The organism is Massilia sp. Root133 (assembly GCF_001426525.1).
GTDB lineage: Bacteria > Pseudomonadota > Gammaproteobacteria > Burkholderiales > Burkholderiaceae_D > Telluria > Telluria orientalis.
Genome location: NZ_LMEW01000009.1, coordinates 55,184 through 111,290, shown reverse-complemented (window position 1 = coordinate 111,290; position 56,107 = coordinate 55,184). Strand labels below are relative to the sequence as shown.

General features: G+C 66.3%; 53 protein-coding genes, 1 tRNA gene, 1 pseudogene and 1 riboswitch (1 of these 56 only partly in view). Of the genes and pseudogenes, 27 read left to right on the top strand and 28 right to left on the bottom strand.

Going from position 1 to position 56,107, the window contains the following annotated elements:
* Positions 1-78: 78 nt before the first annotated feature.
* From queF to rapZ, 4 genes are all read left to right on the top strand, one after another.
* Positions 79-909 (top strand): NADPH-dependent 7-cyano-7-deazaguanine reductase QueF, encoded by an 831-nt coding sequence (gene queF, locus ASD28_RS09460; RefSeq protein ID WP_056126646.1) that lies wholly within the window; start codon positions 79-81, stop codon positions 907-909.
* A 334-nt stretch (positions 910-1,243) separates the two neighbouring features.
* Positions 1,244-1,726: a PTS sugar transporter subunit IIA gene (locus tag ASD28_RS09455; RefSeq protein ID WP_056126644.1), complete on the top strand. Its 483-nt coding sequence runs from the start codon at positions 1,244-1,246 to the stop codon at positions 1,724-1,726.
* Positions 1,727-1,742: 16 nt separating this feature from the next.
* Positions 1,743-2,678, top strand: a complete 936-nt coding sequence (gene hprK, locus ASD28_RS09450) for an HPr(Ser) kinase/phosphatase (RefSeq protein ID WP_056126642.1) — start codon at positions 1,743-1,745, stop codon at positions 2,676-2,678.
* Between the two features lie 71 nt (positions 2,679-2,749).
* A complete protein-coding gene (rapZ, locus tag ASD28_RS09445; protein ID WP_056126640.1) occupies positions 2,750-3,613 on the top strand; it encodes an RNase adapter RapZ in 864 nt (287 codons plus the stop codon).
* 16 nt (positions 3,614-3,629) lie between these two features.
* Here the strand turns inward: rapZ and ASD28_RS09440 are convergent, their stop codons facing one another.
* From ASD28_RS09440 to ASD28_RS09400, 9 genes are all read right to left on the bottom strand, one after another.
* On the bottom strand, positions 3,630-4,082 hold the full coding sequence (locus ASD28_RS09440; protein ID WP_056126638.1) for an SRPBCC family protein: 453 nt from the start codon (positions 4,080-4,082) through the stop codon (positions 3,630-3,632).
* Positions 4,079-5,155 carry an enoyl-CoA hydratase/isomerase family protein gene (locus ASD28_RS09435; RefSeq protein ID WP_056126636.1) on the bottom strand — a complete coding sequence of 359 codons (1,077 nt, stop codon included), beginning with the start codon at positions 5,153-5,155 and terminating at the stop codon, positions 4,079-4,081. Before ASD28_RS09435 ends, ASD28_RS09440 begins: the two co-directional genes overlap by 4 nt.
* 102 nt (positions 5,156-5,257) lie before the next feature.
* Positions 5,258-5,617 carry a ribosome hibernation-promoting factor, HPF/YfiA family gene (gene hpf / locus ASD28_RS09430; RefSeq protein WP_036238902.1) on the bottom strand — a complete coding sequence of 120 codons (360 nt, stop codon included), beginning with the start codon at positions 5,615-5,617 and terminating at the stop codon, positions 5,258-5,260.
* A 63-nt stretch (positions 5,618-5,680) separates the two neighbouring features.
* Positions 5,681-7,183, bottom strand: a complete 1,503-nt coding sequence (locus ASD28_RS09425) for an RNA polymerase factor sigma-54 (protein ID WP_056126634.1) — start codon at positions 7,181-7,183, stop codon at positions 5,681-5,683.
* Between the two features lie 2 nt (positions 7,184-7,185).
* Entirely contained in the window at positions 7,186-7,962 is a 777-nt protein-coding gene (gene lptB / locus ASD28_RS09420; RefSeq protein ID WP_056126632.1) for an LPS export ABC transporter ATP-binding protein, read from the bottom strand.
* A 14-nt stretch (positions 7,963-7,976) separates the two neighbouring features.
* On the bottom strand, positions 7,977-8,552 hold the full coding sequence (lptA, locus tag ASD28_RS09415) for a lipopolysaccharide transport periplasmic protein LptA (RefSeq protein WP_056126630.1): 576 nt from the start codon (positions 8,550-8,552) through the stop codon (positions 7,977-7,979).
* A gap of 13 nt (positions 8,553-8,565) precedes the next feature.
* A complete protein-coding gene (lptC, locus tag ASD28_RS09410) occupies positions 8,566-9,177 on the bottom strand; it encodes an LPS export ABC transporter periplasmic protein LptC (RefSeq protein ID WP_056126628.1) in 612 nt (203 codons plus the stop codon).
* Positions 9,178-9,184: 7 nt separating this feature from the next.
* On the bottom strand, positions 9,185-9,718 hold the full coding sequence (locus tag ASD28_RS09405; protein WP_229412385.1) for an HAD family hydrolase: 534 nt from the start codon (positions 9,716-9,718) through the stop codon (positions 9,185-9,187).
* On the bottom strand, positions 9,718-10,740 hold the full coding sequence (locus ASD28_RS09400) for an SIS domain-containing protein (RefSeq protein ID WP_056126627.1): 1,023 nt from the start codon (positions 10,738-10,740) through the stop codon (positions 9,718-9,720). Before ASD28_RS09400 ends, ASD28_RS09405 begins: the two co-directional genes overlap by 1 nt.
* A gap of 85 nt (positions 10,741-10,825) precedes the next feature.
* On the opposite strand from ASD28_RS09400, the gene ASD28_RS09395 reads away from it, so the two are divergent.
* Complete coding sequence (locus tag ASD28_RS09395; protein ID WP_056126625.1) at positions 10,826-12,808, top strand: monovalent cation:proton antiporter family protein; 1,983 nt, start codon at positions 10,826-10,828, stop codon at positions 12,806-12,808.
* A gap of 3 nt (positions 12,809-12,811) precedes the next feature.
* Here the strand turns inward: ASD28_RS09395 and ASD28_RS09390 are convergent, their stop codons facing one another.
* Positions 12,812-13,930 carry a diguanylate cyclase gene (locus ASD28_RS09390; RefSeq protein ID WP_056126624.1) on the bottom strand — a complete coding sequence of 373 codons (1,119 nt, stop codon included), beginning with the start codon at positions 13,928-13,930 and terminating at the stop codon, positions 12,812-12,814.
* Positions 13,931-14,025: 95 nt separating this feature from the next.
* Positions 14,026-14,616 carry a dienelactone hydrolase family protein gene (locus ASD28_RS09385; RefSeq protein ID WP_056126622.1) on the bottom strand — a complete coding sequence of 197 codons (591 nt, stop codon included), beginning with the start codon at positions 14,614-14,616 and terminating at the stop codon, positions 14,026-14,028.
* A gap of 154 nt (positions 14,617-14,770) precedes the next feature.
* Between ASD28_RS09385 and ASD28_RS09380 the strand changes: the two genes are divergently transcribed.
* The 8 genes from ASD28_RS09380 to ASD28_RS09345 all read left to right on the top strand — a co-directional run bounded on the left by ASD28_RS09380 (position 14,771) and on the right by ASD28_RS09345 (position 22,028).
* Positions 14,771-15,520: a GntR family transcriptional regulator gene (locus ASD28_RS09380; protein ID WP_056126620.1), complete on the top strand. Its 750-nt coding sequence runs from the start codon at positions 14,771-14,773 to the stop codon at positions 15,518-15,520.
* Between the two features lie 22 nt (positions 15,521-15,542).
* Entirely contained in the window at positions 15,543-17,273 is a 1,731-nt protein-coding gene (locus ASD28_RS09375) for a fumarate reductase/succinate dehydrogenase flavoprotein subunit (protein ID WP_056126618.1), read from the top strand.
* A gap of 13 nt (positions 17,274-17,286) precedes the next feature.
* Positions 17,287-17,520 (top strand): ferredoxin family protein, encoded by a 234-nt coding sequence (locus ASD28_RS09370; protein ID WP_056126616.1) that lies wholly within the window; start codon positions 17,287-17,289, stop codon positions 17,518-17,520.
* Positions 17,521-17,541: 21 nt separating this feature from the next.
* On the top strand, positions 17,542-18,936 hold the full coding sequence (locus tag ASD28_RS09365; RefSeq protein ID WP_056126614.1) for an ABC transporter substrate-binding protein: 1,395 nt from the start codon (positions 17,542-17,544) through the stop codon (positions 18,934-18,936).
* Positions 18,937-19,085: 149 nt separating this feature from the next.
* The gene (locus ASD28_RS09360) at positions 19,086-19,907 is read left to right on the top strand and encodes an ABC transporter permease (RefSeq protein ID WP_082577339.1); all 822 of its coding nucleotides are present in this window, start codon (positions 19,086-19,088) and stop codon (positions 19,905-19,907) included.
* Entirely contained in the window at positions 19,904-20,746 is an 843-nt protein-coding gene (locus ASD28_RS09355) for an ABC transporter ATP-binding protein (protein ID WP_056126613.1), read from the top strand. Before ASD28_RS09360 ends, ASD28_RS09355 begins: the two co-directional genes overlap by 4 nt.
* A gap of 23 nt (positions 20,747-20,769) precedes the next feature.
* Positions 20,770-21,747, top strand: a complete 978-nt coding sequence (locus ASD28_RS09350; RefSeq protein WP_056126611.1) for a HEAT repeat domain-containing protein — start codon at positions 20,770-20,772, stop codon at positions 21,745-21,747.
* Positions 21,744-22,028 (top strand): gamma-butyrobetaine hydroxylase-like domain-containing protein, encoded by a 285-nt coding sequence (locus tag ASD28_RS09345; protein ID WP_056126609.1) that lies wholly within the window; start codon positions 21,744-21,746, stop codon positions 22,026-22,028. Before ASD28_RS09350 ends, ASD28_RS09345 begins: the two co-directional genes overlap by 4 nt.
* Here the strand turns inward: ASD28_RS09345 and ASD28_RS09340 are convergent.
* Entirely contained in the window at positions 22,025-22,870 is an 846-nt protein-coding gene (locus ASD28_RS09340) for an MOSC domain-containing protein (RefSeq protein ID WP_056126725.1), read from the bottom strand. The two genes, ASD28_RS09345 and ASD28_RS09340, sit on opposite strands and share 4 nt — an antisense overlap.
* A gap of 46 nt (positions 22,871-22,916) precedes the next feature.
* Positions 22,917-23,822, bottom strand: a complete 906-nt coding sequence (locus tag ASD28_RS09335) for a LysR family transcriptional regulator (RefSeq protein ID WP_056126606.1) — start codon at positions 23,820-23,822, stop codon at positions 22,917-22,919.
* Positions 23,823-23,923: 101 nt separating this feature from the next.
* Between ASD28_RS09335 and ASD28_RS09330 the strand changes: the two genes are divergently transcribed.
* The 6 genes from ASD28_RS09330 (at position 23,924) to thiE (ending at position 29,368) form a co-directional block, all read left to right on the top strand.
* Positions 23,924-24,700: an alpha/beta fold hydrolase gene (locus tag ASD28_RS09330; protein ID WP_056126604.1), complete on the top strand. Its 777-nt coding sequence runs from the start codon at positions 23,924-23,926 to the stop codon at positions 24,698-24,700.
* A 47-nt stretch (positions 24,701-24,747) separates the two neighbouring features.
* A riboswitch (TPP riboswitch) is annotated at positions 24,748-24,851 on the top strand.
* A gap of 198 nt (positions 24,852-25,049) precedes the next feature.
* Positions 25,050-26,963: a phosphomethylpyrimidine synthase ThiC gene (thiC, locus tag ASD28_RS09325; protein ID WP_056126602.1), complete on the top strand. Its 1,914-nt coding sequence runs from the start codon at positions 25,050-25,052 to the stop codon at positions 26,961-26,963.
* Positions 26,964-26,967: 4 nt separating this feature from the next.
* Entirely contained in the window at positions 26,968-27,171 is a 204-nt protein-coding gene (gene thiS, locus ASD28_RS09320; protein WP_056126600.1) for a sulfur carrier protein ThiS, read from the top strand.
* Positions 27,172-27,194: 23 nt separating this feature from the next.
* Positions 27,195-27,989: a thiazole synthase gene (locus ASD28_RS09315; protein WP_056126598.1), complete on the top strand. Its 795-nt coding sequence runs from the start codon at positions 27,195-27,197 to the stop codon at positions 27,987-27,989.
* Positions 27,989-28,753 carry a hydroxymethylpyrimidine/phosphomethylpyrimidine kinase gene (locus ASD28_RS09310; RefSeq protein ID WP_056126595.1) on the top strand — a complete coding sequence of 255 codons (765 nt, stop codon included), beginning with the start codon at positions 27,989-27,991 and terminating at the stop codon, positions 28,751-28,753. Before ASD28_RS09315 ends, ASD28_RS09310 begins: the two co-directional genes overlap by 1 nt.
* 9 nt (positions 28,754-28,762) lie before the next feature.
* Positions 28,763-29,368, top strand: coding sequence for a thiamine phosphate synthase (thiE, locus tag ASD28_RS09305; RefSeq protein WP_056126593.1), 606 nt, complete (start codon positions 28,763-28,765; stop codon positions 29,366-29,368).
* A 105-nt stretch (positions 29,369-29,473) separates the two neighbouring features.
* On the opposite strand, the gene ASD28_RS09300 is transcribed toward thiE, so the two are convergent.
* The gene (locus ASD28_RS09300; RefSeq protein ID WP_056126591.1) at positions 29,474-31,456 is read right to left on the bottom strand and encodes a PhoX family phosphatase; all 1,983 of its coding nucleotides are present in this window, start codon (positions 31,454-31,456) and stop codon (positions 29,474-29,476) included.
* 155 nt (positions 31,457-31,611) lie between these two features.
* On the opposite strand from ASD28_RS09300, the gene ASD28_RS09295 reads away from it, so the two are divergent.
* Complete coding sequence (locus tag ASD28_RS09295; protein ID WP_056126590.1) at positions 31,612-33,570, top strand: phosphatase PAP2 family protein; 1,959 nt, start codon at positions 31,612-31,614, stop codon at positions 33,568-33,570.
* Positions 33,571-33,573: 3 nt separating this feature from the next.
* Here the strand turns inward: ASD28_RS09295 and ASD28_RS09290 are convergent, their stop codons facing one another.
* The 3 genes from ASD28_RS09290 to ASD28_RS09280 all read right to left on the bottom strand — a co-directional run bounded on the left by ASD28_RS09290 (position 33,574) and on the right by ASD28_RS09280 (position 36,844).
* A complete protein-coding gene (locus ASD28_RS09290; protein WP_056126588.1) occupies positions 33,574-34,224 on the bottom strand; it encodes a DVUA0089 family protein in 651 nt (216 codons plus the stop codon).
* Positions 34,225-34,567: 343 nt separating this feature from the next.
* Complete coding sequence (ychF, locus tag ASD28_RS09285) at positions 34,568-35,659, bottom strand: redox-regulated ATPase YchF (RefSeq protein WP_056126586.1); 1,092 nt, start codon at positions 35,657-35,659, stop codon at positions 34,568-34,570.
* An 87-nt stretch (positions 35,660-35,746) separates the two neighbouring features.
* A complete protein-coding gene (locus ASD28_RS09280) occupies positions 35,747-36,844 on the bottom strand; it encodes a patatin-like phospholipase family protein (protein WP_056126585.1) in 1,098 nt (365 codons plus the stop codon).
* Positions 36,845-36,951: 107 nt separating this feature from the next.
* On the opposite strand from ASD28_RS09280, the pseudogene ASD28_RS33325 reads away from it, so the two are divergent.
* A pseudogene (locus ASD28_RS33325) lies at positions 36,952-37,524 on the top strand (DUF3857 domain-containing protein); the annotation flags it as partial.
* Between the two features lie 1,161 nt (positions 37,525-38,685).
* Here the strand turns inward: ASD28_RS33325 and ASD28_RS33320 are convergent.
* Complete coding sequence (locus ASD28_RS33320) at positions 38,686-39,204, bottom strand: GNAT family N-acetyltransferase (protein WP_371831753.1); 519 nt, start codon at positions 39,202-39,204, stop codon at positions 38,686-38,688.
* 69 nt (positions 39,205-39,273) lie between these two features.
* Here ASD28_RS33320 and ASD28_RS09270 point away from each other — a divergent pair, with 69 nt between their 5' ends.
* On the top strand, positions 39,274-40,704 hold the full coding sequence (locus ASD28_RS09270) for an HD domain-containing phosphohydrolase (RefSeq protein WP_056126580.1): 1,431 nt from the start codon (positions 39,274-39,276) through the stop codon (positions 40,702-40,704).
* Positions 40,705-40,773: 69 nt separating this feature from the next.
* On the opposite strand, the gene pth is transcribed toward ASD28_RS09270, so the two are convergent.
* Together pth and ASD28_RS09260 are read right to left on the bottom strand one after the other, a co-directional pair.
* Positions 40,774-41,358, bottom strand: coding sequence for an aminoacyl-tRNA hydrolase (gene pth / locus ASD28_RS09265; RefSeq protein ID WP_056126578.1), 585 nt, complete (start codon positions 41,356-41,358; stop codon positions 40,774-40,776).
* 79 nt (positions 41,359-41,437) lie between these two features.
* A complete protein-coding gene (locus ASD28_RS09260) occupies positions 41,438-42,217 on the bottom strand; it encodes an alpha/beta fold hydrolase (RefSeq protein WP_056126576.1) in 780 nt (259 codons plus the stop codon).
* A 133-nt stretch (positions 42,218-42,350) separates the two neighbouring features.
* Between ASD28_RS09260 and ASD28_RS09255 the strand changes: the two genes are divergently transcribed.
* Positions 42,351-43,790, top strand: a complete 1,440-nt coding sequence (locus tag ASD28_RS09255) for an HD domain-containing phosphohydrolase (protein WP_082577338.1) — start codon at positions 42,351-42,353, stop codon at positions 43,788-43,790.
* A gap of 57 nt (positions 43,791-43,847) precedes the next feature.
* On the opposite strand, the gene ASD28_RS09250 is transcribed toward ASD28_RS09255, so the two are convergent.
* From ASD28_RS09250 to ASD28_RS09225, 6 genes are all read right to left on the bottom strand, one after another.
* A complete protein-coding gene (locus ASD28_RS09250) occupies positions 43,848-44,435 on the bottom strand; it encodes a 50S ribosomal protein L25/general stress protein Ctc (protein ID WP_056126573.1) in 588 nt (195 codons plus the stop codon).
* Between the two features lie 191 nt (positions 44,436-44,626).
* Positions 44,627-45,577, bottom strand: coding sequence for a ribose-phosphate pyrophosphokinase (locus tag ASD28_RS09245; protein ID WP_056126570.1), 951 nt, complete (start codon positions 45,575-45,577; stop codon positions 44,627-44,629).
* Between the two features lie 161 nt (positions 45,578-45,738).
* Positions 45,739-45,815 (bottom strand) — tRNA-Gln (locus tag ASD28_RS09240).
* Positions 45,816-45,883: 68 nt separating this feature from the next.
* Positions 45,884-46,789 carry a 4-(cytidine 5'-diphospho)-2-C-methyl-D-erythritol kinase gene (ispE, locus tag ASD28_RS09235; RefSeq protein ID WP_056126568.1) on the bottom strand — a complete coding sequence of 302 codons (906 nt, stop codon included), beginning with the start codon at positions 46,787-46,789 and terminating at the stop codon, positions 45,884-45,886.
* A gap of 1 nt (position 46,790) precedes the next feature.
* A complete protein-coding gene (locus ASD28_RS09230) occupies positions 46,791-47,399 on the bottom strand; it encodes an outer membrane lipoprotein LolB (RefSeq protein WP_307167868.1) in 609 nt (202 codons plus the stop codon).
* A gap of 64 nt (positions 47,400-47,463) precedes the next feature.
* Entirely contained in the window at positions 47,464-49,251 is a 1,788-nt protein-coding gene (locus ASD28_RS09225; protein ID WP_056126564.1) for a tetratricopeptide repeat protein, read from the bottom strand.
* A 104-nt stretch (positions 49,252-49,355) separates the two neighbouring features.
* On the opposite strand from ASD28_RS09225, the gene mutM reads away from it, so the two are divergent.
* From mutM to ASD28_RS09205, 4 genes are all read left to right on the top strand, one after another.
* A complete protein-coding gene (mutM, locus tag ASD28_RS09220; protein ID WP_056126562.1) occupies positions 49,356-50,189 on the top strand; it encodes a bifunctional DNA-formamidopyrimidine glycosylase/DNA-(apurinic or apyrimidinic site) lyase in 834 nt (277 codons plus the stop codon).
* Positions 50,190-50,226: 37 nt separating this feature from the next.
* Positions 50,227-52,161, top strand: a complete 1,935-nt coding sequence (locus ASD28_RS09215; protein WP_056126561.1) for a dynamin family protein — start codon at positions 50,227-50,229, stop codon at positions 52,159-52,161.
* 3 nt (positions 52,162-52,164) lie between these two features.
* On the top strand, positions 52,165-53,274 hold the full coding sequence (gene mutY, locus ASD28_RS09210; protein WP_056126559.1) for an A/G-specific adenine glycosylase: 1,110 nt from the start codon (positions 52,165-52,167) through the stop codon (positions 53,272-53,274).
* Positions 53,275-53,404: 130 nt separating this feature from the next.
* Positions 53,405-53,773 carry a VOC family protein gene (locus ASD28_RS09205; protein WP_056126557.1) on the top strand — a complete coding sequence of 123 codons (369 nt, stop codon included), beginning with the start codon at positions 53,405-53,407 and terminating at the stop codon, positions 53,771-53,773.
* 3 nt (positions 53,774-53,776) lie between these two features.
* Here ASD28_RS09205 and ASD28_RS09200 read toward each other — a convergent pair whose 3' ends face one another.
* Positions 53,777-54,916: a deoxyguanosinetriphosphate triphosphohydrolase gene (locus ASD28_RS09200; RefSeq protein WP_056126555.1), complete on the bottom strand. Its 1,140-nt coding sequence runs from the start codon at positions 54,914-54,916 to the stop codon at positions 53,777-53,779.
* Positions 54,913-56,107 carry the 3' portion of a bifunctional shikimate kinase/3-dehydroquinate synthase AroKB gene (gene aroKB, locus ASD28_RS09195; protein ID WP_267873808.1) on the bottom strand. 461 nt of this gene lie beyond the right edge of the window, so 1,195 of the gene's 1,656 nt are visible here — the last part of the coding sequence; its start codon lies off the right edge, out of view; the stop codon is at positions 54,913-54,915. The genes ASD28_RS09200 and aroKB overlap by 4 nt, the downstream gene beginning before the upstream one ends.

Sequence of the window (56,107 nt, the reverse complement as noted above, 5' to 3'; positions counted from 1 at the left end):
CGGAAAGGTGTACGATACGCCGCTTTGCCGCCGCCGGACCGGCATCGTCACGCTTGTGGCCGGCTTCGAGTACACACCATGACCAATACCCCTGATCAATCGCCTCTTGGCAAAAACTCGGCCTACCAGACCGAATATGCGCCGGAGCTGCTGTTTCCCATCCCGCGCCAGCAAAAGCGCGACGAACTCGGCCTGGCGGGCACGCTGCCCTTCTTCGGCGTCGACATCTGGAACGCCTACGAACTGTCGTGGCTGAACATGCGCGGCAAGCCGCAGGTCGCCATCGCGACCTTCACGGTACCGGCCGATTCGCCCAACATCGTCGAATCGAAATCCTTCAAGCTCTACCTGAATTCGTTCAACCAGACCCGTCTGGCCAACACGGACGCCCTGCTGGCCCTGCTGCGCGAAGACTTGTCGACCGCAGTCGGCGCGCCCGTGCATGCGGCGCTGACCTTGCCCGAAGACTTCGACAAGCTGAAAATGGGCGAGCTGGACGGCCTCCTGCTCGACCGCCTCGACGTCGAGATCGACAATTACAGTCCGTCGCCGGAACTCCTCAAGGCCAACCACGAGGAAGCCGCGGTCGAGGAAACCCTCGTGTCGCACCTGCTCAAATCGAACTGCCTCGTCACGGGCCAGCCGGACTGGGGCAGCGTGCAGATCCGCTACGTCGGTCCGCAGATCGACCAGGAAAGCCTGCTGCGCTACCTGATCGGCTTCCGCGAGCACAACGAATTCCACGAGCAATGTGTCGAGCGCATCTTCACGGACATCCTGCGCCAGTGCAAGCCGAACAAGCTGGCGGTCTACGCCCGCTATACCCGGCGTGGCGGCCTGGACATCAATCCGTGGCGCGCCAATTTCAGCACCGCCAAACCGCCGAATTTGCGTGCCGCGCGCCAATGAACAATGCGGATGGGTGATTTTTGATCGTTCGTCCCCATCTACAGTGTACGTTTCCGGCGACATCCTTCACGATGTTTCCGGATGTGTAAAACGGCAACCAAGCGCTAGAAAAATCGGTAAAAGAGGCCCCGGGAAGACGTTTCATGCGTGAAACCCGGGATTTCGTGGCGGAAATTGCGCTCGCCGGATAGCCGGGTACGGGATCCTTGTGCAAAGGTTTGCGGCAGGGATCACACAGGCATCGGACGGCGTGCAAAATCGAATTACACGGCCATAAAACAGGCCTATAATTCCCGCTCGCAAGCACCCAGGTGCACCGCAATAGAAGCGTGTTATGACTAATCTAAGCAAAATCCTCTCGCTCGAGAACGTGCAGCTGGACATCGAAGTGTCGAGCAAGAAGCGCGCCTTCGAGCAGGCCGGCCTGATCTTCGAGAACAACTGCGGCATCGCCCGCTCCACCGTGTCGGAAAACCTGTTTGCGCGCGAGCGTCTCGGGTCCACCGGACTCGGTCATGGCGTCGCCGTGCCGCATGGCCGCATCAAGGGCAGCAAAAGCCTCAAATCGCCGCTGGCCGCGTTCGTGCGCCTGGCCGAGCCGATCCCGTTCGAATCGCCGGACGGCCAGCCCGTGAAGCTGCTCTTTTTCCTACTGATCCCCGACCACGTCACGCAACAGCACCTGGAAATCCTGTCGGAGATCGCGGAACTGTTTTCGGATGAGGCAATTCGCACGGCCTTGAGCACGGACACGGATCCGAAGTCCGTCTACGAACGCATCATCAACTGGCAACCGAGCCTGCAAGCCCTCGGCTGACCTTGCGAAAGCGACCATGCTGCAATCCCCGCTGACCATCCAACGGCTGTATGACGACAACCGCGACAGCCTGCAACTGGGCTGGTTCGCCGGATTTCCGGGCGGAGAACGCCAGATTTCCGGCGACGCCGTCTCCGCCGCGGACCAGGTCGGCCACCTGAACCTGATCCACCCGGGCCGCATGCAGGTGTTCGGTCACCAGGAACTGAATTACTACCAGCGCCTGAAATCCGGGTCGCGCAGCCACCTGATCGGCGAACTGATCGCGGGCGGTCCGCCGGCGCTGTTCATCGCCCAGGGTCTCGACACCCCGCCGGACATCCTCGCCATCTGCGACGAGCAGAATATCCCGCTGTTCTCGACGCCGCTGCCGGCTGCGCAGGTCATCGACTACCTGCGCGTGTACCTGTCGAAGAAGCTGGCGCAGCGCGTCATCATGCACGGCGTGTTCATGGACGTGCTGGGCGTCGGCGTGCTGATCACGGGCGACTCGGGCCTCGGCAAGAGCGAGCTGGGCCTGGAACTGATCTCGCGCTCGCACGGTCTCGTCGCCGACGATGCCGTCGAATTCTCGCGCATCGCCCCGAACATGATCGAGGGCCGCTGCCCGCCCCTGCTGCAGAACCTGCTCGAAGTGCGCGGCCTGGGCCTGCTGGACATCAAGGCGATCTTCGGCGAGACGGCGGTGCGCCGCAAGATGCGCCTCAAATTGATCGTCCACCTCGTCAAACGGGGCGCGCTGGACGAGGAAGTCGAACGCCTGCCCTTCCACTTCCCCACCGAGGACGTGCTGGGCCTGCCGATCCGCAAAGTGGTCATTCCCGTCGCGGCCGGCCGCAACATCGCGGTGCTGCTGGAAGCTGCGGTGCGCAATACGATCCTGCAGCTGCGCGGGATCGATACGCTGCAGGAGTTCATGGAAAGGCAAAGACAGGCGATGAGCAGCGACTGACGCTGTTGCAAATACCTCATCCATAAGCCTTGTGCGATGCGGCAAAGACTTGCCGATGCTATCATCGCGCCATGCGCATCCTACTCATCACCGGTATCTCGGGCTCCGGTAAATCCGTCGCCCTGAACGTCCTCGAAGACGCTGGCTACTATTGCGTCGACAACCTGCCCCCCGCCCTGCTGCCGGCGCTCGTCGGCAGTATCGAAGGCGACGAAACCAGGCGCATCGCCGTCGCCGTCGATGCGCGCAGCGCGGAGTCCCTGGCCGAACTGCCGACGACGGTCGCTGCGCTGCGGGAGGAAGGCCACCAGGTCAAGGTGATCTTCCTGACGGCCAGCACGCACTCGCTCGTGGCCCGTTTTTCCGAGACGCGCCGCAGCCACCCGCTGTCGCACGAACTGCGCCCGGGCGAGAACCCGGCGTCGCGCCGCACGCTGATCGAATGCATTTCGGAAGAACGCGACCGGCTGGGGCAGATCGAGAAGATGGGCCACGTGATCGACACGTCCGAACTGTCGGCCAACAAGCTGCGCGCGTGGATCAAGGAACTGGCCGAGGTCACCTACGCGCCGCTGACGCTGTATTTCGAATCGTTCGCATTCAAGCGCGGTGTGCCGCTCGATGCCGACTTCGTGTTCGACGTGCGCGCCGTGCCGAATCCGTATTACGACCTCACCTTGCGCCCGCTGAACGGCAGGGACGCGCCCGTGATCGCCTTCCTCGACGCCCAGCCGCAGGCGGCCGAGCTGCTGTCCGACATCCGCGCGTTCATCGCCAAGTGGCTGCCGTCGTTCAAGAAGGACAACCGCAGCTATCTCACCGTGGCCGTCGGTTGCACGGGCGGCCAGCACCGCTCCGTGTACATGGCGGAACGGCTCGGCGCGTATTTCAGCGACACGGAACGGGTCGTCGTGCGCCACCGCGAGCAGCCCTGATACGGCCAACGCGAATTCAGCCGATGCCGAAGCGCCGGCGCAGCCGCGCATGGCGATGGCGGAACAACAGCGCCACGCTCGCGCGCGCGAGCACGCGCGGCAGCAGGCGCGAACGGAACGTCAGGTTGTCGACGACCCGCGTGCCCCGCGCCGACGGCGCGACGATGCGCTCGTGCTGCCAGAACGCCATCGACAGCATCGGCGAGCGCTCCAAAAAACGCCGGCCCGGCTCGAGTTCGACGAGCGCGAGGTCGCTCCGGTCGATGGGCAGCACGCGCAACAACAACAGCCAGCTGCGGCACAGGCGCTGTCCCGGCACGACATCCCCCGGCAGCGTCCACATCCCGCGCGGGAACGTCATGCGCAGCAGCGGCGTCATCTCGTCGGCGATGCCCTCGACGGACGTGACCCGGCGCCACACCGTGTCCGGCGCGGCAGCCAGCTCGGATTCGAAGCGCAGCGCGATCACAAATCGCGGAGTGGATGCGCGTGCCCGGGCCAGACGGGCGCGAAGAACCACGCGACCATCTCCGGCGTGACCGCATCGAGCGTGGGCGGATTCCAACGCGGCGCATTGTCCTTGTCGATCACGAGCGCGCGCACGCCTTCGAGCACTTCGCCGTGTTCGAACGTGCGGCGCACGAGCGAGCGCTCCATGCGCAGGCAGTCCGCCACGCCAAGCGCTTCCCCGCGCACGAGCATCTCGCGCGTCACGGACATCATCAGCGGCGAGCGCTGGCGCAGCGTGGCCAGCGTCTTTTGCGCGAACGGGCTCGCATCCGTCTCCAGCGACGCCATCACGGCCGCGACGGAGTCCGCGCCGAAATGGCGGTCGATCGCGTCGCGCTGCGCTTCCAGTTCGCTCGCGCCAGCCGGGAACGGCGCGGCGAACGCGCGGATCGCGGCGGGCAATTCCGCCCCCGGCGTCGTCTCGATCAGCGCGCGCAGCGCATCCAGCTGCGCGCCCGGCACGAACACGTCGGCCAGGCCGACGTAGATCGCATCGGCCGCGCCGATGGTCGCGCCCGTCACGCCGAGATAGTGGCCCAGGCGGCCCGGTGCATGCGACAGGAAATGACTGCCGCCCACGTCCGGGAACAGCCCGATGTTCACCTCGGGCATGGCGATCTTCGAGCGCTCCGTCACGATGCGCAGGCCGCAATCCGGCCCGCCCTGCGCGATGCCCATCCCGCCGCCCATCACGACGCCATCCATCAGCGCAATGTACGGCTTCGGATAGAAGTGAATGAGGTGGTTGAGCGCGTATTCTTCGGTGAAGAAATCTTCCAGCAGCGGGCTGCCGGTCTGCGGCGTGGCTTTGCCGGCCTCGTGGAAAAAGCGGATGTCGCCGCCGGCGCACAAGGCCTTTTCGCTGCTGCTCCCGATGACGACGGCGTCGATGCCGGCGTCATTACGCCAGGCGAGCAGCGTGGCGGTGAGCGCGCGGACCATGTCCAGCGACAGCGAGTTCAGCGCCTTTGGGCGGTCCAGGGTGATGATGCCGGTGCGGTTGGCAACCCGCGTCAGAACGTGTGCAGTCATGTCTCGTTGTTATTGAAATAATCAGACCAGCATTGTAGCGTCCAGAAAAACGAAAAGGGCGCCGATGCGCCCTTCGTTCATGGTCCTACTGCAAGCGTGGCATCACGCTGCGGCGGGCTCTTCCTCCCCACCCTCGGACATGCGCTTGATACACGCGTTGTCATGGTCCTTGAGCATTTGCTTGTACTTGACGACCTGGCGGTCCAGGCGGTCCATCAACATGTCGATCGCGGCGTATAGATCGTGCGCGGCACTGGCGACATGGACGATCTTGCCCGCGAGACGCAGGTTGATCTCGGCTTTCTGGCGTTTTTCTTTCTCGGTGAGATTGTCGATGCAGAGGATGACATGGGAGTCGATCACTTGATCGAAATGACGGGTGATGCGTTCGAGCTTGTTCTGTACGTATTCTCGGATGGCTGGAGTTACATCGAGATGATGTCCGCTGATTGTGAGATTCATACACACTCCTTTGAAGATGCACTGCCTGCCGTGCGCGCATCTAGCGCAATGGGACAGTGTTTGTTACAAGGATTTGCGGAGACTGACGGGCGGGATTTTCAGCGCCTCACGGTATTTTGCGACCGTGCGTCGCGCGATGACCATTCCCTGTTCCCCTAGCATCTCCGCGATCTTGCTATCGGATAATGGATTCTTGGGGTCTTCTGCTCCTGTGAGTTGTACGATGAGGGCCCGTATTGCCGTCGACGATGCTTCGCCTCCCGCTTCGGTGGCAACGTGACTCCCGAAGAAATACTTCAACTCGAACATGCCGTGCGGGGTCAGCATATATTTCTGAGTTGTGACTCGAGAAATTGTGCTCTCGTGTAGACCTAGTGTATCAGCTATCTCACGTAAAACAAGGGGCCGCATCGCGACTGCGCCATGGGAAAAAAAGTTGCGCTGGCGATCGACAATTGCTTGGGCTACACGCAGGATCGTGTCGAAGCGCTGGCGCATGTTCTTGATGAGCCACTTGGCTTCCTGCAACTGCGCGTTCATCTGTGTTTCCGATTTGCCCTGCTTCATCAGCGACGCGTACAGGCTGTTCACGCGCAGGCGCGGCATCACTTCCGGATTCAGCAGCACGCTCCAGCCATCCTTGGCGCGGCGCACGATCACGTCGGGCACGACGAAGTCCGACACGTCCGACGCGAACGCCGCGCCCGGATGCGGATTGCACTGGCGGATGACGGCCTGGGCTTCGCGCAGGTCTTCGTCGTCGCAATCGAGCGCCTTCTTCAGCTTGTTGAATTCGCGCTGCGCGAACCACGTCAGGTATTTTTCGACGATGACGAGCGCCATGCGCCGCGTCACCATCGGCACGCCGGGCATGCGGCGGATCTGCAGCGCCAGGCACTCGGCCGCGCTGCGCGCGCCCACGCCGGGCGGGTCCATGCTCTGCACCATGGCGAGCGCCGTGCGCAATTCGTCGAACTCGATCTCGAGTTCTTCCGGCAGGCGCGCGTGGATGTCTTCCAGCGGTTCTTCCAGGTAGCCGTTGTCGTCGAGCGCGTCGACGACGAGTTCCACGAGCGCGCAGTCGCGCGCCGCGCAGCACGTCAGGCGCACCTGTTCCATCAAATGCTCGCGCAGGGTGACGGGGCTCGCTTCCAGCTGCGGGCGGCCGTCCTCGTCCTCGCCGCCGCTGCCGCTGCTGCGGCCGTATTCGCCCCAGTCCTCGCCGCCTTCGCCGCCGCTTTCTCCGCCCTCGCCGCCGGCGTCATTCGCTTCGCCATTGGCGTTCTCGGCGGGCGCGCTGCCGCCTTCCTCGCCGTTGCCCTGCGCGGCCGGCGCCTCGCTTGCCTGCGATGACGCCGGGGCGCTGTTGATAGCGCCGTCGGCCAGCAACCGCACGGAGCGGTCGAGCGGATCGTCGAGCCGTTCGAGCAGCGGGTTCTCGCTCAGGACCTGCTCGATTTCCTGGTGCAGCTCGAGCGTGGACAACTGCAGCAGGCGGATCGATTGCTGCAGTTGCGGCGTCAGTGCAAGGTGCTGTGAGGTCTTGAGTTGCAGCGTCTGTTTCATGACTACATTCGGAAGTGTTCGCCCAGGTAGACGCGGCGTACCGATTCGTTGGCGATGATGTCGTCGGGACGGCCCGACGCCAGCACCGCGCCCTGGTTGATGATGTAGGCGCGGTCGCAGATGCCCAGCGTCTCGCGCACATTATGGTCCGTGATCAGCACGCCGATGCCGCGCTCCTTCAGGAAGCGCACGATGCGTTGGATCTCGATCACCGCGATTGGATCCACGCCGGCGAACGGTTCGTCCAGCAGCACGAAGCGCGGATTGGTCGCGAGCGCGCGCGCGATCTCCACCCGGCGGCGTTCGCCACCGGACAGCGACAGCGCCGGGCTCTCGCGCAGCTTCTCGATCTGCAGCTCGGTCAGCAGCTCGTCGAGACGTTCGGTGATGCGCGCCTTGGTGAGCGACTTGCCGTTCTCGCGCTGCAATTCCAGCACGGCGCGGATGTTCTCTTCCACCGTCAGCTTGCGGAACACGGACGCTTCCTGCGGCAGGTACGACAGCCCGAGCAGCGCGCGCCGGTGGATCGGCAGGCCCGTGATGTCGGTGCCGTTGATGTCGATGCTGCCGGCGTCCGACGGCACGAGGCCCACGATCATGTAGAACGAGGTCGTCTTGCCTGCGCCGTTCGGGCCCAGCAGGCCGACCACTTCGCCGCACGCCACCTGCAGCGACACGTCGCGCACGACGAGCCGTTTGCCGTAGCTCTTCTGCAGTCCCTTGACGACGAGGGTGCTGCCGCCGCATTCGGCCGGCGCGGCCTGCGTGCCTGCTTCCATTGCGCTTGCCTCCGTCATTGCTTGCCTGCCGGAGCGGGAGCGGGAGCGGCGCCGGCTGCAGGGGCGCGGCGCGGCTGCAGCGTGATGCTGCCGCGGCCATTGCCCGGCTTGTCCGTGCCGTTGGCGTCGTTCAGGCCGAGCAGCTTCTCGTTGCGGTTGTCGTAGGAGATGAATTCACTGGCCATCTCCTGCGTGATCTTCTTGCCCTCGAGCTGGCGGATGACGGCCTTCGAGAACAGTTTCACGAGGTCGTTGCGCTCGTCGTATTCGATGCGCTGGGCCTGGCCCTCGCCCCACAGGTCCGGGCCGCCGTCGCGCTTCTGGCGGAAGGTCGCGAGCTTGCCGGGGTTGGCCGTGAGGATGAAGGTGCGCCAACCGTCCGGCGACTCCTTGACCTCGGCGCGGTCGGATTTCAGGATCATGGTGCCGCGCGTGATGACCACGTTGCCGGTGGCGACGTAGTTCTGCGTGACCTGGTCGACGTTGGCGTTGTCGAACGCGATGTCGACGGGCTTGAGCGCGTCCGCCTTCTCGGCCGAGGCAGCCAGCGGCACCAGCAGGAAGATGGCGGCGGCGAGTATTTTTTTCATTCGATAGTCCTTTTTAGTGACTTGCGCGCGACTGGCGTGGCGGATAGGTGACCTTGCCGCGGCCACCCAGCGCGATCTGCTGCGTGGCGTTGTTGGCGACCATGCCCACCGCGTCGACCGATGCGGCGCCGAGCGTCATGTGGATCGGCTTGTCGGTCTTCGCGATCTCGTCGTCCGGCAGGATCGTCAACACCTCGGTGCGGATCCGCATCGGATCCGCGCCCGGGGCGGCCGGACGCCGGATGTCGACATTGCCCGTCAGGTCGATCTGGTTCTGGTTCTGGCTCACGAGCGCGCTGTTGGCCGTCATCGTCATCGGCGGATGCTCGTCGGTGAGGCTCTGCACGACCGGCTTGTCGACGAGCGCCGTGTTGTCGACGGGGCGGTGCGTGAGGCGCTCGCCCGAGATCACGTAGCGCGGCTTGCCGGCCTCCGACATGCGCACCCAGCTGAAGTTGTCGACGATGTAGTCCGGCTCGTTGCCCGCGTTGAAGCCCGGCCCGTTCTCCTCGCCCTGCATCACCTGCACGAGCCAGAAACTGCCGAACGCGCAGAATACGGCGAACAGCATCAGGAGCAGCAGGCGCCAGCGGTGCGCGGTACGCTTGTAGCTTGCGGGAGCCATATCTCTCTTATCCGAAGTAAGGCGCGAGCGCCTGTTCGTAGGTGCCCTGGGCGCGCATCACCATGTCGCAGACTTCGCGCACGGCGCCGCGGCCGCCCGGGTTCTTCGTCACGTAATGGGCGCGATGCTGCACTTCCGGATGCCCGCTCGGCACCGTCACCGCAAAGCCCACGCGCGAGAGCAGCGGCAGGTCGATCACGTCGTCGCCGATGTAGCCGCACGCCTGGGCCGTCGCGCCGGTTTTATTCAGCAGCTCGGCGAACGCGAGGCGCTTGTCGTGCTGGCCCTGGAATACGTGCGTGATGCCGAGATCGGCCGCCCGCTTGATGACGATGGGCGACGTGCGCGCGCTGATGATCGCCGTCTGCACGCCGGTGCGGTTCAGCAGCTGGATGCCGAGGCCGTCCAGCACGTAGAACGTCTTCGTGACTTCGCCGTCCGGGCCGTAGGTCAGGCTGCCGTCGGTGAGGACGCCGTCCACGTCGAAGATCATGACCTTGACGCGCGCCGCGCGCTCCATGTGTGCCAGCGGAGTCACCATCAGATCACCTTGGCGCGCGTGAGGTCGTGGATGTGCAATGCGCCCACCAGCACGCCGTCCGCATCCGTGACGAGCATCTGGTTGATGCGGAATTCTTCCATCACGGCGACGGCATCCACCGCCAGCTGTTCCGGATGCACGCGGCGCGGGTTCGGGTGCATGACGTCGCGGATCGCGAGTTTGCTGAAATCCTGGACCTTTTCGATCAGGCGGCGCAGGTCGCCGTCCGTGAACACGCCGACCGGACGGCCGGCATCGTCGACGATGGCCGTCATGCCCATGCCCTTGTGCGAGATTTCCAGCAGCGCGTCGGTGAGGAGCGCGTCCGGTTTCACCTTCGGCACCGCGTCGCCGCTGCGCATCACGTCGCGCACGTGCGTGAGCAGGCGGCGGCCGAGCGCGCCGCCCGGATGCGAGCGTGCGAAATCGTCCGACTTGAAGCCGCGCAGTTCGAGCAGCGCGACGGCCAGGGCGTCGCCCAGCGCGAGGGTCGCGGTGGTGCTCGCGGTCGGCGCCAGGTTCAGCGGGCAGGCTTCCTTCTCGACGGCCACGTCCAGGTGCACGTCCGCCGCCAGGGCCAGGCTCGACTCCGGCTTGCCGGTCATCGCGATCACGGGCACGTTCATGCGCTTGACGGCCGGGATCACGATGGCCAGTTCGCTGCTTTCGCCGGAATACGAGATGGCGATCAATACGTCCTGCGAGGTCACCATGCCGAGGTCGCCGTGCGCGGCCTCGCCCGGGTGCAGGAACAGCGCCGGGGTGCCGGTGGAGGCCAGCGTCGCCGCGATCTTGCGGCCGATGTGGCCCGACTTGCCCATGCCCGACACGACGATGCGGCCTTTGCACGCCATCATCAGCGCGACGGCGCGCGGCACGCTGTCGTCGCGGTCGAGGCGCGCGGACAGCTTGCGGATCGCTTCGCCTTCGACATCGAGCGCCTCGCGGGCCAGATCCAGCGCGCGCCGTGCCTGGGCCTCGTTAAAACTTGTCAGCATTATTTTTTCATCGGTTACACTCATAGGCAAAGTATATCCGAATTGGGAAAGCAAAAAACTTGCCAGACGTAACAAACAACATATTTACGGGACCTCGCCGTCGCGCTCCATGACCTCAGGCCTCGAACTCACACTCTTGTTGCTGGGCAGCGCAGTCCTCGGCGTCGTCGCGTTCCGGATGCTGCACCTGCCGCCGATGCTGGGCTATCTCGCCGTCGGCGTGCTGATCGGCCCCCACGCGCTGAACCTCGCCGACAACGGCACCACGACGCAGGCCCTGGCCGAATTCGGCGTCGTCTTCCTCATGTTCTCCATCGGGCTGGAATTCTCGCTGGCCCAGCTGCGCGCCATGCGCCGCATCGTGTTCGGGCTCGGGGTCGCGCAGGTCGTGCTGACCATCGTCGTGACGGTGCTGGCGTCGCTGTGGACGCGCTACCTGCCCCCGTCGATGCAGATCGGCTGGCAGGCCGCGCTGGCGCTCGGCGGGGCGCTGGCGATGTCGTCGACGGCCATCGTCTCGAAGCTGCTGACGGAGCGGCTGGAACTGGAAAGCGAGCACGGACGCCGCATCATCGGGATCCTGCTGTTCCAGGATCTCGCCGTCGTGCCGCTGCTGATCCTGATCCCGTCGCTGGCGAAACCCGCCGAGGAGCTTGCGATGACGCTCGCGTGGGCCGGCATCAAGGCCGCCGCCGTGCTGGCGCTGCTGCTGTTCTTCGGCCAGAAGCTGATGCGCAAGTGGTTCAACATCGTCGTCAAGCGCCGCTCGCAGGAACTGTTCATGCTGAACCTCCTGCTGATCACCCTGGGCGCGGCCGCGATCACGGAACACGCGGGCCTGTCGATGGCGCTGGGCGCGTTCGTGGCAGGCATGCTGATCTCCGAGACGCCGTATAAACACCAGGTGGAAGAGGACATCAAGCCGTTCCGCGACGTGCTGCTGGGCCTCTTCTTCATCACCATCGGCATGCTGCTGAACGTGCAGCTCGTGCTCGCGAACTGGTGGGTCGTCCTGCTCCTGCTGGCCGTGCCCGTGCTGCTGAAATTCGCGCTGATCGCGCTGCTGGCCAAGGCGTTCGGCTCCACCGACGGCGTCGCGATGCGCACGGGCCTCGCGCTCGCGCAGGCCGGCGAATTCGGCTTCGTGCTGCTGAGCCTCGCCTCGGGGTCGCACCTGATCGCGCCGTTCATCATCCAGCTCGTGCTCGCGTCGATGGTGCTGTCGATGCTGGTCGCCCCGTTCGTCATCGCGAACATGGACAAGCTCGTGATGAAGGTGGCGACCAACGAATGGATGCTGCAGTCGCTGCAGCTGACGCAGATCGCGAGCCGCACGATGGCCGCGCAGAAGCACGTGATCATCGCCGGCTTCGGCCGCAGCGGCCAGTCGCTGGCCACCTTGCTGTCGGAAGAAAAGCTGCCGTGGTACGCGCTCGACCTCGACCCCGAGCGGGTGCAGGAAGCGCGCACGGCCGGCATCAACGTGTCGTACGGCGACTGCACGCGCCGCGAAGCGCTGATCGCGGCCGGTATCAACCGCGCCAGCGCCCTCGTGATCACGTTCGCGGACACGCGCCTCGCGGTGAAAGTGCTGCACCTCGTGACCGAGCTGGCGCCGAAGCTGCCCGTGATCGTGCGCGCCCACGACGACACGGAACTCGACGTACTGAAACGGGCCGGCGCCACCGAGGTCGTGCCGGAAGCGCTGGAATCGAGCCTGATGCTGGCGTCGCACGCGCTGGTCGTGATGGGCGTGCCGCTGCGCCGCGTCGTGCACCGCGTGCAGGCCGCGCGCGACGAGCGCTACGCCTCGCTGCGCGGCTTCTTCCACGGCGCCAGCGACATCGCGGACGGCACGGAACACAACTACGTGCGCCTGCATTCGGTGACGTTGCGCGACGACGCCGGCGCCGTCGGGCGCTGCATCGCGGAGCTGGAACTGGACGAAGTGGGGGCCGAAGTCACGGCCGTGCGGCGCGGGATCGACCGCATCGAGCCGGGCCCGGAGACGGAATTGCGGGCGGGAGATGTCGTCGTGTTGCGGGGCACCGGAAACGCGGTGACCCGGGCCGAGGGCCGGCTTTTACGCTGACCTCTACGTCGATGCGACGACGCGGTTCCGGCCGCCCTCTTTCGCCTGGTAGAGCGCCTGGTCGGCCTGCGCGACGAGCTGCTGCGCCACGCCCTCGATCGCGTGGTCCCGCTCGAAATCGTCGAGGGTCGCCACGCCGATCGACACCGACACGTCCAGCATCTGCCCTTCCGGCATCACGAACGGCTTCTCCGCCACGCTGGCGCGGATGCGCTGGGCGACCATGCTGGCGCTGCCCAGGTCCGCATCGATCAGCAGCACGACGAATTCCTCGCCGCCGAAGCGGCCCAGCGCATCCGTCATGCGCAATTCGGCCTTGATGCGCGCCGCCACTTCGCGCAGCACGTCGTCGCCGGCCAGGTGGCCGTACGTGTCGTTGACCTGCTTGAAATAATCGATGTCGATGTACATGCACGACAGCCGGTACGCCTGGCGCCGCGCGCGCGAGATCTCTTCGACGAGGCGGCGGTCCATGTAGCGGCGGTTGTAGACGCCCGTCAGCGCATCGGTCAGGCCGATGTACTTCAGCATCTCGTTGCTGATCACGTTCTCCAGGCAGATCGCGATGATCGACCCCATGTGCTCGACGAAGTCCGTCCCCAGCAGCGGCGTGAAGCGGCCCGGGTCGCGGCTGCCCAGGTTCAGGCTGCCGATCAGCCGTTTATTCCGCAGCAGCGGCACCATCGCCACGCTGGCCAGGCCCGCGGGCGGATGGGGAAAGGCGTGGCGCTGCGTGGCCGCGTCGAACGGTATCAGCCGCGGTTTCGGCGTGCGGCCGGCGGTCAGGTCATAGCCGAGGCCATCGACGTTGTCGTGGAACAGCAGGTTGGGAAACGCCTCGAAATCAACGCCCAGCTTGTGCATGACGGTGTAGATGTCGGCGTCCGTGTCGACGAGCGACAGGGTGACGGCGTCGAGGTCGGACACCACGGGCAGCAGGCGGAAGATCGTGCCGACCAGTTCCTGGAAGGTGCCCGCGCCGACGATTTCCAGGTCGAACGCCTGGTGCCGCATCATGATGGCGTGGTTGCCCTCGGCCTGGTCCATCAGGCTGGCCAACTGGCGGCGCAAGGCCTCGTTCTCGGCGATGAGTTCGCGCACGCTGGCGCCGCGCTCGTGCATGTGTGGTTCCCCTTCAGCAAGAACCCTAATTTACGCGAACTTACGCGGCTTGGAAACGAAAATGATGAGGTAAGGCTAACAATATTGCCAAGATGTCATCTCGATGTTGCGCGTACCGCGTCCCAGGCCCGGTCCAGCAGCGGCGGCGCCAGCAGGTGGACGGCGCGGGGGACGACGTCCAGCCGCACGTCCGCCCCGAGTGCGGCGAGGCGTTCGGACACGCGTTCGCTGTGCTGCACGGGCACCGTCCCGTCCCGGCGGCCGTGCACGAGCGTGACGGCCGTACGCCGCTCCCAAACTTCGGGCAACGGCGCGCACCGTCCCGCGATGGCGACGACGTGGCGCGCGAGATAGCGGTCCTGGCACGCGGCCAGCGCCATGATCGCGCCCTGCGAAAAGCCCGCTAGCACCGTTTGCTCCGCGCCCACGCGATGCGCGCGCTGTAATGCCTCGATGGTGGCGACGAATGCCGGCAGCGCGGCACGGATGCGGCCCGGACGGCTTTCTTCCGTGATGCCGGCCACCGACATCCATTGAAAGCCGGCGCCGCCACGGTCGCAGCGATGCGCGGCGGGCGGTGCGACCACGCGCGCGTGAGGATCATGGGTGGTGATCAGGTCGGCCAGCGGCGCCATGTCGGCGGGCGTCTGGCCGACGCCATGCAGCAGGATGATCAGGGAATGCATCCGCGCAGTCTAGCGCATCCGCCGCATATCGATATACGGCCACCGACTCAGGCGTTTTCCGAATTAACAAGCGCGAAACCATTCGTTCCCGGGGTCCCCGCTCGTCGATACCATCCTGCCAATCATGACTTGTCATGACAGGACATACCAGACCATGACCCACGCCACCTTTCGCGCCATCGAACCATCCGCCGTCCCGCTGTATTCGCAAGTCCGTGAACGGCTGCGCGAACGCATCGCCGACGGCACCTATACCCCGCAGGCCCGGCTGCCGTCCGAAAGCGAGATCGGCACCCTCCTCGGCGTCAGCCGCATTACCGTGCGCCAGGCGCTGGGCGACCTGCAGAAGGAAGGCGTGATCGTCAAGGTGCCGGGCAAGGGCACGTTCGTCGCGGAGACCCGCCCTAGCCAGGAACTGGCGCGGCTGGAAGGCTTCGGCGAAGCGATGTCGCGCAAGGGCCACCGGATCGTCAACCGCGTCGTGAAGCATGCGCTGGTCGAAGCCTCGCCCCTGGTGGCCGCGCGGCTGCGCGTGGCGCCGGACGCGCCCGTGACGGAGATCCACCGCGTGCGCTGGCTCGACCGCGAGCCGGTGTCGTTCGAGATCACGTACCTGCCGCCCGCGATCGGCGAGCGCCTGCGCGGCGAGAACCTGGCCGAACGGGACATCTTCCTGATCCTGGAGGCCGACTACGGCATCGCGCTCGGCCACGCCGACATCCAGATCGGTGCGATCAATGCAGATGCCGCATTGGCCAGTGCCCTGCGCGTCGATCCGGGCGCCGCCCTGCTGCGCATCGAGCGCCTGACGTGGACGGCGGACGGCGTGCCGCTCGACTTCGAATACCTGTACGTCCGCGGCGAAGCCTTCCAGTACGCCCTGCGCCTGCCGCGCCATCCCTGACATTCATTTAACTGGAACCGATATGGAAACGCATATTCAAACCGTCGACGTGCTCGTGATCGGCGGCGGCACGGCCGGCCCGATGGCCGCCGTGAAAGCCAAGGAAGCGAACCCGCAGCTGCGCGTGCTGCTGCTGGAAAAGGCCAACGTCAAGCGCAGCGGCGCCATCTCGATGGGCATGGACGGCTTGAACAACGCCGTCGTGCCGGGCTTCGCGACGCCCGAACAGTACGTCAAGGAGATCACGATCGCCAACGACGGCATCGTCAACCAGGCCACTGTGATGGCGTACGCGCAGAACAGCTACGCGATGATCGAGGAACTGGACAGCTGGGGCGTGAAGTTCGAGAAGGACGAGACGGGCGACTACGCGATGCGCAAGGTCCACCACATGGGCACCTACGTGCTGCCGATGCCCGAAGGCCACGACATCAAGAAAGTGCTGTACCGCCGCCTGAAACGGGCGCGCGTAGCGATCACCAACCGGCTCGTCGCCACCCGTTTGCTGACCGCCGCAGACGGCTCGATCGCAGGCGCGATGGCCTTCGATTGCCGCACGGGCGACTTCCACGTGATCCGCGCGAAGTCCGTCGTGCTGGCGACGGGCGCCGCCGGCCGCCTCGGCCTGCCGGCATCGGGCTATCTGTTCGGCACGTACGAAAACGCGACCAACGCGGGCGACGGCTACAGCATGGCCTATCACGCGGGGGCCGAGCTGTCCGGCATCGAATGCTTCCAGATCAACCCGCTGATCAAGGATTACAACGGCCCCGCCTGCGCCTACGTCACCGGCCCGTTCGGCGGCCACACGACGAATGCGAAAGGCGAGCGCTTCATCGAATGCGACTACTGGAGCGGCCAGATGATGCAGGAGTTCTACGACGAGCTCCAGGGCGGCAACGGCCCGGTCTTCCTCAAGATGAACCACCTGGCCGAGGAAACCATCCAGACCATCGAGACGATCCTGCACACGAACGAGCGTCCGAGCCGCGGCCGCTTCCACGAAGGGCGCGGCACGGACTACCGCGAGCAGATGGTCGAGATGCACATCTCCGAGATCGGCCTGTGCAGCGGACACTCGGCGTCCGGCGTGTGGGTCGACGAGCATGCGCGCACGACGGTGCCCGGCCTGCACGCGGCCGGCGACCTCGCCTGCGTCCCGCATAACTACATGCTGGGCGCCTTCGTCTACGGCCGCCTGGCCGGCGAAAGCGCGGCCGCGTACTGCGCGGCGCACGAACTGCCCGCCGTCGACGAGGCCCAGGTCGAGCGCGAGCGCGCCCGCGTGTGGGCGCCGCTGGCGCGCGAGGACGGGCTGCCGCCGAACCAGGTCGAGTACAAGCTGCGCCGCATGGTCAACGACTACCTGCAGCCGCCGAAGGTCACGCGCAAGATGGAGATCGGCCTGCAGCGCTTCGAGATGATCCGCGCCGACCTGGATCGCCTGCAGGCACGCAATCCGCACGAGTTGATGCGCGCGATGGAGATCCACGCGATCCGCGACTGCGCCGAGATGGCCGCGCGCGCGTCGCTGTACCGCACGGAGAGCCGCTGGGGCCTGTACCACAACCGCGTGGACTACCCGCAGCGCAACGATGCCGACTGGTTCGTGCACGTGCAGCTGAAGAAGCAGGATGGCGCGATGGCCTGTTTCAAGCGCCCGGTCGCGCCATACATCGTTCCGCTCGACGACAACGAGAAGGACGCTTACCGCCGCCTGCGCGTGCACAAGACCGAGGCCCTCGCGGCCTGACCAGGAGAACCTCATGCCGACCACCATCAACATCACCAGCGTCCCCGTCACCGTCGACGACGACAAATGCATCGCACACAAGGGCTGCACCGTGTGCGTGGACGTGTGCCCCCTCGACGTGCTGGCCATCGACATGATCAAGGGCAAGGCCTACATGAAGTTCGACGAATGCTGGTACTGCATGCCGTGCGAGAAGGACTGCCCGACCGGAGCGGTCCATGTCGATATCCCCTATCTGCTGCGTTGAACCATCCTACGGAGAACAACCATGAAATTCCTTGCCCTGTCCCTGCTGCTCGCCTTCGGCAGCGCGCATGCCGCCGAAACGATCCGCGTCGCCATCGGCACGCAGGACACGACCATCAACTGCGCCACCGGCGGCCTGCTGATCCGCGAGCTGCACCTGCTGGAAAAATACCTGCCGCACGACGGCAAGTACAAGGACGTCAGGTACGACATCGAATGGAAGAATTTCACCTCCGGCGCACCGCTGACGAACGAGATGGTGGCCGGCAAGCTGGACCTCGGTTCGATGGCCGACTTCCCCGGCTCCTTCAACGGCGCCGCGCACGCCAAGGCGGGCAAGAAGAGCATCTTCATCGCCGTCCTGTCGGGCAGCACGCTCGGTTCCGGCAACGGCATCGTCGTGCCGAAGAACTCGCCCGTGCAATCGCTGGCGGAACTGAAGGGCAAGACGATCTCCGTGCCGTTCGCCTCCACCGCCCACGGCATGCTGCTGCGCGCCGTGAAGGCGCAGGGCTGGGATCCGGAAAAAGACGTGAACATCACGACGCAGGCGCCGGAAGTCGCCGGCTCGGCCCTGCAGAGCAACAAGGTCGACGCGCACGCCGACTTCGTCCCGTTCGCGGAATTGTTCCCGCACCGCGGCTTCGCCCGCAAGATCTACGACGGCTCCCAGTCCCAGGCGCCGACGATGCACGGCAGCCTCGTCGACGCGGCGTATGCGAAGAAGTACCCGGAAATCGTCGTGGCGTACCTGCGCGCCGCCATCGAGGCGGACCGCCTGATCGCGGCCGAGCCGGAAAAATACAGTGAGCTGATCGCGAAAGTGACGGGCATCGAAGCGGAAGTGAACTACCTGTTCCACGGTCCCGTGGGCCTGCAGACGCGCGACTTCACGTGGAAGCCGGAATACCGCCAGGCCGTGAAAACGTCGATCGAGACCTTGCGCCTCCTGAAGCGGACGGATTCCGACATCGACGTGAACAGCTTCATCGACGATACCTTTATTCGCACCGCCTTCAGGCAGGCGGGCCTGGACTACGGCAAGCAGCTGAAGAACTACGAGAAGCTGCCGCTGAAGGCGAAGGACGCCGTCACCGGCAAACCGATCACGGACTTCCGCCACCTCACGCAGATCTGGGTGCAAGGCGAGCCGCTCGTGCGCCACTACGCGAGCGCCACCACCGCCATCGCCGAGCTGCGCAGGCTGGAACAGTCGGGCAAGAAGGCGCGCACCGTGTACGCCCACGACCAGGGCTCGGGCCTGAAGCTGCTGGCAGGCGACGCGTGGTTCGTCGTCGCGGCCGACGGCAAGGACGTCAGCGCCTACCTGCTGAAGGCGGATGCGCAGACGCAGGCGGCGAAGGTCAAGGGCAAGGTCGTGGACTTCGATACGCTCAAGGGCGGCAAGGCCATTTGATAGCTTAAAAACCGCTGTCAGCTTAAAGACCGTCATCCCCGCGCAGGCGGGGATCCAGGCACTGCATCCGTAGTCGAAAAACCTGGGTTCCCGCCTGCGCGGGAACGACGTGCAAACGCAGCGTTTCCTGTTTCCTATTAGGAGCTTACATGGACACAACCGCCCCTCGCACACTCGACCCGGCCCTGCTGCGCCGCGCGGGCCGCCTGCTGCTGCGCGCGCTGTCGCTCGTCGCCTGCGTGGCGGCCTGGCAATGGGCATCGATGCGCCACCTCGACCTCGGCCTGCTCACGTTCCAGAACGTGCCGTCGCCGCAGGACGTGCTGGACGCCGCCGCGACGCTGCTCGAATCGCCCAAGCTGGCGCTGCACCTGAAGGCCAGCGTGTGGCGCGTGTTCGCCGGCTTCGCGGCGGCGGGCATCGCCGGCATCGGACTCGGTCTTTTCATCGGCCGTTCGCGGCTGCTGGAAGACGTGCTGCTGCCGCCGCTGGAAATGCTGCGCCCGATCCCGGCCGTCGCCTGGATCCCGCTGGCGATCCTGATGTTCCCGTCGTCGGAACTGTCGATGGTGTTCATCACGTTCATCGGCGCGCTGTTCCCGATTTTGCTGAACACGGTCCACGGCGTGGAAGGCGCCGACCCGCGTCTCGTCGCCTCGTCGCGCAGCCTCGGCGCCGGCCGCTGGACCATCTTCTCGGAAGTGATCCTGCCGGCGGCCGCGCCAAACATCGTCACGGGCCTGGCTATCGGCATGGGCACCGCGTGGTTCTGCCTCGTGACGGCGGAGATGATCTCCGGCCAGTTCGGCATCGGCTACTACACGTGGGCCGCGTACACGATCCAGAACTACCCGGACATCGTCGTCGGCATGCTGTTCATCGGCGTGATCGGCATGGGCAGCAGCGCGCTCGTGAAAAAGATCGGCGATCTCGCCATGCCCTGGTACCACATGCAAAGGAAGAAGCGATGAACCAGACGACCCACTTCGAACACGCGCAACTGGCGCAGGGCGGCGCCATCGAGATCGACAATCTCGGCATCCGTCTCGGCGAAGGCGCGCAGGCGTTCGACGCCGTGCAGGACGTGTCGCTGTCCATCGCGCCCGGCGAATTCGTCTGCGTGCTCGGCCCGTCCGGCTGCGGCAAGTCCACCCTGCTCGGCGCGCTGGCCGGCCACTGGACGCCGAGCCGCGGCAGCATCCACGTCGACGGCGCGCCGGTCGCCGGTCCGCATCCGGACCGCGGCCTCGTGTTCCAGCAGCACACGCTGTTCCCGTGGAAGAAGGTGCTGGACAACGTCGCCTTCGGCCTCAAGATGCAGGGCGTGGGCCGGTACGAGCGGCGCGAGCGGGCGCGCGAGCTGCTGCGCCTCGTCGGCCTCGCCGGCTTCGAGGACCGCTATCCGATCCAGCTGTCGGGCGGCATGCAGCAGCGCGTGGAAATCGCGCGCGTCCTCATCAACCATCCGCGCGTGATGCTGATGGACGAACCGTTCGGCGCGCTGGACGCGCAGACGCGGCTGAAAATGCAGGAACTGCTGCTGGACGTGTGGGCGCGCGTGAACACGACCATCATCTTCATTACGCACGACATCGACGAAGCGCTGTTCCTCGCCGACCGCATCCTCGTGATGAGCCCCCGGCCGGGCCGCATCATCGACGAGATCCACCTCGATTTCGAACGCCCGCGCCATCCGGACGTCATGACCTCGAACCACTTCACGCGCCTGAAGCGCCACTGCCTGGACCTGCTGCACCCGCAGGCCAGCATCACGCCGCTCGCGCGCCTGAGCCCACTGGGCCCTCTCTGAACCCTGCCACGCAAGGACACACCGTGACTTCCGATTTTTACGACGACCCCGAACTCGCCGAGCCGCATTTCTCTCTTCCTGAACGCCTGCAGGACAAAGACGCCACGGTGCGCCGCATCGCCTTGATGGACCTGGCCGACCTGGACGGCGACGCCCACGTGCCGCTGCTGCTGGCCGCACTCGGCGACGATGCCGCCGTCGTGCGCACGGAAGCCGCGCGGGCGCTGGAAGCCTTCGAATCGCCGGCGACCGTGCGCGGCCTCGCGCGCCTGCTGTCGGACGAGGATGCCGACGTGCGCGCCGCCGCGGCCCAGAGCCTCTCCGAACTGAAGCTGCAAGAATCGGCGCAGGAACTGCTGCCGTTCATGGCCGCGGACGACGCGTTCGTGCGTGCGGCCGCGCTGCGCGGCGTGCGCGAACTGCGCGTACCGGACAGTTTTGCGCCCGCGCTGGCGGCCCTGGGCGATGCGGACCCGCTCGTGCGCCGCGAAGCGGTGACCGTACTGGGTTATCTGAAACGCCTCGACGCGGTCGACGCGCTGACGCGGCTGGCGACCGAGGACCCGGTGCCGGAAGTCCGCCGCGCGGCGGCCGGTGCGCTGGGTTTTGCGGAAGAGACGCCCGCCGTGCTGGCCGCCCTGCTGGCCGCGTTGTCGGACCAGGCCTGGCAGGTGCGCGAGGAAGCGGCGACGACGCTCGGCAAGCTGCGCCTGCGCGACGCGGCGCCGGCCCTCGTCACCGCGCTGGACGACGCCTACTGGCAGGTGCGCCTGCGCGCCGCCCGCAGCCTTGGCCGCCTGCGCAATGTGGATGCGCTGCCCGGATTGACCGCCGCACTCACGCACACGATCAGCAATCTGCGCAAGGAAGCGGCGCTGGCGCTGGGCGAGATCGGCGCGTCGGCCGCCCTGCCCGCGCTGCGTGCGGCGGAAAACGACCCGGATCCGGAAGTGCGCAGGTCCGTGCGCCTCGCGCTGCAGCAGATCGGGGCGCAAGCATGACAGCGCTGCCGGAGACCATCGAGAACCACGCCGCGCAGGGCGTGCTGGCGCTGCACTGGCCGGACGGGCGCAGCGCGCGCGTGACGCACGCGCGGCTGCGCGCCGCGTGCCCGTGCTCGGCATGCCGCGCGCAGCGGCGGGCCGGGATCGACATCCCGGAACAGGCGGACGTGCGCCTGGCCGCCATCGAACCGGTGGGCGCCTATGCGTTGAACCTGACGTTCAGCGACGGGCACCGGCGGGGCATTTATCCGTTCGAGATGCTGGCGACGTTCGATTAAAACGCGATCTCGGTGGTCAGTTCCTGCCCGAGATGCAGCTCGTTGCCGGCGCCCGCCGTCACGATGCAGTTCATGCCCAGGCACACGGCGCCTTCCATGCGCGGATTGGCGCGGTAGGTCTGCAGGATGTCGAGCGGGTCCGGGCCCGGAATGCCCGTCGCCTGGTCGATGGACGGGATCGGGCAGCGCGCGCACGGCTTCACGGGACGGATCTCCACGTCGCCGATCGTGAGCGTCGCGAGAAAATCCTCTTCGCAGGCATCGATGCCGTCGACGACGAGGTTCGGGCGGAAGCGGTCCATCGGCAGCGTATGGCGGCCGGCCGCGACGAGGCGGGCGTTGAGGTCGTCCAGCGACGCCTGGCCGATCAGCAGCAGCGGGTAACCGTCGGCGAAACGCGTCTGCGCTTCCACGCCGTTCGTCCACTTGGTGCTCGTCGGGCGCACGACGTCGCGGTGGAAACGCACGAGCCGGCACGGGGTTGTCAACGCGTTCGAAAACCAGTCCGCCGCCGCGTCGCCGCAATCGGCGGCGTCCACCGTGTCGTCCCAGATCTTCACCGTGCGTGTCGGCGCGGACTCGTCCCATGCAAGCGGCAGGACCAGCGGGTCCATGCCGGGCGCATGGACGCGCAGCTTGCCGCCATCCGGCAGCGGCCGGACCAGTGCCATGCGCGGATGCTCGCGCTGCGTGAGGAACTGGCCGTCCTCCGTCACCAGCATCCATTCGCGGTCGTGCACGCCCAGCGCGAACAGGCCGGATTCGAGCACGGTGGCGGACCGGACGGCGATGCCGGCGCAGGATTTGATCGGGTACAGGAGCAGATGGGTCAGGGTGGCCATGGAATGCGGGTACGGGGCGGGTTGGAACAACGCCGACAGTATCGCATCAAACGCCGTTCGTGCCCACCGGTCGTGCGAAGTGGCTGGCGAGGAAATCGATCAGCAGGCGCAGCTTCTTCGACATATGGCGCTTGCTCAGGTACAGAGCGTGGATGTCGAGCGCGCCGCTGGCGAAGTCCGCCAGGATTGGCACGAGCTCGCCGGCCGCGACCGACTGTGCGAGCGCGAATGCCGGACCGAACACGATGCCCAGGCCCTCGCGCGCGGACTGGCAGGCCAGCGCCACCGAATTCGTCCGCAGCGGGCCGTCGACCCGGACCGTGACCGGCCCGCCGTCGACCTCGTACCACCATTCGCCCGGCGTCGTCACGCTGCTCAGGTACAGGCAGCGGTGCGCGGCCAGGTCGGACGGATGCGCAGGCGTGCCGTGGCGCGCGAGGTAGGCCGGGGCCGCGCACGTGAGCATCGGACTGGTGCCGAGCCGGCGCGCGACGAGCGAGGAATCCGGCAGACGGCCGACGCGCAGCGCCAGGTCGAAGCCTTCGCCGGCGAGGTCGGCGAAGCGGTCCGTCAGCTCGACGTCGAGCACGATCTCCGGATAGCGGTCGAGGAAATCGGCGAGCGCGGGCGCCAAGTACTGCTCGCCAAACGCGACGGGCGCAGTCAGGCGCAGCAGGCCACGCGGCACGGCTTGCAACTGCATCGCCTCGCGGTTGGCCTCTTCGATATCGCTCAGGATCTGCGCGCAGCGCCGGAAGTAATTCTCGCCGGCCTCCGTCAGCGCCAGCTTGCGCGTGGTGAGCGTCAGCAGGCGCACGCCCAGGCTGTGCTCCAGGCCGCGCAGGTGCTTGCTCACCATCGCGTGCGACAGCCCGAAATGGCGCGCCGCCGCCGCGAGGCTGCCGTCCTCGACGCTCCTGACGAATACGGCCATGCTGGTCACTCGGTCCATGCGATCTCCTACCTGAAGTGTCAGATGATGCCACGAAATATCGGATTATCGTACGATCCGGAGGAAGCTACAGTGCTGCTTCCTTCGACACAGGAGCTGCAATGACACTGGATTTCGAAACCTCGGGCAGCGGCGCGACCGCCCTGCTCTACCTGCACTACTGGGGCGGCTCGGCGCGCACGTGGCGGCCCGTGATCGACGCCCTGCCGGACGACTACCTGCACGTCGCCGTGGACCTGCGCGGCTGGGGCGATTCTCCCAAGCCGGACGCGGGCTACGGCCTGGCCGACATGGCAGCCGACGTGCTCGGCGTGATCGACACCCTGGCACTGGAACGCTATGTCCTCGTCGGCCACTCGATGGGCGGCAAGGTCGCGCAATACGTAGCAAGCGACCGCCCGGCGGGGCTCCTCGGCCTCGTCCTCGTAGCGCCGTCGCCGCCGCTGCCTCTGCCGCTCGACACGGCGCAGCGCACCGCCATGACGCACGCCTACGACGATGCGGTCTCGATCGGCGCCACGCTCGACCACGTGCTGACGGCGGGCCCGCTGCCGCCTGCGCTGCGCAACCAGGTCGTCGAGGACAGCCTGCGCGGAGCGCCGGCTGCGAAGCGGGCATGGCCGCATGAGGCGATGGCGGAGGACATCACGGACCGGGCGCGCCGGATCGGCGCGCCGGTGACGATAGTTTCCGGCGAACTGGATCGCGTCGACCCGCCGGCGGCGCTGCTCACACACTTGCTGCCATTCATCCCACATGCGGTCCTGGAAACCGTGCCGGGACGCGGCCACCTGCTGCCGCTGGAGGCGCCGCGGGCCGTCGCGCATGCGATCCGGCGCGTTATGACCGATCCGATGCCGCGTTTGCAAAGCACATAAAACCCGCGTACACTCCGTCCCGTCGTTTCGTGGACTGCACGAAACGACGCCAATGCTAGGGGTCCTGCGCCGTCATCAACGGCGTGGGTGAGAAATACCCTCTGAACCTGATCTGGATAATGCCAGCGAAGGGAAGCTCGAAAAGTCTACGTGCACGTCGTTCGCACTACGCATCTTCGTACTCCTCCAGCTGGATCGCCGATCTTTCGGGGCACTCCCAAACCTGCTACGCGTTGCATTTTTGTCCTGCGATGCTCGCTGTACTCTCGTACAGCTGCGCTTCTCTGACAAAACTGCGGCCGCTCGCGACGGTTTTTAAGTGCCCCTTAGTGACCAACAAGGAGTGCACTTGAACGCCGATCCGAAATTCCTCTCCGCCAGCGCCACCGTCGACGCCGCCGCTGTCGCGCCGCTGCCCAATTCCCGCAAGGTCTACGTGACGGGCAGCCGCCCGGACATCCGCGTGCCGATGCGCGAGATCACCCAGTCCGACACGCCCGCATCGTTCGGCCATGAACCGAATCCGCCCGTGTGGGTCTACGACACGTCGGGTCCGTACACCGATCCGGAAGCGCAGATCGACATCCGCTCCGGCCTGGCCCCGCTGCGCGCCGACTGGATCCGCGAGCGCGGCGACACCGAAGAACTGGCCGGCCCGTCGTCGCACTACGGCGTCGAACGCCTGAACGACCCGAAGCTGGCCGAGCTGCGTTTCAACCTGCAGCGCAAGCCGCGCCGGGCACTCCCCGGCCGCAACGTCACGCAGATGCATTACGCGCGCCAGGGCATCATCACGCCCGAGATGGAATACGTTGCGATCCGCGAAAACCTGCGCCGCCAGGAATACCTCGCCGCGATGGAAGCGGCCGGCCCCACCGGCAAGCGCATGGCGCAGATGATCGGCCGCCAGCATCCGGGCCAGTCGTTCGGCGCCAGCATTCCCCGTGAAATCACCCCGGAATTCGTGCGCGACGAGATCGCGCGGGGCCGCGCCATCCTGCCGAACAACATCAACCACCCGGAATCGGAGCCGATGATCATCGGCCGCAACTTCCTCGTGAAGATCAACGCGAACATCGGCAACTCCGCCGTGACGTCGTCGATCGGCGAGGAAGTCGAGAAGATGACGTGGGCCACGCGCTGGGGCGGCGACACCGTGATGGACCTGTCGACCGGCAAGCATATCCACGAGACGCGCGAATGGATCATCCGCAACAGCCCCGTCCCCATCGGCACGGTGCCGCTGTACCAGGCGCTGGAAAAGGTGAACGGCAAGGCCGAGGACCTGACGTGGGACATCTACCGCGACACGCTGATCGAACAGGCGGAGCAAGGCGTCGACTACTTCACCATCCACGCCGGCGTGCGTCTCGCCTACGTGCCGATGACCGCGAACCGCCTGACGGGCATCGTCTCGCGCGGCGGCTCGATCATGGCCAAGTGGTGCCTCGCCCACCACAAGGAATCGTTCCTGTACACGCATTTCGAAGAGATCTGCGAGATCATGAAGGCGTACGACGTCGCGTTCAGCCTGGGCGACGGCCTGCGTCCCGGCTCGATCTACGACGCCAACGACGAAGCGCAGCTGTCCGAACTGAAGACGCTCGGCGAGCTGACGCAGGTCGCGTGGAGGCACGACGTGCAGGTGATGATCGAGGGCCCGGGCCACGTGCCGCTGCAGCTCATCAAGGAAAACATGGACCTGCAGCTGGAGCAGTGCCACGAGGCGCCGTTCTACACGCTCGGACCGCTCACGACCGACATCGCACCGGGCTACGACCACATCACGTCCGGCATCGGCGCCGCCAACATCGGCTGGTACGGCACCGCGATGCTGTGCTACGTGACGCCGAAGGAGCACCTGGGCCTGCCCGACAAGGACGACGTCAAGGACGGCATCATCACGTACAAGATCGCGGCGCACGCGGCCGACCTGGCCAAGGGCCATCCGGGCGCGCAGATCCGCGACAACGCGCTGTCGAAAGCCCGCTTCGAATTCCGCTGGGAAGACCAGTTCAATCTCGGCCTCGATCCGGACAAGGCGCGTTCCTTCCACGACGAGACCCTGCCGAAGGATTCGGCCAAGGTGGCGCACTTCTGCTCGATGTGCGGCCCGCACTTCTGCTCGATGAAGATCACGCAGGAAGTGCGCGACTACGCGGCCGGCCAGGGCATCGCCGCGAACGCCGCGCTGGAACAGGGCATGCAGGTGAAGGCCGTCGAGTTCATGAAGCGCGGCGCCGAGCTGTATCACAAGGAGTGACGCCGTGCTGGAAATCGAACTGAACGGCGCCGCGCACGCGCTGCCGGCAGACACCAGCCTGCACGACCTCGTCGAATCGCTGGGCCTCGCGGGCCAGAAGCTCGCGCTGGCCGTGAACCGCCAGGTCGTGCCGCGCGAGCGCTGGCGCGACACGCCCCTGCAGGCGCGCGACCGCGTGGACGTGGTGCGCGCGATCGGCGGCGGCTGATCCTCAACGATACGGAGCAAAACATGACGAATGCAACCTCTGCGGACCGGCCTTTGGTCATCGCCGGCAAGGCCTACAACTCGCGCCTGCTGGTGGGCAGCGGCAAGTACCGCGACCTGGAACAGACGCGCGCGGCGACCGAAGCGTCGGGCGCCGACATCATCACGGTGGCGATCCGCCGCGTGAACATCGGCCAGCACGCGAACGAACCGAATTTGCTCGACGTGGTGCCGCCGTCGCGCTGGACGATCCTGCCCAACACGGCGGGCTGCTACAACGCCAAGGACGCCGTGTACACGCTGCAGCTGGCGCGCGAACTGCTGAACGGCCACAAGCTCGTCAAGCTGGAAGTGCTGGGCGATGAAAAGACCCTGTTCCCGAACATGCCGGAGACGCTGATCGCCGCGCGCGAACTGGTGCGCGACGGCTTCGACGTGATGGTCTATTGCAGCGACGATCCGATCCAGGCGCGCATGCTGGAAGACATCGGCTGCGCGGCGATCATGCCATTGGCGTCGCTGATCGGTTCCGGCATGGGCATCCTGAATCCGTGGAACCTGTCGCTGATCATCGAGCAGACGCAGGTGCCGGTGATCGTCGACGCGGGCGTCGGCACGGCGTCCGACGCGGCCATCGCGATGGAACTGGGCTGCGACGGCGTGCTGATGAACAGCGCCATCGCCGGCGCGAAAGACCCCGTGCGCATGGCGGGTGCGATGCGCCTCGCGGTGGAAGCGGGCCGCGAAGCGTATCTGGCGGGCCGCATGCCGCGCAAGTTCGCGGCATCGCCGTCGTCGCCGATGGCGGGCCGGATCTGATGGAGAGCGCCACGCGGCCCTGCGTCCTCGTGTGCGCCGGCCTCGATCCGTCGGGCGGCGCCGGCATCCAGGCCGACATCGAAGCGATATCGGCCCAGGGCGCGCACGCGCTGCCGCTCGTGACGGCGCTGACGGTCCAGGACAACAACGCCGTGCGCGAAGTGGTGCCCGTCGACGCGGGCCTGCTGCTGCGCCAGGCCGTGGTGCTGGCCGACACGATGTCCATCCACGCGGTGAAGATCGGCATCCCCGGCAGCCGGGAAAACGCAGAAGCCATCGCCGGCATCATCCGCATGCTGCGCGTGCGCCGGCCCGGCCTGCCGGTCGTCCTCGACCCGGTGCTGGCCAGCGGCCGCGGCGACAGCCTGGCGCGCGGCGACGCCCTCGCTGCGCTGGCGCCGCTGCTGGCCCTGGCGACCCTCGTCGTGCCGAACCTGCCGGAGGCGGCGGCGCTGGGCATCTCCACGACGGGCGCCGACCTGCCCTGCCCGCACGTGCTGGTTACAGGCGGCCACGCCGACGGCGTCGACGTCGTCAACCGCTGGTTCTCGGCCGCCGGCGCGCGCGAATGGCGCTGGCCGCGGCTGCGCGGCGAATTCCACGGCAGCGGCTGCACGCTCGCATCGAGCATCGCGGCGCGCCTGGCGCTGGGGGACACGATGGCGCAGGCGCTCGAACTGGGCCAGCGCTACTGCGACCGGACGCTCGCGCACTCGTACGCCATCGCGCCGGGCCAGCGCATCCCGCGCCGCATCCATTCATAGGAGAAAGAAATGCGAGGTTTGTACCTGGTGACCCCGAACTGGGACGACACCGACCGCCTGCTGGAGGTGACGGAACAGGCGCTGCGCGCCGGCGCCGCGCTGATCCAGTACCGCCACAAGGATGCGGGACCGGAGCTGCGCCGCGAACAGGCCTCTGCCCTGCTCGCGCTGTGCCGCCGCAACGGCCGGCCGCTGGTCATCAACGACCACGTCGCGTTGTGCACGGAGCTCGATGCGGACGGCATCCATGTGGGCGGCCTCGATGCGCCGGTGGCGGCCGTGCGCGGCCTCGTCGGCCCGGACAAGATCGTGGGCGCGTCGTGCTACGGCGACCTGGAGCTGGCGCGCCGCGCGCAGGGCGCGGGCGCGAGCTATGTCGCGTTCGGCGGTTTTTACCCGTCGCTCGTGAAGAAGTATGCGGTGACGACGCCGCCGGACATCGTCCTGCAGGCCAAGGCCAGCCTGTGCGTGCCGGTGGTCGTGATCGGCGGGATGACGGCGGCGAACGCGCGGCCGCTCGTGTCGCGCGGGGCCGATATGGTCGCGGCGATCAGCAGCGTGGTGCAGGCGCCGGATCCGTATTCGGCGGCGAGGGAGTTCGTGGCGCTGTTCTGAGCGCGAACGTAAGACCGTCATTCCCGCGAAGGCGGGAATCCATACATAGGCAGCGTCACTGCAGACTCGGCATGGGTCCCCGCTTTCGCGGGGACGACGATGTTTTTAAGCCTTCGCCAGCTTGAACTGCGCCAGCTCACCGGTCAGGTAACCGACCGCCGCCCCGAACTTGTCCTTGTAATTGGCCTTGATGAGCGGCTCCAGCGTGCCCTTCACGCCGGCGTGGATGCCACCCCAGTCGCCCGGATGCTGGAAGTTGCTCATGATGTAGGTCCAGCCATTGACGTCGTCGACGGCATGCAGGCCCGTCGACTCGCCGCCCGCCGGCACCGACAGCAGGCGCGCGAGCTGCTTCGTGTCGACGTTGTACGCCCACAGGAAGTTGTTCACGTGCTGGCTGCTGTCCTCGCCGATGAACAGCGTGCGCATCTTTTCCGAGAACTTCAGGTTGTCCGGGTTGCCCACCTTGTCCGGGTTCGCCGTGTTGCCGAGGGCGTCGGCGGCGATGTCTTCGCCGACCAGCAGCGCCTTCGTATCCGCCGGCATCCACTCGCTGTCGATGGCGCTGCCGGCCGTGTCCTTCTGGCCGCCCTTCAGGTTCAGCATCATGACGGCGCCCGCGTTCAGCGCCTTCGGGATCGAGATACCGTTGCCCGCCACGTTCAGCGCGTGTCCGGCGACCATCGAGCTCTGGCAGTTCTGCAGGGCCGAGTAGGCGATCTTGTCCTTGATGTTGACGGTGGTGCCTTCCATCTTCGTGAAGCCCATCGATGCGCCGAGGAGGGCGGCGTAGCGGTGCGTCTCCAGGAACGCGGCCGCCTTTTCCATGCCGGCCTTCACCTTGAGCCACTCGACGCGGCCGTTGGCGGTGACCTTCGTGTACGTCGCATCGGCCGGGTCGGCGGTCTTGACGTCCATGATGTCGGCCGGCTTCAGCGACGCGGCCAGCGAGCGGATCTCGGCGCTCGTCGCGGAACCCAGCTTGATCCACGTGAGCGGCGCGGCGGCGGCGGCCGGGTCCAGCGAGAAGCCGGTGCCGACCTTGGCCACGTACAGCGTGCCCGCCGACAGGTCTTTCTCTTTATCGGCCACGAACACGAAGTAGCCGCTGTTGGTGGCGTCGTCGCCCATGATCACGGTGCGGTTGTCCGGCATGACCTGCACCAGCTCGTGCGAGATGCGGCCCAGGCAGTAGTGCTTCTTGATCGATGCGGTGCCGTCCGTGTTGACCGTCACTTCCGGCAGGTGGCCGTAGTTGTACGGGTTCGCGGTCGTCTCGTCGCCGTACAGGTTCTTGCTGAACGCCTTGAACTGCGCGTCGGAGGCGGCGAGGTAGGCGTTCGGCTCGTACTCCTCGCTCGACAGGTGCGTGCCCCACGGCGACAGGCTCGCGCCGCACGTGATCCACAGGCCGTTCACGCTGGAGGTGTCGACGTTGTGGTACTTCACGAGCGTCAGCTTGCCGGTGGTCTTGTCCTGGTCCAGGGTCAGCACCGCGATCGGCGACGGCAGCCTGCCGTACATGTCGGTCTTGCCATCCTGCGCCCACGTCGTGTACTCGAACTGCACGACGGCGAACACGGTATTGCCCTTCACGCCGGCCACGTTCGCGTTCGGCACCGTCAGCAGCGACGTGCCGTCCGGCGAGTCCGAGAAGAACTGGCGCTCCTTGCCGGGGACGGTGGTGTCGACGATAGCCTTGTTGTTGATGTCGTAGTAGCCGCCGGCGAGGATGGTGCCGCCGTTGCCGTTCGGGACCATGTCGCCCGTGATGAAGAACGGCTGATACGACAGCTTGAAATCGAGCTTGCTGCTGTCGCTGAAGTTGACCGTCATCGTCGACCCGACGGAGGTCGTCGCCATCGCGGCGGCGGCGGCCAGGGTCGGCGCCGTCATCGACCCGAACGACACGCTGGCGAGGGTCACGGCCGGCGTCGTCGGCGCGGTGGTCGTCGGGGTGTCGTTGTCACTGCCGCCGCCGCAGCCGGCCAGCAGAGCGGCCACGCCACCGGCGCCCAGCGGCAGCATCGGGGTGGCGCCCATCAGGCGAAGCAGGCGGCGGCGGGACACGTCGGGATTCGGGTTCATGCGTCAACTCTCCAAGGTTCACAAAAGGAATGCCCGGAGATTAGTTGACAAATATTTCACCCTAATTACAAGAATCGTCGGTCATCAAGCCGTCATCAGCCGCTCATACCATGCGATCGATTTTTCCGCCTTGACAACACATTGAAGGGTTTCGCATGCACCACCCCAATCCGCTGAGCCGTCTTCCTCTCGCCATCGCTGCCGGCACCCTGCTCGCGCTGACAGCTTGCGGCGGTTCCGATCGCATCGACAATGCCGACACCGTACTCGCCATTCCGGCCGCGCCCGCCGACCAGGGCGCGCCCGACACGGCGCCGGTACCGTCGGCGCCGGCCTTCGTCGATACGGCCGCCACCAACCAGCGTGGCGACGCCCGCTATGCAACCCTGGCGACCAACGCCGGTGTACGCGTACTCGGCGGCATGCTCGACATCTGGAAACCCTTGACCGAGATCGTCGACGCCGGCGTCACCGCGCCCGCCGTCGATGGCTTCCCCGCGGTGGTCGGCTCGACCTGGACCGGCCTGCCCAACGACGGCACGAATGGCGGCACCATCGTCAACGCGGCCGTTCACAACGCGAATATCGACTACGTGGTCAAAGCCACCGCCAACCGCACTGCCGGGCAGACGCTGCAGGCCTACCTGGACGATCGCCGCAACAAAGGCTACAGCGTGACCGAAGGCATGGGTCCGCTGACCACTGCCTGGCGCACGGCCACGCGCCAGACCACCACGATCACGGACATGCCACTGGATGCCACCACCGTCAAATACGATGATGGCGGCAACAACAACGGCGTCGGCGGCGATGCCAATGCCGACTTCGGCAAGGTCGTCGACCTGATCAACTCGATGGGGAACAATGGTTCGACCGAGCCCGCCAAGCGTTTCTACAAATATGCGCGTCCCTACCGCTGGAGCAGCGCGGTGAAGGTGGTGCCGCAACTGGAGCCGGCCAAGAGTACGACCCCGAGCACCGACGGCGGTTTCACCAGCGGCCACGCGGCCGAAGCGACCCGCAATGCCGTCGGCATGGCTTACGTGCTGCCGGAGCGCTACCAGGAGCTGGTCGGCCGCGCCCTGGAACTGGGCGAAAGCCGCATCCTCGCCGGCATGCATTCGCCGCTGGACGTCATCAGTGGCCGGGTCCAGGCACAGGCCGTGGCTGCCGCCAACCTGATCGCCGCCGGTGCCACCGTCCGCTCCGCTGCCGTGACCCAGGCCCATGCGACCCTCATGAAGCTGACCGGGACCACGCCGGCGACCTTTGCGGCCTACGCCGTATCCGGCACCGCCGCCAACGACCGTTTCGCCGACTACACCACCAGTCGCGCCGACTACATCCGGCGCATGACCTACAACCTGCCGCAGACCGGGGCCACGAACCTCCCGGCCGTGGTGCCGAAGGGCGCCGAAGTGCTGCTCGAGACACGGCTGCCTTACCTCACCGACGCGCAGCGCCGCGTCGTGCTGAAAACCACGGCGATTTCCTCCGGTTACCCGGTCCTGGACGATCCTGAAGGTTGGGGCCGCCTGAACCTGTTCGCCGCGGCCGAAGGCTATGCCGTCTTCACCGGTAACGTGATCGTGAACATGGATGCGAGCAATGGCGGCTTCAACGCAGCCGACCGCTGGCGCAACGACATTGCCGGCAGCGGCAAGCTGGTCAAGCAAGGCACCGGCGCGCTGCAGCTGGGCGGCCAGAACAGCTGGACCGGCGGCGCCCAGGTCGAAGCGGGAACGCTCGAGGCGCTGTCGGCCAGGGCGTTCGGCAACGGCGACGTCCATGTCGCCGGCGGCGCTACCGTGGTCAGCAACGCGCCGGCTGCGCTGGTCGTGGGCGGCAACTACACGCAGCTCGCCGGTGCAACCCTCGAACTGCGCCTGGGTGCCAGCCAGCAGGGAAGAGTCGACGTCAGCGGCACGGCGACAATCGCCGGCGGCACGCTGCGGATCAAGTTCCTGGACGGCTACAAGCCGGCCGTTGGCGACACGCTGACGGTGATTGCCGCAACGAGCCTCAAAGGGAAATTCGAGACCGTCGCCGTCGACGGTTTCACCGCGACCCCGACCTACACTGCAACGAGTCTGCAGCTGCGTTTGAGCAAATAGCGCTCACATGGATGTCATGGCGGGCCGGCGCCGGCGTGCGGCCGCGACGCCGAGCAGGCCCGCGCCGAGCAGGCCCAGCGCGGCCGGTTCCGGCACGGCCGCGACTGGGTCGCCGTTCAGGCTCGCAACGTTGCCGATGGTGCCGTTGGTCGCCGTCATCGTGACGCGCCAGGCGGCCCAGTCCAGGTTGCCGGCACGCGGATTGAAATACGTGTTGGTGGAATAACCGCGCAGTGCGTCGAAGCCGGTGCGGCCATGTTCGCCGATCGCCATCGTGTACGTGCCGGCCTGGCTGAAGGTGTGGCTGAAGGCCGTGTCGTAGCGGTGGACGGAACCGTCGCCGAAGGTGAGGGACGAATCGTCCTCGTCGCGCAGCAGGGTCGTGCCCTTGAACAGCCACATGTTGACGTCGAAGCCGGTGATGACGCCGTCGCCGTTCAGGTCGACGTTGGTCGCCTCGTAAGCCAGCGAATCGAAGAACACCGTCGCCCCGGCGGTGACGGTGAACGTGAACTGCGAGATGCGGACATCGTCCACCTGGCCATCCTTGTCGCCGTCGATCTTGTGGATCGTGCCATTGATGACGGTGGCGTGGGCGGCCCCCGCCAGTATGAATCCGGCGGCGCACATCAGGGTCGCGAGCAGCTTTTGCATGAGTTTCTCCTTGTTGAAAAACCCATACTCAGCAATTGGTGTGCCAGACCGGCAATGCACGAAGAATCAAGGACTTGCGTGACAAATCCAAGGTTGCTGTCAGCGGGGACGGCACCCCACCGCTGGGGGTAGTTTCCACAAATCATGCATATGCCTGCAGCATAGTTACCCGATCAGCGTTGATTTCCGGCGAAAAATCTGATTTTCGATACAGACATATGGCCATCGGATCAGCAACAACCGTGTCAAGTATGTCGTCACCCCTTGCTTGGGGGCAAAGTGACGAGCAGAAAAAAGCCCCGGCACCTTGCGGTGTCCGGGGCTTAGTCGCCTGCGATGCTGGTCAGACGTTGAACAGGAAGTTCAACACATCCCCATCCTTGACGATGTATTCCTTGCCTTCCGCACGCATCTTGCCCGCTTCCTTGGCACCCGCCTCACCCTTGTAGGTGATGTAGTCGTCGAAAGAAATGGTCTGGGCGCGGATGAAGCCGCGCTCGAAGTCCGTGTGGATCACGCCGGCCGCCTGCGGGGCGGTGGCGCCTATCGGGACGGTCCAGGCGCGCACTTCCTTCACGCCGGCCGTGAAATAGGTCTGCAGGCCCAACAGTTTAAAAGCGGCGCGGATCAGGCGGTCGAGGCCCGGCTCTTCCATGCCGAGGTCGGCCAGGAATTCCAGCTTGTCGGCGTCGTCCAGGTTGGCGATTTCCGATTCGATAGCGGCGGAGATGGCGACGATCGGCGCGTTCTGCTTGTTGGCGAAATCCGTCAGCAGGTCCAGCAGCGGATTATCCTTGAAACCGCTTTCCGACACGTTGGCGACGAACATGGCCGGTTTCGCCGTGATCAGGCACAGCGGCTTGATCAGTTCCAGCTGGTCGGCGTCCAGGCCCAGCGTGCGCGCGGGCTGGCCTTCGTTCAGGTGCGGCAGCAGCTTTTCCAGGATCGCGACGAGCTTGATCGCGTCCTTGTCGCCGGCGCGCGCCTTCTTCTGCTCGCGGTGCAGGGCTTTCTCGGCGGTACCCATGTCGGCCAGCGCCAGCTCGGTCTGGATGACTTCGATATCGTCGATCGGGCTGACCTTGCCGGCCACGTGGATGACGTTCGGGTCTTCGAAGCAGCGCACGACGTTGACGATGGCGTCCGTCTCGCGGATGTGCGACAGGAACTGGTTGCCCAGGCCCTCGCCCTTCGACGCGCCGGCCACGAGGCCCGCGATGTCGACGAATTCGACGATGGCCTTGACGACGCGCTCCGGCTTGACGATGGCCGACAGCTGGTCGATGCGCGGATCCGGCACCTCGACGACGCCGACGTTCGGCTCGATGGTGCAGAACGGATAGTTTTCAGCCGGGATGCCGGCCTTGGTCAGGGCGTTGAACAGGGTAGACTTGCCGACGTTGGGCAGGCCGACGATGCCGCATTTGAGACTCATGGGAAGCTTTCAGGGGTCGAATTTACGAAACCCCGTATTGTACCTCCGCTTGCCTGCAAAGGCCGTAAACAAGCCGGTTATCGTCGTTTAAAGCGGACGAATCCGTGCAATATCCGGCTTGTTCACGAATGCCGTGAAGGCATCCCGCAGCCGCTCGCCCTCGTCCATCGCCCGACTCCAGGCACGGACGCGGGCATCGTGATCCAGCCCATAAAACTTGAAATCGCTGCGGTCGATGATTTTTCCGCGCGGCATCTTGGCAAGAAACGCATGGCTCGGCGCCACGATCAGAACGTTGTCCAGCCAGCCGCGGTTCGGTCCGCGGGCGGCGCGGCGCCATGGCAGCGCCTTGTCCAGCCAGCCCGGCACGATGTGCTCGGAGAAATGGGGATACAGCACGATGTCGCCGGGCGCCTGCTCCGCCACCCGGGCGTACGGCAGCGCGAGGTTGTAGTCGATGATGCCGCCGTCCCAGTAGTGGCCGGGCGGCGCGCCGGCGATGTCGCGTACCGGCTTCATCAGCATCGGCAGAGTGCCCGAAGCCAGCAGGCCGGCGGCAAGGTTCTCGGGCGTCAGCGCGGCGAAATGCGTGGCGAAGTTGTCGAAGCGGTCGCGCAGCCAGGGCGTGTTCGCACGGCGGTCGCCAAGCACCACGCGGTCCATCAGGTGCGCCAGCTTGTCGCGCGAAAAGAGGTTGTGCAGCGCGGCCGCGGCGAATCCGCGCATCTCGGCGTGACGGTGGCCGGGCGCCGCGAGGGCGCGCTTGCCGCGCACCGTCAGCACGTGCAGGCGGTGGTGCGGGTGATTGACGATGTCGTCCTCGTGGCCGCGCACGAATTCGTTCAGCAGGCCCTGCACGACGGCGTCGATCTGTTCCTGCGACGGCTTCGTGCTCGTATAGCGCTGGCCACTGTAGAGCTCGCCCAGGCGCGCGAACGCTTGCACCGGATCGCGCTGGCAGGCCGCGGCCATGCGCCAGGCGCCGATGGACGAGCCGATCAGCACGCGCTCGCGCGGCGCGCGCGGGAACCACTCGCCGAACATCCACTGGTCGAGGGCGCGGAACACGAGCCCCTTTGGTCCGCCCGCCGCGGCCGGCACGACGGCGATGTCTGCCGCGCGCAAGCCGTGCGTGCGGATCCGGGCCAGAGCCAGCGGGCCCGCGTGGAAAGTCAGTGCGCTCATCGCGGAATTATCGCAGGAAGAGCACGATTGCGTAGGCTCAAGGGTCAACCGGTCGCCCTCCGTAACATGATCCGGTCGCCCTTCCGACGTGAGCATGGGGAGCCCGCATGACCAGTAGATATTGTGCCCTGTTCATTCTGACGATCGTCACGCTGCTGGCGCCGTTCGGCCATGCGCGCGCCGGCACGGACATCGATTCCTCCGCCATCGTCGAGCGCCATGTCCGGCACTATGTCGTCGAGCAGGACGGCACGTACCGGCTCGCCGTGGACGACGTCCGCACCATCGCCGGGTTACGCGCCCTGCGGGATCAGGGCCGGTTCGCCATCCGCTACGACAGGGCGCAGGACGACCTCGTATCGGTGGACGCCTACACGCAAAAGCCCGGCGGACGACGCATTCCGGTGCCGCAGGACGCCATCCACGATCAGCAGGACGCGCACACGAGAACGGTCGTGTTCCCCGATGCGGCGCTGGGCGACCAGCTGGTCGTGCACTACGTCATCCGCCGCCGCATACCGCCGTTGTCCGGCCACTTCGAAGATGTGGCGGTCATGCCTTTTCAATTCCACCGGAACACCACGGTGATCTACGACATGCCGTCCACGCTGCCGCTGCACGCAGATGCCGTCGGCTTCGTGCCGATACCGGCTGACAGTCCCCCGGGCCGGCGGCGCTACCAGTGGCGCTACGTGAACGAGGGCGATGGGCATGGCGAGGCGGGTGCCGTCAACGTACTCGACGACGGCCACCGCCTGGCCGTGTCCACCTTCGCCGACTACCCGGCGCTCGCCGCCGCCGTACGCGGCGCTGCGGCCGACAAGGCCCTGCCCTCTCCCGCCATCGCGGCACTGGCGCACCGGCTGGCCGACGAATTGTCCGACACGCGCGCCCGCGTGCTGGCCCTGTCGGACTGGGTGCGGAACGACGTCCGCCACGGCGGCGACAAGGACCACACCACGCAGCTGCAAGCCATGCTGGCAGCCGTCGGCATCGACAGTACGCCGGCCCTCGTCAACGGCGGCAATGCCTACCGGTTGCCGAACGCGCCCGTGCTGGCCGTGCTCGACCACATGATCCTGTACGTGCCGGCGCTGGACCTGTTCGTCGACCCGGCGGCGGCATCGGTCCAGGCCGGCTATTTGCCACCTGCGCTGCTGGGCAAGCCTGTGCTGTTGCTCAGGAGCGGCACGTTCGCGATGACGCCGGTGCTGCAACCGCAGAAGGTCCGCGCGGTGGCCACGGTCGATGTCGGCCGCGACGGACACGTCGGCTTCGACGTGGACCGGACCATGTCCGGCGCGCTGGCCGAACCCTTGCGCGCGATGGCGCACGATGTCGCGGCAGGCGGGCGCGAGCATGCAGCACGAACCAACCTGCGCGACGTGAAACAAGGCGGCGCCAGCGACACGCTGACGCTGTCCGGCACCGACAATGTTGGCGCCTTGCGCACGGGCCGGACGCTGGCCACCAACCACCGCACCTGGAGCGTCGTGGAGGCCGCCGTGACAGGCCTGACGCAGGCACGCGACCGGCGCCACGACTTCGTCTGCCCGGCCATCGACGCGGAGGACGAGACCCGCCTGCGCCTGCCGCCGGGCTTGCGGCTCACGTCGCTGCCGGCGCCCACCAGCGTGATTACTGGCGGCATCTTCTATCGCGCGACGTATATGCGCGAGAGCGACGGCGTGCTGGTCAAGCGCCGCCTCACATTCCGCCACGGCCGCGCGACCTGCTCGCCGATCGATGCCCGTGCCATGCAGCCGGCGCTGGAACGCATCCGGCGCGACCTGCGCAGCCGGGTCGCCATCGCGACGGATGCGAAGATCAAACCCGGGCGCTCAGACAGTGCCATCACGCGCAAACGCCTCCCGCCACCCGCACGCGCGCAGCCTGGCCACGGCCTCGTCCGTGAGCTCGAAGCGCAGGTCGACGCGATCCCGCCCCGAACGATAGCCGCCGGGCCAGCGGGCGATCTCGATGAAGCCGCAGCGTTTGAAAAAGCCGGCCGTGTGCGGATGCGTATCGACCGTCACGTAGCGGGGCCGCAGCTTGCGTCCGGCCATGTGCAGCAGGCGATAGGCCAGCAGCGCGCGGCCGATGCCCGAACCGTGGCGATCGGCCCGCACGAGGCCGAACACGAGCGTGCCGAGGTCGTAGAACTCGGACAATTCGTAGCCGCCGAAGCCGACGATCTCGCCCGCCTCCACCGCGACGAACAGCGGGCCGTCCGGGTCGTCCAGCGCGGAACGCAGCCATGATTCTTCCGATGCCGGGAAGTGAGCCGGCACATTCGAGCGAAAGGCCGCCAGCACGGCCTTGCGGTCGTCCGGACGGTAGCGGCGGATAGAGATTTTCATCGGGGCAGCCTAGCACAGTGAACTGTCGTGCGCCTTGTACGCCAGGGCAATGGCCGTTACATTAGTGCCATGCAATCCGATGAAACCATTACCGTCGAAGACGCCGTGCAGGTGCTGGCCATGGTCGGCGACCTGTCCATGGGCCTGCCGCCGGACCACTCCATCCGCACGGCGCGGCTCGCCGCACGGCTGGCGGAAGAAAACGGCGACGGTGCCGATGCCTGCACGAGTACGAGAATGGTGGCGCTGCTGCGCTGGTCGGGCAGCACGGCGACGGCGGCCGGATTCGCGCACCTGCTGGGCGACGACGTCAGGGGCCGCCATGCGATGGTGACCCGGACATTGTCCGGCCACGCGGGCCTCACGTTCGCCAACGTGATGCCACTGGCGCAGATGCAGTGCGAGGTGGCGGGCGATATCGCCGTGCTGCTCGGGTTGCCAGGGGACGTCGAAAACAGCCTGCGCCATCTGTTCGGCAGCCACCACCGCGGCGACATGCAGGAGGTGCTGTTCGCCCCGAACATCCCGCGCGCCGTGTTTTACGTGCGCCTCGCGGGCGACCTGGAAGTGCTGGCGCCCGCGCACGGCACGGACGGCGCCTTGCGGCTGATCGGCGAGCGCGCCGGCGTGAAATATCCGGCGACGCTCGTGCAGAGACTGTCGCCGCATGCGCAGGACTGGCTGGGCATGCTGGAAGAACCGTCCTGTGCCGCAAATTATCCGGGCCACGACCGGCGCGTACCGCTGTCCATCGTGGCCGACGTCATCGAACTGAAACTGCCGTGGCTCACGGGCTATTCGCGCCGGGTGGCCGCGCTGGCGCGGCGCAGTGCGTCGCTGGCCGGCATGATGGCATTGGAAGAAAGTCCGCTGGTGCGGGCCGCGCTGCTGCACGGCATCGGCAAGGTGGCCGTACCGAACGTCGTGTGGGAGCGGCCGGGCAAGCTCGATGCGGATGACTGGGACCAGGTGCGCAAAGTGCCGTTCTGGACGGCGCGCGCGGGCACGCAGATCCCCGCGATCCAGAACGAGGCCACGCTCGCTTCCTTCATCTACGAGCGCCTCGACGGCAGCGGTTATTTCCGCAAGGCGCGCGGCGAAGCGTTGGGCATGCAGGAACGGCTGCTCGGCGCGACCGCCGCGTTCGTCTCGCTGTGCTCGCCACGGCCGTGGCGGCCCGCGCATGGCGAAGCGGCCGCGTCCACGTTGATGACGGCACAGGCGGCGGCCGGACGCTTCGACCGCCAGGCTGTCGAGGCCGTCCTCGCGGCGGCCCGCGGCCCTGCACAACGGCCGCCCGTGCGCGACCGCCTGCTGTCCGACCGGGAACTCGAAGTGCTGCGCCACATCAGCCAAGGCGAAACGAGCCGCGAGGCGGCCCGCGCCATGCGCATCACGCCGGCGAGCGTGCGCATGCACGTCGACAATATCTTCCAGAAGCTGGAATCGGGCTCGCGCCCCGCGGCCACGTTGAAGGCGCTGGCGCGCGGGCTGATCTGAACACCAGGGTCAGAGCCCGATTTTGAGCAATTTCCAAATTTCGGGCTCTGACCCCGGTTTGCGGCAACGTCAGTCAGTGTGCAGTTGCGTCGTCGCAGCGCTCATCTTGCCTTCGCACACCATCGGGATGATGCGCAGGCTCTTGTCGATGGCTTCCTCGATCAGGGTCTGCTCTTCGCGGCGGGGGCGATGCAGCACGAAGTCGGCAACGGCCTGCTGCAGGTTCAGCGTGCGCGGATGGCCGATGCCGAGGCGCAGGCGCCAGTAATCCTGCGTGCCGAGCGCGGCCGTGATGTCCTTCAGGCCGTTGTGGCCGCCCGAGGAACCACCGCGCTTGAGCTTGGCGGCGCCCGGCGGCAGGTCGAGTTCGTCGTGCACGACGAGGATCTCTTCCGGCCCGATCTTGAAGAAGCGTGCCAGGCCGCCCACCGATAGTCCGGAGCGGTTCATGAAGGTCAGCGGCTCGAGCAGCCAGACGTCCTTGCCCGAGATCGATGTCTTGGCGACCATGGCGTTGAAGCGCGATTCGCGCTGCAGGTGGCAGCCGGGCAAGGAGTTGGCGAGGTTGTCGACGAGCCAGAAGCCGGCGTTGTGACGGGTTTGTTCGTATTCCGGGCCGGGGTTGCCGAGGCCGACGATCAGGCGAATGTGCATAAAACGTGAAAATCGAGCGTAAAGCTCGATTATCACGTAAAACGCGGCCGGCGCGGCCGCGTGAACGATCATTGAGCGCTTATTTGCTCGCGGCGACAGCGTCGAGGATAACCTTGGCGACGTCCGCCGGACGCGACTGCTGCGGCACGTGGCTGGTCGGCAGCTCGGTCGTCTTCGCGCCGATGGCCTTCGCGAAGCGGCGCTCCAGGTCCGGCTGGATCATGCGGTCGTTCTTGCTGACGATGTACCAGCTCGGGTGGTTTTTCCAGGCGGCGACCGTCGTCTTCTCGCCGAACGCTTTCACTGCGATCGGGCCCTGGGTGGCGGCCATCACGGCGGCGTGATCAGCGGGCACGTCCTGGGCGAAATTCTCTTTCAGCACGGCCGGCGACAGGCTGGCGAAGCCGAACTTGTCGACCGTCAGCTTGGTGATGCCCGGTGCCGGCGGCAGGTCCTTGCCGAGGTCGCTGGTAGCCTGGCCGGCGTCCGGTGCGAACGCGGCAACGTAGACGAGGCTCGCGACCTTGTCGCCCGCGCCCGCTTCCGTGATCACGGTACCGCCCCACGAGTGGCCGACGAGCACGACCTTGCCCGGCTGGTTGTCGATCGCGCGCCTGGTGGCGGCGACGTCGTCGGCCAGCGACGTCAGGCTGTTCTGCACGGCCGTGACCTTGACGCCCTTGGCCTGCAGCAGCGGGATCACCTTGGCCCAGTCGGAGCCGTCGGCGAATGCGCCGTGGACGATGACGACGGACGGTTGCTCGGCGGCGGTGGCGGCGTGGGCGAAACCGGTGCCGGCGGCGGCGATGGCGGCAGCGGCGGCGACGTTACGGATGACGGTGGTGATCGATGCTTTCATGATGGCTCCTTTGGGTGGTTCGTTGTTGGGGTGTCGATGGAAGCCAGTGTAGAGAGACGGACCGAACCGCGGTATCGGTCGATCGACCGACCCCGACCTTGCCGCCACGCGCCATCGTCGTTACAGTACCGGGATGCAAATCGACAACACCGTCTCCGTCGAAGACGCCGTCCAGGCCCTGGCCCTCGTCGGCGACCTGTCCATGGGCCAGCCGACCGATGGCTCCATCCGCGCGGCACGGCTCGCGGCGCGCCTCGCGCAGGCCGACGGCGCTACGCTCGACGCCTGCTGCCATGCGCGGCTCGTCGCCCTGCTGCGCTGGTCCGGCTGCACGGCGAACGCCTCCGGCTTCGCGACCCTGCTCGGCGACGACGTCGGCGGCCGCGACGCCATGCTCACGCAGACGCTGCCCGCGGACAATCCGCTGACGGTGCAAAGCGTGACGCCGCTCGCACGCATCCACTGCGAGGTGTCGGGCGACATTGCCGGCCTGCTGGGTCTGCCGGCGGAAGTCGAGGCCGGGCTGCGTCACGTCTGGGAACATTACGACGGCAATGGCCTGCCGGAACGGTTGCGCGGATCGGCCATCCCGACCGTCGTCTTCTACACGAGCCTGGCCGGCGACCTCGAGATTCTCGCACGCACGCATGGCCTGGCCGAGGCGCTGCAGATGATCGACCGCATGGCCGACCGCAAATATCCGGCGCCGCTCGCGCGCCTGCTTGCCGATCACGCGCAGGCGTGGCTGGACGAACTGGACACGCCGGCGCCAGCGGCCGTCGACCCGCTGCTCGCGCGGCACGTGCCGCTGTCCATCGTGGCCGACATGATGGAGTTGAAGCTGCCGTGGCTCGCGGGCTACTCGCGTCGCGTGGCCGAGCTGGTGGAAGCGGCGGCCGCGCGCGCGGACCTGTCCCCGGCGCAGCAGCAGAGTCTCGGCCGCGCCGCCCTCATCCACGGCATGGGCCGCGCGGCGGTATCGAACACGATCTGGGAACGGGAGGGAAAACTCAGCGCCGCCGACTGGGAAAAGATCCGGCTCGTGCCGTACTGGACCGCGCGGGCCGGCGTCCAGATCCCAACCTTGCGTCTTGAAGCCGCACTGGCGTCGCACGCCTACGAACGGCTGGACGGCAGCGGCTATTTCCGCAACCTGGATGCCGATGGGCTCGGCCTGCCGCACCGCCTGCTGGCGGCCGCGTGCGCTTACGTGGCGCTGTGCATGCCGCGGCCATGGCGTCCGGCGTATTCCCAGGATGAGGCTGCGCGCGTGCTGGCCGAGCAAACACAATGCTTCGATGCAGACGCCGTACGCCACGTCATCGAAGCGGCCGGCGTCCCGGCGGCCGGCGTCCCTGCCCCAGCGGCGCCCGCCCGCAGGAGCCTGCTGTCCGAGCGCGAAATCGAAGTCCTGCGCCGCATCAGCCTGGGCGAAAGCAACAAGGAAGCGGCACGGGTCATGCAGATCAGCCCATCGACGGTGCGCACGCACGTGGAAAGCATCTTCCGCAAGCTGGCGTGCTCGACGCGGGCCGCCGCCACGCTCAAGGCGCTGACCTTGGGATTGATCTGAAAAACAAAAAACCCACCGGACTCGCGTCGCGGCGGGTTTTGTGATGCGGAGTAAAAATTACTCTGCAGCGGCTTCGGCCGTTGCGGCACCGCGCGGGATCGACGAGGTGGCGACGGTCTGGTCCTGGCCGTGGGCCACGACGGTCACGCCTTCCGGCAGGGCCAGCTGCGACACGTGGATCGACTGGCCGGCTTCCAGCGTCGACAGGTCGACGGTGATGAATTCCGGCAGTTGGCCCGGCAGGCAGGACACGTCCAGTTCGTTGAGCACGTGCGACACGATGGCGCCGCTCAGCTTGACTGCCGGCGAGATCTCGGCGTTGACGAAGTGCAGGGCGACCTTGGCGTGGATCGGCTGCGAAGCGTCGACGCGCTGGAAGTCAGCGTGCAGGACCAGTTGCTTGTATGCGTGCATCTGGAAGTCACGCAGCAGGACTTTCTGCGTCTTGCCGTCCAGTTCCAGATCCAGGATCGAACCGTGGAAAGCTTCTTTCTTGAGCGCGTGGAACAACGCGTTGCCATCCAGGGCGATCAGTTCCGGGGCGGCGGCGCCACCGTAGATGATGCCCGGGGTCTGGCCGGCGTTGCGCAGGCGGCGGCTCGCTCCGGTCCCCTGCTGAGTACGTGCAAATGCGACTACTTTCATGGTGTTACTCCAAAGTGTGGGCCCGAATGCCGGCGTGTGCCGGCCCGGTTGCCCGGGTTGTGATGTCCCCGCGACCAGGGACATCGGTATAGAGCGCACTCGCGCACGCTCAAGAAATTCTGTAAACCTTTGATACGTCAACGGCGCGCCGGCTTTTCAGCCAGGCGCGCCGCGCTTGAAACCTGATTCGATCAGTCGACGAACAGCGAGATGACCGAGTCGCCCTTGACGATACGCTTGAACGTCTCGGCCAGCAGCGGTGCGCAGGTCAGCTGGCGGATCTTGCCGCAAGCCTGGGCAGCCGGGCTCAGCGGGATCGTGTCGGTGACGACCAGTTCATCCAGCGGCGAGTTCGCGATACGCTCGATGGCCGGGCCGGACAGGACCGGGTGCGTGCAGTACGCGACGACTTTCTTCGCGCCACGCTCCTTGAGGACTTCGGCGGCCTTGGTCAGCGTGCCTGCGGTGTCGACCATGTCGTCCATGATCACGCAGTTGCGGCCTTCGACTTCACCGATGATGTTCATGACTTCCGACACGTTCGCCTTCGGGCGGCGCTTGTCGATGATCGCCAGGTCGCAGCCGAGGCGCTTGGCCAGCGCACGAGCACGCACCACGCCGCCGACGTCCGGCGACACGACGAGCAGGTCGTCGTAGTTGCGCTTCTGCAAGTCACCCAGCAGCAGCGGCGATGCGTAGATGTTGTCGACCGGGATGTCGAAGAAGCCCTGGATCTGGTCGGCGTGCAGGTCCATGATCAGGACGCGCTCGACGCCGGCTTCCTGCAGCATGTTCGCGACGACTTTCGCCGAGATCGCGACACGCGCGGAACGCGGACGGCGGTCCTGGCGGGCATAGCCGAAGTACGGAATCGCCGCGGTGATGCGACCAGCCGATGCGCGCTTGAGAGCGTCGACCATCAGCATGATTTCCATCAGGCTGTCATTGGTGGGGGCGCAGGTCGATTGCAGAACGAAGACGTCCTTGCCGCGAACGTTCTCGTTGATTTCGACCATGACTTCGCCGTCGGAGAACTTCGAAACTACGGCTTTGCCGAGAGGAATGCCGAGGTTTTTTGCGACCCCTTCTGCTAGCGCCGGATTGGCATTGCCGGTAAAAACCATCAGGTTTTCGTAAGCCATGGGAGTCCCAGAGATGTAAGAAGCGTTGAAAGAACTTGAAAAGCAGCTAATCGTCGGATGATTAACGCTGAACCACAAAAAAAAATGAGCCGCTCATTGGCGGCTCCATTTTTATCTGCCTGCTGGAGCACGTGTCATCATCAGCTCAGGCAAAGAAACTTTGGCAGGGGAACAAGGATTCGAACCTTGGTATGCCGGAATCAAAATCCGGTGCCTTAACCAGCTTGGCGATTCCCCTACACTGAAACTTACAGCTTGTCGCTGCACTCGATTATTATATCGTCAAATGCGTCGACAGGCAAAATTTTATTCTACAACGAATGGGTTTGCAAGAGCGATTTTCATCGGATGTCGCTGCAACGCTTTCGCTTTCCACGCTCTCCACCGGGCCGGCACATGCTTCAGTACCTGTTCAGCTTCATGCTCTGTGGAAAATGCGCAAAACACGCACGAGCCCGAACCAGTCATCCTGGCCGCTCCGTAACCACCCAACCATTCGATCGCCTCTGCTACCGGCGGGAACAAGCGGGCTGCCACGTCCTGCAAATCATTTTCCCCGAAGCCAATCAAATCGTTCGATTCGACATGTCGTCTGGAAAAGTCCGATATTGTGATGGCTTTCGTGTTTCTTGTCAAATCGGTCGCCGTAAAAATTGCAACGGTGGGGACAGAGACGCCCGGTTCGATGACGACATACCAGCAATCCGGCCCCGGCACGGCCTGCAATGCCTCCCCCACGCCTTCGGCGAATGCCGTCGCGCCGAACAGGAAAAACGGGATGTCCGCGCCCAGCGGCAAGCCCAGCGCGATCAACTCGGCATCCGTCAGGCCGGCCTGCCATAAATGATTGGCCGCCATCAGCGCCGTGGCCGCGTCGGACGAGCCACCACCGAGTCCGCCTCCCATCGGCAGGCATTTCTCGACGGCGACGTCGATACCGGGCGGCAGGCGGCCGTGGCGGCGCTGGTATTCCGCCTGCAGCGCGCGCAGCGCGCGGACGATCAGGTCCTGCTCTTCCGGCACGCCGGGCACATCCGTCGTGCGCACGATGCGCTCGTCGCTGCGCAAGTCGAAGTGCAGCGTGTCGCTGCGGTCGATGAGTTGAAACACGGATTGCAGCAGGTGGTAGCCGTCCGGCCGGCGGCCCACGACGTGCAGGAACAGGTTCAGCTTGGCCGGCGCGGGGCAGTTGTGCAGGGACGTCGGCGCCATGTCACGCCACCGGATCGATCACGATGCGGATCGTCAGCGCATCGCCGACGGCCGTCGTGCTGCGCTCGGCATCGATGCGGCGCGGCACCGGGGCGCCGCCCGGGCCGTTCTGCCATTCCACGAAACGCAGGCGCCAGCCGTCGTTCGTGACGACGCTGTCGTGCGCGGGCGACGCCGTGAAACGCTTGCCGCTCGCGTCGACGGCATAGCCCTGCAGCCAGTCGCGCAGGCCGCTCACGGGTAGGGTCCAGCCGAGGGACTTCGCCGTCAGCGTGTCGATGTCTTTTTCCACGCGCGGCGCGCGGCCGGACTGTTTCAACGTCGCGGCCTCGGGCGTGACCGTGATCTCGGCGACGGTCTGGCCCAGCGGCGAGAACAGGGAGACGTCGATGCGGCCAGGGCGCTGCGCCCACGTGAAATTGCCGTTGATCGATTGCGGCTGGCCATCCTTCTGGTAGTTCGCGGCCAGGCGGCCGTTCAGGTCGATGGTGTCGCGGTAGGCGCCCACCTGGGCGGTCGGGTTGGCCAGCGGGACGTTGGCGGTGGTGGCGCAGCCGGCCAAGGACGCGACGCAGGCGGCGGTGATAACGAATCGGGAAAGTGAATGCATCGGCATGAAGTCAACAAGTCGAATGAACCGACGGACGCCGCAGCGTCCGTCGATTGTCATTATTTCACAGAGTCTGGTGCAGGCGCGCCAGTGTGCTCTTCAACGCGTCATTCTTCGGATCCTTGGCTTGCGCTTCGCGCCACAGCTTGCGGGCATCTTCCGCCTGGCCCTTCTTCCACAGCACTTCGCCCAGGTGGACGGCGATCTCCGGATCGTTGCGCAGCGTGTAGGCCTTGCGCAGGTGGGTCTCGGCCTCGTCCAGCTTGCCGAGGCGATAGTTCACCCAGCCCATGCTATCGAGGATGAACGGGTCGCCCGGCGCCATTTTCAGGGCCTTGGAGATCAGTTGATAGGCTTCCTTCAGGCGGATGTTGCGGTCGGCCAGCGAATAGCCGAGCGCGTTATAAGCCTGCATATTGTCCGGCGACTTGGCGATCACTTTCCGCAGCGCCTTTTCCATCACGGCCGTCTTGCCCATCTTTTCGGCCATCAGGGCATAGTCGTACAGGAAGTCCGTATTGTCCGGGAAGCGCTTGACGCCCTGTTCCATCAGCTTGAACGCGTCCTTGGCCTGGCCCGCGTCGCGCAGGATTTGTGCTTCGACGAGGACGATCTGCGCCTGCTCCGTCTTGTCGTCCGTCTTCAGGGTGCCCAGCAGCTTGCGCGCGCCGGCGACGTCGCCCTGCTTCGCGGTCAGCTGGGCGCGACGCAGTTCGGCGCCGAACTGGACCTTCGGATCCTCGGTGTCGAGCCGGTCGAGCCAGTCGGCCGCGGCCTTGTAATCGCCCCGTTCCTCGGCGATCTGCGACAGGATCATCACGGCCTTCGTCGGGTCGCGCTCGTCTTCCGGCGCCTTGTCCATCAGGTCCACGAAGCGGCTGAAATATTTTTCCGCGGCCGTACGGTCGTTCATCTGCATCGACAGGATGCCGAGCGCGTACAAGGTGCCCGGATTGTCGGGCTGGGCTTTATCCAGCGTGAGGAATTCCTGGCGCGCGGCCTCGTACTGTTTTTCGTTGACGAGCAGGCGCGCGTACGCGGAGCGCACTTCGCGCGCCTCCGGGTGGGCCGCGAGGAAATCCTTCAGCACCTTGATGGCGCCGCCTTCGTCCTCGCTCACCTGGGCCGCGGTCAGCGCGGCGATCTCGGAATCGGGTTTCAGTTGCAGGGCCGTCTGCGCCTCGCGCCTGGCGGCCGCCTTGTCGTTGCGCGCCAGCGCGGCCTGGGCCAGCACGACGTGCGTTTCCATCAGGTTGCCGTACGGCGCGACGAGGCGCTCGAGCATGGCGCTGGCCGCTTCCTTGTCCTTGGCACGCAGCAGCAATTGCTGCATCTGGAACATGACGAGGCCGCGCGCGCCCGGGGTCGCGTCCGCCAGACGCTGTTTCAAGATATTTTCGGCCTCGCCGAGGTTGTCGGAGAGGATGACCAACCCCAGATAGTACTGGCTGGCCTCTTCGGAGTCCGGTGCGTACTGGCGCCACAGTTTCACGGCGGCGAGCGCGTCGTCGGCCTGCTTGGCGGACAGCGCCATCTCGGCGGCGCGTTTGGCCAGGCGCGGGTCCTTCGTCTGCTGGGCCAGGCTCATCATCGTCAGGTAAGGCCCCTGCCAGTCCCCGTTCTTGTAGGCCATCTCGGCCTGCATGAGCTGGCTCATCATGGCCGGGGTCATCTCGACGTTGGGGAGCTTTTCGGCCTGTTCGCCTTCCTTGGCCTGGTCGGGATGGTCCCGGGTTTCGGCGGCGGCGAGCGGCTGGTCGGACAGGTCCGGGGCCGGTTGCTGCTGCTTGGGAGCCACAGCGCAGGCCGACAGCAGTGCGGAGAGGGTTACAATGGCGAAAGCGTTTTTCAAGGCAAGTCCCACGTCATCGAGATTGTCCGATTCTACGCCATGCACCCGCCCCGCGTGCGCCGCTGCAACACGAATTTACATTCCTCTCACGTTGTTAATCTCACATGCCTGAATTACCAGAAGTCGAAGTGACCAGACGGGGTGTCGCGCCCCATCTGGAAGACCGCATCGTCGAGGACGTCGTATTGCGCCGCGAAGGCCTGCGCTGGCCGTTTCCCCCGAATCTGCGCGAGCTGCTCGCGGGCCGCCGCATCCTCGGCACCGGCCGGCGCGGCAAATACCTGCTGCTGACATTCGAACATGGCACCTTGATCGTCCACCTGGGCATGTCCGGTCATTTGCGCGTGCTGCCGGAGGGGATCGAGCTGAAGAAACACGACCACTTCGACCTCGTCGTGCGCGGCCCGGAAGGCAGGCGGGTGCTGCGCCTGCACGACCCGCGCCGCTTCGGCGCCGTCCTCTGGCACGATCACGACGACGGCGAGCTGGAGCAGCACGTGCTGCTGCGCGGCCTGGGCGTGGAACCGCTCGAAGACAAGTTCTCCGGCGCCCTGCTCCACCAGGCGACGAGAAACCGCAGCGCCCCGATCAAGCAGGTGCTGCTCGCGGGCGACATCGTCGTTGGCGTCGGCAATATCTATGCGTGCGAGAGCCTGTTCCGCGCCGGCATCAACCCGAAGACGGCCGCCGGCAAGATCAGCCGCGCCCGCTACGACAAGCTCGCCGAGGCGATCCGCGACATCCTTGCCGCCGCGATCGTGCAAGGCGGCAGCACGCTGCGTGACTTTATTGCCGTAAATGGTCAGTCAGGCTATTTCCAGCAGACATATTTCGTCTATGATCGTGCAGGAGTTCCTTGCCGCAACTGTGGCACGCCGGTCCGCCAGATCAAGCAGGGCCAACGGTCCACGTTCTACTGCGCGGTCTGCCAGCGGTAAGGCCATCGACGAGGAACGGGACACGCGGGACACCGATATGCAGGATTTGCAACAGTACGCGCACTGGCGCGCGCAGGTCGCCCAGGCGCTGGAAGCGTATCGCGGCTGGGCCCAGGGGGCCGAGCTGCTGGACGGGGCGGCGGAACAGCGCGTCGCGCGTGCGCTCGCACGGCTGCGCGACGACCGCCTGTCGGTCGCGTTCGTGGCCGAATTCTCGCGCGGTAAATCCGAACTGATCAACGCCATCTTCTTTGCCGACTACGGCCAGCGCATCGTGCCGTCGAGCCCCGGGCGCACGACGATGTGCCCGACTGAATTCGCGTGGGAGCCGGCGCTCGTCCCCTGCATCCGCCTGCTCCCGATCGAGACGCGCGCCGAACGCCTCGCCACGGGCGATTATCGCGACGTCCCGGATGCGTGGACCGTGCTGCCGCTGGACCTGTCCGCGCCGGAGCGCATGCACGAGACCTTCCTGCAGGTGAGCCTCACGCGCCGTGTCGCGCCGGCCGAAGCGCAGCGCTACGGCTTGTACGATCCCGACGATCCCGACCTCGCGGCGACGCTGGGCGCGGACGGCCTCGTGGAGATCCCGCGCTGGCGCCATGCGCTGATCAACGTGCCGCACCCGCTGCTCCAGCAGGGCCTCGTGATCCTCGACACGCCGGGCCTGAATGCGATCGGCACGGAGCCGGAGCTGACGCTGAATCTGATCCCGAACGCGCACGCCGTGCTGTTCATCCTGGCCGCCGAGACGGGCGTCACGAAGAGCGACATCGACGTCTGGCGCACGCATATCAACGCCGATTCCGGGTCCAATGCGGGCCGGATCGTCGTGCTGAACAAGATCGATGCCTTGTGGGATGAACTGAGGACGCCGCAGGACAACGACGCCGCCATCGCGCGCCAGCAGCATGACGCCGCGCGCCTGCTGGGCGTCGCGGATGCGCAGGTGTTCCCGGTGTCCGCGCAAAAGGCCCTCGTCGGCAAGATCACGGGCGATTACGCCCTGTTCGAAAAGAGCCGCATGGGCGCGCTGGAATCGGCGCTGTTCCACGAGCTGATCCCGGCACGCCAGGACATCCTGCGCCGCCAGCTGCAGGACGACCTCGCGACGTTGACGGGCGCCCAGTCCGCGCTGCTGGCCGCGCGCGGGCGCGACCTCGTCGAGCAGCTGCAGGAACTGCAAAGCCTGCGCGGCAAGAACCAGGGCGTGATCGCGCACATGGTGCGCCGCGTCGAGATGGAAAAGAAGGAATTCGACGCCAGCCTGTTCAAGCTGCAGGGCACACGCGCCGTGTTCACGACCTTGTCGACGGCGCTCTACTCCATCATCGGCATGGACGTCGTGCAGGGCCATGTCGACGCCGTGCGCGCCGCGATGGAAGCCGCGCGCTTTTCGACGGGCATGCGCGCGCCGGTGCGCACCTTCTTCGACCAGGCGCGCGCATGCCTGGCTGCGGCGGAAGCAAAAATCGCCGAGATCGCGGCGATGATGGAGACGATGGTGCGGCGCTTCTCCGCCGAGCACGGACTTGCGCTGGCGCTGCCGGCCGCGCTGTCTCTGGAACGCTACCGCCGCGAGATCGATGCCATCGAAGCGATCTACGTGAAGCAGTTCGGCACGGCGACCCTGCTCATCACGAGCCGCGGCACCCTGCTCGAACGCTTCTTCGACACGATCGCGTCGCGCATCAAATTCGCGTTCCGCGAAGCGAACGGCGATGCCGAGGCGTGGCTGAAGGTGGTCAATGCGCCGCTCGAAGCGCAAATCCGCCAGCACCGCGACCAGCTGCGCCACCGCCAGGCATCGATCCAGCGCATCCTGGAAGCCACCGACAGCCTGGAACAGAAAATCGCCGCCTTCGAGGCGGCCCAACACGACCTGGAGCAGGTCAAGGCGCGACTCGCGAACTTGTCCGGCGCCGTCGCCGACACGCTGCGCGCCGACCTGCCCGAATTGCGAGCAGCCTGATAGATGAAACGCAGCACCGACACCGAAATCCTGTCCGACCCCAGCTTCTCGCGCGCCGTCATCGATTGGCAGCGCGCCCACGGCCGCCACGCCCTGCCCTGGCAGAACACGCGCGACGCGTACCGCATCTGGCTCTCCGAAATCATGCTGCAGCAGACGCAGGTGACGGCGGTGCTGGGCTATTACGCGCGCTTCCTCGAGCGCTTCCCGACCGTGCACGACCTCGCCGCGGCGCCGGCGGAAGACGTGATGGCGCACTGGAGCGGCCTCGGTTACTACACGCGGGCGCGCAACCTGCACGCATGCGCCAAGCGCGTCGTCGCGGACTACGGCGGCGTGTTCCCGAGCGACCCGGCGCTGCTGGCGGACCTGCCCGGCATCGGCCGCTCGACGGCTGCCGCCATCGCCGCGTTTTCCGCCGGCGCGCGCGCCGCCATCCTGGACGGCAACGTGAAGCGCGTGTTCGCGCGCGTGTTCGGCATCGATTCATACCCGGGCATCAAGCCGGTGGAAGACGCGCTGTGGCGCCGCGCCGACGCGCTGCTGCCGGAAGGCGACGGCATCGAGGCGTACACGCAGGGCCTGATGGACCTGGGCGCCACGCTGTGCACACGCGGCAAACCGGACTGCGACCGCTGTCCGCTGCGGGACCGCTGCGTGGCATTCGCGACCAACCGCACCTCGGTGCTGCCTGTGCCGAAGCCGAAAAAGGCGACGCCGGAGCGGCGCGCGCTGATGCTGGCCGTCGTCGACAACGGCCAGGTGCTGCTGCAGCAGCGGCCGGATTCCGGCATCTGGGGCGGCCTGCTGTCGCTGCCGGAATACGATGGCCACGTGGCGCTGGACGAGGCGGACGACGTGTCGCCGACGACGCTGGCCGGCGCCGCCGGCGAGTTCGGCACGGTGGCCGAAGTGGAACCGCTGCTGCCGCTGGTACACGGCTTCACGCACTACCGCCTGCACATCCAGCCGTACCGCATGGGAGTCTCCGCGCGCGGCGAAACGCCGCCGGGCCACGTATGGTGGGACCTGGCGACCATCACGGACGCCCCGCTGCCGGCGCCGATCAAGAAGCTGCTGGGGCAACTGGCGGCCCCATCGCTGTTCAACTAACACCGGGGTCAGAGCCCGATTTTTGGCAATTGCCCAAAATCGGGCTCTGACCCCGGTTTGCTCTCCTGACAGGAACTGACAGTGGTCCGGCCTAGACTGGCCGCACTGTCAACCAACGAAGGAGAACACCATGCTGACCCCGACCTACACCATCCTCTACGTCGCCGATCCGCAGGCCAGCGCACGCCTGTATGGCAAGCTGCTGGAGGCGCAGCACGTCGAATCGTCGCCCACGTTCGTGCTGTTCCCGCTGGAGAATGGCCGCATGCTGGGCCTGTGGGCGAAGTCCGACGCGGTGCCGGCCGCCGACTTCCACGGCAGCGGCAGCGAGCTCGCGTTCCGCGTGCCCGACGACGCACAGGTCGATGCGCTGCACGGCAAGTGGCGCGAGGCCGGACTGCGCATCCTGCAGGCGCCGGCCAAGGTGGATTTCGGTTATACGTTCACCGCGGCCGATCCGGACGGCCACCGCCTGCGCGTGTTCGCGCGTACCGAGTGAACATCAGAACGTATCGAGCGAATAAATGCGCCGGTGTTCCTTGATCGCATACCGATCCGTCATCCCCGCGATGTAATCCGCAATCTTGCGCGCCTGTTTCACGGTGTCGCCGGACGCCACCTGGTAGTCCGGCGGCAGCAGCACGGGATCGGTCATGAAGGCGTCGAACAATTCGTGCACGATGCGGCTCGCCTTCACGCGCATGCGGTTCACCTGGTAGTGGCGGTACAGGTTCGCGTGCAGGAAGCGCTTCAGCGCCGTCGTCTCGGCACGCATCGCGTCCGAGAAGCGGATCAGCGGCGGCCCCTTGCGCACGTCGTCGATGCCCTGCGGCGCGGCGTCCGCCAGCAATTCGGCCGACGTCGCGGCAAGGTCGGCCGTCATCGCCGTGATCATCAAACGGATCGTCTCGTACAGCTCGCGCCGGCCCTGCAGGCCCGGGTACTGCTGCACGACCTCGCGGTGCAGGCGCGCGAACAAATCCACCTCTTCCATCTGCTTCATCGTCAGCAGGCCCGAACGCAGGCCGTCGTCGATGTCGTGGTTGTTGTACGCGATCTCGTCGGCCAGGTTCGTCAGCTGCGCTTCCAGGCTCGGTTGCGTCCTGTCGATGAAGCGCTGGCCCAGGTCTCCCAGCTGGCGCGCGTTCGTCAGCGAGCAGTGCTTCAGGATGCCTTCGCGCGTCTCGAACGTGAGGTTCAGGCCATCGAAGGCGCCGTAGTGTTCCTCGAGATGGTCGACGACGCGCAGGCTTTGCAGGTTGTGCTCGAAGCCGCCGTAGTCCTTCATGCAGTCGTTCAGCACGTCCTGGCCGACGTGGCCGAACGGCGTGTGGCCGAGGTCGTGCGCGAGCGCGGTCGCTTCGACGAGGTCTTCGTTCAGGCGCAGGCTGCGCGCCAGCGTGCGCCCGATCTGCGCGACTTCAATCGAGTGCGTGAGGCGGGTGCGGAATAAATCTCCCTCGTGATTCAGGAAGACCTGAGTTTTATACTCGAGCCGGCGGAACGCGGTCGAGTGGATGATGCGGTCGCGGTCGCGCTGGAATTCGCTGCGCGAGCCGGGCGACGGTTCCGGATGACGACGCCCACGGCTCTTCGACGACTGCGCCGCGTAAGGAGCCAGGTGGGCGTCGAAATCGATCATGAGATGCAGGCCTTCAGCGTGGCGTCGAGCAGTTCGCGCGGCGCATTCGTGATGCTCGGGCTGCCCAGCGGTTTCAGGAGGATGAACTTGATGGCGCCGCCCTCGTTCTTCTTGTCGACTTCCATCAGCTCGATCCAGCGCTCGACGCCGAGGTCAGGCGCAATGACCGGCAGCCCGGCCGCCTTCACGAGCGCGCGCACGCGGTCGACCGCGGCGTCGTCGATAAGGTTCAAACGGCGCGACAGGTCGGCCGCCATCACCATGCCGCAGCCCACGGCCTCGCCGTGCAGCCACGCGCCATAGCCCAGGCCCGCCTCGATGGCGTGGCCGAACGTGTGGCCGAAGTTCAGCACCGCGCGCAGGCCGCCTTCGCGCTCGTCGCGGGCGACGACGTCGGCCTTGATCTCGCACGAGCGCGCGATCGCGTGCGCGAGGGCCGCGTGGTCGCGCGCCACCAGTTTCCCGATGTTCGCCTCGATCCAGTCGAAGAAGGGGGCGTCGAGGATGGCGCCGTGCTTGATGACTTCCGCCAGGCCGGCCGACAGCTCGCGGTCCGGCAAGGTGTCGAGCGTGGCGGTGTCCGCGATCACGGCGCGCGGTTGATAGAACGCGCCGATCATGTTCTTGCCCAGCGGGTGGTTGATGCCCGTCTTGCCGCCGACCGAGGAGTCGACCTGCGCGAGCAGCGTCGTCGGGATCTGCACGAACGGCACGCCGCGCATGTAGGTCGCGGCCGCGAAACCGGTCATGTCGCCGATCACGCCGCCGCCCAGCGCCACCAGGGTCGTCTTGCGGTCGCACTTGTTGGCCAGCAGCGCGTCGAACACCTCGTTCAGGCTCTCCCAGTTCTTGAACTCTTCGCCGTCGCGCAGGATGATGGGCACGACCTCGCGCCCGGCCGCCCGCAGCGGGCCGGCGACCTTGTCCAGGTACAGCGGGGCGACGGTGGTGTTGGTGACGATGGCCACCTTGCCGCTGCCGCCGATGTGGCGATTCAGAAGGGAAGTATCGTCCAGCAGGCCGCGTCCGATCGCGATCGGATAGCTGCGGTCGCCCAGCTCGACGTTAAGAGAGATGCATGCCTGTTCGTTCATTGTCGTCTTTGCGTTGGCCTGCTCGCGTGCGGCGTTGTCCGCTTCGAGCTGGTCCAGGATTGTCTGAACCATCGATTGTACGTTAGGTCGGCCCGTG

Excerpts from the sequence above, each read along its gene's own strand:
- ASD28_RS09200 (WP_056126555.1), bottom strand. The coding sequence starts at position 54,916 with ATGATCGATTTCGACGCCCACCTGGCTCCTTACGCGGCGCAGTCGTCG.
- ASD28_RS09385 (WP_056126622.1), bottom strand. The coding sequence starts at position 14,616 with ATGCATTCCCTGATCATCCTGCTGCATGGCGTCGGCCAGACGCCCGCC.
- ASD28_RS09390 (WP_056126624.1), bottom strand. The coding sequence starts at position 13,930 with ATGCACGAGCGCGGCGCCAGCGTGCGCGAACTCATCGCCGAGAACGAG.
- hpf (WP_036238902.1), bottom strand. The coding sequence starts at position 5,617 with ATGAATCTCACAATCAGCGGACATCATCTCGATGTAACTCCAGCCATC.
- queF (WP_056126646.1), top strand. The coding sequence starts at position 79 with ATGACCAATACCCCTGATCAATCGCCTCTTGGCAAAAACTCGGCCTAC.
- ASD28_RS09395 (WP_056126625.1), top strand. The coding sequence starts at position 10,826 with ATGACCTCAGGCCTCGAACTCACACTCTTGTTGCTGGGCAGCGCAGTC.
- ispE (WP_056126568.1), bottom strand. The coding sequence starts at position 46,789 with ATGGCGCCGACGTCCCTGCACAACTGCCCCGCGCCGGCCAAGCTGAAC.
- ASD28_RS09300 (WP_056126591.1), bottom strand. The coding sequence starts at position 31,456 with ATGAACCCGAATCCCGACGTGTCCCGCCGCCGCCTGCTTCGCCTGATG.
- thiE (WP_056126593.1), top strand. The coding sequence starts at position 28,763 with ATGCGAGGTTTGTACCTGGTGACCCCGAACTGGGACGACACCGACCGC.
- mutY (WP_056126559.1), top strand. The coding sequence starts at position 52,165 with ATGAAACGCAGCACCGACACCGAAATCCTGTCCGACCCCAGCTTCTCG.
- ASD28_RS09405 (WP_229412385.1), bottom strand. The coding sequence starts at position 9,718 with ATGGTGACTCCGCTGGCACACATGGAGCGCGCGGCGCGCGTCAAGGTC.
- mutM (WP_056126562.1), top strand. The coding sequence starts at position 49,356 with ATGCCTGAATTACCAGAAGTCGAAGTGACCAGACGGGGTGTCGCGCCC.
- rapZ (WP_056126640.1), top strand. The coding sequence starts at position 2,750 with ATGCGCATCCTACTCATCACCGGTATCTCGGGCTCCGGTAAATCCGTC.
- ASD28_RS09260 (WP_056126576.1), bottom strand. The coding sequence starts at position 42,217 with ATGAAAGCATCGATCACCACCGTCATCCGTAACGTCGCCGCCGCTGCC.
- ASD28_RS09370 (WP_056126616.1), top strand. The coding sequence starts at position 17,287 with ATGCCGACCACCATCAACATCACCAGCGTCCCCGTCACCGTCGACGAC.
- ASD28_RS09435 (WP_056126636.1), bottom strand. The coding sequence starts at position 5,155 with ATGACTGCACACGTTCTGACGCGGGTTGCCAACCGCACCGGCATCATC.
- lptB (WP_056126632.1), bottom strand. The coding sequence starts at position 7,962 with ATGGAAGCAGGCACGCAGGCCGCGCCGGCCGAATGCGGCGGCAGCACC.
- ASD28_RS09230 (WP_307167868.1), bottom strand. The coding sequence starts at position 47,399 with ATGCATTCACTTTCCCGATTCGTTATCACCGCCGCCTGCGTCGCGTCC.
- pth (WP_056126578.1), bottom strand. The coding sequence starts at position 41,358 with ATGCACATTCGCCTGATCGTCGGCCTCGGCAACCCCGGCCCGGAATAC.
- ASD28_RS09315 (WP_056126598.1), top strand. The coding sequence starts at position 27,195 with ATGACGAATGCAACCTCTGCGGACCGGCCTTTGGTCATCGCCGGCAAG.
- ASD28_RS09295 (WP_056126590.1), top strand. The coding sequence starts at position 31,612 with ATGCACCACCCCAATCCGCTGAGCCGTCTTCCTCTCGCCATCGCTGCC.
- ASD28_RS09330 (WP_056126604.1), top strand. The coding sequence starts at position 23,924 with ATGACACTGGATTTCGAAACCTCGGGCAGCGGCGCGACCGCCCTGCTC.
- ASD28_RS09360 (WP_082577339.1), top strand. The coding sequence starts at position 19,086 with ATGGACACAACCGCCCCTCGCACACTCGACCCGGCCCTGCTGCGCCGC.
- ASD28_RS09345 (WP_056126609.1), top strand. The coding sequence starts at position 21,744 with ATGACAGCGCTGCCGGAGACCATCGAGAACCACGCCGCGCAGGGCGTG.
- hprK (WP_056126642.1), top strand. The coding sequence starts at position 1,743 with ATGCTGCAATCCCCGCTGACCATCCAACGGCTGTATGACGACAACCGC.
- ASD28_RS09375 (WP_056126618.1), top strand. The coding sequence starts at position 15,543 with ATGGAAACGCATATTCAAACCGTCGACGTGCTCGTGATCGGCGGCGGC.
- ASD28_RS33320 (WP_371831753.1), bottom strand. The coding sequence starts at position 39,204 with ATGAAAATCTCTATCCGCCGCTACCGTCCGGACGACCGCAAGGCCGTG.
- ASD28_RS09270 (WP_056126580.1), top strand. The coding sequence starts at position 39,274 with ATGCAATCCGATGAAACCATTACCGTCGAAGACGCCGTGCAGGTGCTG.
- ASD28_RS09280 (WP_056126585.1), bottom strand. The coding sequence starts at position 36,844 with ATGAGCGCACTGACTTTCCACGCGGGCCCGCTGGCTCTGGCCCGGATC.
- ASD28_RS09310 (WP_056126595.1), top strand. The coding sequence starts at position 27,989 with ATGGAGAGCGCCACGCGGCCCTGCGTCCTCGTGTGCGCCGGCCTCGAT.
- ASD28_RS09215 (WP_056126561.1), top strand. The coding sequence starts at position 50,227 with ATGCAGGATTTGCAACAGTACGCGCACTGGCGCGCGCAGGTCGCCCAG.
- ychF (WP_056126586.1), bottom strand. The coding sequence starts at position 35,659 with ATGAGTCTCAAATGCGGCATCGTCGGCCTGCCCAACGTCGGCAAGTCT.
- ASD28_RS09205 (WP_056126557.1), top strand. The coding sequence starts at position 53,405 with ATGCTGACCCCGACCTACACCATCCTCTACGTCGCCGATCCGCAGGCC.
- ASD28_RS09400 (WP_056126627.1), bottom strand. The coding sequence starts at position 10,740 with ATGAGTGTAACCGATGAAAAAATAATGCTGACAAGTTTTAACGAGGCC.
- lptA (WP_056126630.1), bottom strand. The coding sequence starts at position 8,552 with ATGAAAAAAATACTCGCCGCCGCCATCTTCCTGCTGGTGCCGCTGGCT.
- ASD28_RS09290 (WP_056126588.1), bottom strand. The coding sequence starts at position 34,224 with ATGCAAAAGCTGCTCGCGACCCTGATGTGCGCCGCCGGATTCATACTG.
- ASD28_RS09425 (WP_056126634.1), bottom strand. The coding sequence starts at position 7,183 with ATGAAACAGACGCTGCAACTCAAGACCTCACAGCACCTTGCACTGACG.
- ASD28_RS09365 (WP_056126614.1), top strand. The coding sequence starts at position 17,542 with ATGAAATTCCTTGCCCTGTCCCTGCTGCTCGCCTTCGGCAGCGCGCAT.
- ASD28_RS09255 (WP_082577338.1), top strand. The coding sequence starts at position 42,351 with ATGCAAATCGACAACACCGTCTCCGTCGAAGACGCCGTCCAGGCCCTG.
- ASD28_RS09340 (WP_056126725.1), bottom strand. The coding sequence starts at position 22,870 with ATGGCCACCCTGACCCATCTGCTCCTGTACCCGATCAAATCCTGCGCC.
- lptC (WP_056126628.1), bottom strand. The coding sequence starts at position 9,177 with ATGGCTCCCGCAAGCTACAAGCGTACCGCGCACCGCTGGCGCCTGCTG.
- ASD28_RS09245 (WP_056126570.1), bottom strand. The coding sequence starts at position 45,577 with ATGGCTTACGAAAACCTGATGGTTTTTACCGGCAATGCCAATCCGGCG.
- ASD28_RS09455 (WP_056126644.1), top strand. The coding sequence starts at position 1,244 with ATGACTAATCTAAGCAAAATCCTCTCGCTCGAGAACGTGCAGCTGGAC.
- ASD28_RS09355 (WP_056126613.1), top strand. The coding sequence starts at position 19,904 with ATGAACCAGACGACCCACTTCGAACACGCGCAACTGGCGCAGGGCGGC.
- ASD28_RS09250 (WP_056126573.1), bottom strand. The coding sequence starts at position 44,435 with ATGAAAGTAGTCGCATTTGCACGTACTCAGCAGGGGACCGGAGCGAGC.
- ASD28_RS09335 (WP_056126606.1), bottom strand. The coding sequence starts at position 23,822 with ATGGACCGAGTGACCAGCATGGCCGTATTCGTCAGGAGCGTCGAGGAC.
- ASD28_RS09380 (WP_056126620.1), top strand. The coding sequence starts at position 14,771 with ATGACCCACGCCACCTTTCGCGCCATCGAACCATCCGCCGTCCCGCTG.